Raw genomic sequence first — 46,674 nt, forward strand, 5'->3', positions numbered from 1 at the left:
CGATGAACACCCATGCCGAGAGGTTCATCCGCAGCGTGCGGCCGAGTGCACCGACCAGATGCTGCCCCACAACGAGCAACACGCACGGCGTGTCCTCGCCGAGTACACCGAGCATGACAACTCCGGAAGGCCGCACCGGGCCCTGCGGCTTCGCGCACCAGCCGACGACCCGGACGTCATCCCACTCCCGGCCCAGCGGATCCAGCGCCACGACGTCCTCAGCGGACTCGTCCACGAGTACCGCGACACACCCTGACGAAGATCATGACGCTCTGGCAAGCGCCCAGCTCAACGCATGTACGGACTTTTGGCATCCAACAGGCCGCCCCGCAGCCGGCTCATTGGCTTGCGGCGCTCTTCACGTACGCCTCGTACCCCTCCTCCTCCAGCCGCTCGGCCAGTTCCGGGCCGCCGGAGTCGACGATCCGGCCGTCCGCGAAGACGTGTACGTGATCGGGGTGGACGTAGCGCAGAATGCGCGTGTAGTGGGTGATCAGCAGGGTGGCGACCGCGCCGGTGGCGCGGACGCGGTTGACGCCCTCGGAGACGATGCGTAGCGCGTCGATGTCCAGACCGGAATCGGTTTCGTCCAGAATGGCGATCTTCGGCTTCAAGAGTTCCAGCTGAAGGATCTCGTGGCGCTTCTTCTCGCCCCCGGAGAAGCCCTCGTTCACGTTCCGCTCGGCGAAGGACGGGTCGATCTGCAGCCGCTCCATCGCCGCCTGGACCTCCTTCAGCCAGGTGCGCAGTCGCGGGGCCTCACCGTGCACGGCGGTGGTGGCCGACCGCAGGAAGTTGGACATGGAGACGCCGGGGACCTCGACCGGGTACTGCATGGCGAGGAACAGGCCGGCCCGCGCCCGCTCGTCGACCTTCATGGCGAGCAGGTCCTCTCCGTCCAGGAAAGCTGCGCCGGAGGTGACCTGGTATTTGGGATGCCCGGCGAGAGCGTAGGCGAGGGTGGTCTTGCCGGAGCCGTTGGGCCCCATGAGGGCGTGCGTCTCGCCCTGCCGCACGGTCAGGTCGACACCGCGGAGGATCTCCCTCGGACCGTGATCGGTCAGGACCTGGCAGTGCAGGTGGTCGATGACCAGCGTTGCCATGCCTTCTCACCCCTCTTCTTCCTCGTGGAAACGGGACACGGCCGATCAGCGGGGCACCATGGACATGCACGCGGAGCGTGCCGGTGACGGGGCTCACCGCAAACCGCGGCAGTATGCCGCTGACGGCTCCCGGTCCCATGGCGTGGCCAGGAGGAGGCAGTGCAACTCGACGTGATCGTGGAGATCCACGAGGGATCCCGCAACGCATGCGAGAGGGACCACGAACTGCACCGCATCCGGCTGGACCGCATGCTGTTCACCTCGACCAAGTACCCGGCCGACCACGGCTCCATCGAGGGAACACTCGAACGCGCCGGGACCCGCTCGACGCACTTGTCATGGTCGGCGAGCCGACGTTTCCCGGATGTCTGATCGAATGCCGGGCTGTCGGCATGTTCTGCATGAAGGACGAGCGCGGCCCGGACGAGAAGACCCTCTGCACGCCCGCCCACGACCCACGCTACGCCCACGTCCAGGACACAAGGGACGTTCCCGCCTTCGACGAGTTGGAGATCACCTACTTCTTCGAGGCCCATAGGACCTCGCGCCCGGCAAGAGCGCCAAGGATCGCACTGGGCGGGTCAGCGGCTCAGTAACGGCTTCCCGAGGCTTGCGGGGCTGCTCGCCCCGGGCAGCTGCCCCCTGGAAGAGGGGGTTCAGCTCTGTGCCCGCGCCCCGGCTCTCGGTGCTGTCTCCAGCCCGGCAGCAGGAGAGTCGCACTCCCTCTCGCGCGTTGCACCCGCTCGGACGCGACGGTGCCCTCCCCCGGGGGTGAGGACCGGGAGAGGGCACCGCGGGGTGGGCCTGGGGAACGTCAGGCGGCGACCGGGGTCTGTTCGGCCGTGCGCTGGTCCGCGGTCCGCGGGCCGTGGCGGCGGGTGAACAGCCGGTCCAGGCCGAAGGCACCGGAGCCGGTGAACACCAGCAGGAACATGGCCCAGCAGTACATGGCCGCGCCCTCGCCGCTGTTCTGGAGCGGCCACAGGGCTTCGGGCTGGTGCACGCTGAAGTAGGCGTAGGCCATGGCGCCCGACGATATGAACGCGGCGGCCCGGGTGCCCAGGCCGAGCAGGACCAGGCCGCCGCCGACGAACTCGATCACGGCCGCGTACCAGTGGGGCCAGGCCCCGGGCTCGGCGGTGCCGCCGCTGCCGCCCGCGCCGCCGAGCACACCGAACAGTGCGGCGGCGCCGTGGCAGGCGAAGAGCAGGCCGACGGCGATGCGGAAGAGGCCGAGGGCGTACGGCTGGGCGCTGTTGAGGCGTCCGGACATGTGGGAGGTCTCCTTCGGTAGACCGGTCCGGTCCGAAAGGGACCGGGCCGGGGACGAGGACCGAGTCGAAACCCCGCATCAGGTGCACCCAATTTATGCTTGCAAATGCAACATTTGACTTGGGGGTAACGCGGGAATGAAGGGTCAACCGCTTGCCGTCGCGGGTGAGTACGGCTCGACCCCGCCCTCACATTCAAGAGTGCAATCGCATGCACACCCAGAGTCACATTCTGCGGCCAGGTGTGGCTTCGCGCGAGCCGAGTCGCCAAGCGTGTCCGCGTCACCCGCTCGGTTCGGTCTCCGCCACCGCCCTCAGCCGGACAGCCGGCCGCCCGCGGCCGTCCCCGGCGCCGGGCGCTCCGCCACGCGCGCGTGCTCCAGTCAGCGGGTGCGGCAACGCCGCCAGGAACGCCCGATCGCTCGCATCGAACCGTGGCCCGCTCCGGCCCGGCCGCCGTTCGAGCACCGTGATCTGATGGCGCAGCGCCAGAATCTCCACGTCCTTGTCCCGGTCGCTCATCGGTGGCAGGCGCAGCATGGCTAACGCGTTGGTCACCCTCGGGTAGACCAGTCACAACAGCACGATCGATCATGTTGCCGCGGCCATCGACGGCCGCGGCGGAGCGCCGATTCGAGCGACGGCCCTCAGGATCCGGCACTCCCCCACACCGGCTCCCAGCAGGGCCGATGAGGATTTCGGCGCGGGCAGTGTCGGCGTGCGGTGCAGTCCCACGTGACAGCGACGAACCTGCGGTGCCAGGCGAGCAGGGTGGAGGGGGTGACCGGGAAGACCTCGCGCCGGTGTCACCGGGATATCGGCACGGACAGGGCGGCGTACCGGAACCGGTCGCCGGCTCGGAGCGGACCGGACCGGCGATCTGACGGCGCAGGACCGCGTTCTCGTGTTGCGGCACGAGCAGCTCAGCGTCCTTGGTGGTGTCGCGGCGTGGCAGCACCGACGGGACGGACAGCAGCCCTCCGGGCCACCTCGTACAGCAGGGATACGGTCACGCGGACATGCTCCCGGGGCCGAACCGCACCACTCCCACCTGCGCCGATGGCTTTTCGAGTGGGACAAGGGGCAGCTTCGTCGCCGATCCCGGTACTGCCGTGTCCGGCGGCGACTACGTCGACGGGCACTGGTCAGCGGAGGGGCCTGGGGGCTAGCACGGCCGGCTCTCCTCCCGGCCCTGTTCAGTCGTGCCCACGGACATCCGTCCATCACTATGGGGGGAAAGATCTGATTTGCCTGGAGGCCTTGCATGCACCGTGATGGTTTTCCCGCCCCGGATTCCGGGCTCCTCCTCACTCACTTTCTGACGGTGGCCGACGTAGCCCGATCTCGCGCCTTCTACACCGACGTTCTCGGCGGTGAGGTGGTGCTCGAGGAGAACCCCTGCACCATCAAGCTCGGCAACGGATGGATCATCATGAACCCGGGCGGCGGCCCCACCCCGGACAAGCCAGACGTCACCCTGCGCCCGCCCACCGACCCCAGCACGGTCAGCAGCTTCCTCAACCTCCGTGTCGCCGACATCGAGGCATGCCACCGAGAGTGGAGTGCGAAGGGCGCCGAATTCCTCACGCCACCCATCGATCGCACGGCCGAGCTGCGGTGCTACTTGCGCGACCCGGACGGCTATCTCATCGAAGTCGGGCAGGCCACCGGCATGCTGCACGGCGTCTACGCCGACCCGCCCGCCGGTACCAGCTAGTGCCGCGTCAGACACGTTCGCCCCGTTGACGACCTTGCGTAACGGGTGTCGGCGCCGTGGCGATTCCGCACCGTCGGGACCGCGTCCTCGCTGTGCGGTTCAGGATGCAGCCGCCCTTGTGGACTGTCAGCCGGGGTTGGCCGGCGGTTCCGCGGTACCGACGATGAAGCTGCCGCCCACGGTCCGGACATCGGCTGAGCACCCCAGCGCGGCGAGCTTGTCCGTGAGCTCTCCGGCGTCGTGGAAGACCTTCACGACGCGATACGGGCTGCCGTCGTCGAGTCGGCGCTGCACCGCAGGGATGGGCTGCTGGACGAGGACTTCCTCGCGGGCGGCCTCTGCGGGGCCATCGTCGACGAAGATCGCTTTGCCGTGCGGTGCCAGCGCGGCGGCGATGGTGTTCCAGAAGTCCGGTAGGCGGGACGGCGGGATGTGGGAGAGCCAGAAGGCGAAGAACACGGTGTCGTAGCGGCGCGGCGGCCGCCAGGTGAACAGATCGGCCTGAATGAACTGGACGTTGGGGGAAGCGATCCGCGCACGCGCGATACCCAGTGTCTCGTCCGACACGTCGACGGCGGTCACCGAGCGCCCCCGAGCGGCGAGCGCCCCGGTCCACTGGCCCGTTCCGCAGGCCAACTCCAGCACGTCCCCGGCGATCGGGAGGTCGTCCGCCGCAGCCAGCAACTCCCGCAGTTCCTCGCGCTCGGCATAGGGCCGGTCGTATCCGCCCGCGTGGGCCCGGTAGTAGGCGATCTGCTCCGTTAAAAGGGCATCCTCATCGCTGTCCATGGCCGCGACCCTACCGATCGTGTCACCCTCCCGTCCCGCCCGGTGCGGCACCGGCGACAACCCGCAGGGCACGCTCCCGCGGCGTGGACCTCCCCTCGCCGCACCCTGCCTCCTGCGGCGGACAAGGTGCGGCCGCCCGGCACCCCCCGGCCCGCCCGGATTCGGGCTCGTAGTGGTCCTCGCGGTGCAGCAGGAGGATCGCATCCGCGTCCTGCTCCGGCGCGCCGGAATCCTACCCATCAGCCGCAGCACACAGCGGGCCCGCCCGGAAGGGCGGGCCCGCTGTGCCAGAACAGCTGACGATCAGGGCTTGCCCACCGGGTTCAGCACGATCTCCCCGGAGTCGTTCGCCGGGTTGCCCTCGTTCGGCATCGTGTACACGAAGAACGCCCGGCCGGTGGCGTTCTTGATCACCTCGTCGACGCGGAGGCCGAAGGTCAAGGTGCGGGAGGCGTCTTCCAGGATCGGCGTGTCGAGGAAGCAGAGGTAGTCGCCCTCGGTGCCCTCCCAGCCCGGGCGGCAGTCCTCAGGGACCGCGGTGACCGTGGTGCCCGGGGGGAGGTCGACCCAGAAGGGGATCGGTTCGCCGCCGGAGCGGAGCACGGCCAGCCAGGCGGGTCCGTGGTTGGCGAAGCCGATGTCCACCGAGACCGTGCTGCCCTTGCGGGCCCGCAGCCGCTCACCGGTCAGATCGAGGTCGAAGGTGTTCGCGGTCGGGAAGTCCAGCTCCGCGTAGCGGGTGTGATCGGCCGGGTCCGCGTCCGGCACGCGGGCCAGCTCCAGCGCCGGCCCGTCACCCGCCTGGTAGTCGCCTTCGGTCAGCAGCTCCCGCGCCTGCTCGGCGGGCACCGCGCTGAAGCTGTAGGACATCCTGTCGTAGAGCGCGAAACCGGCCGTCTCGATCGGGAAGGGCTCGCTCAGCCCGTATGCCGCCTCACCGGTGAACTCGCTGTCGAAGATGCAGAGCGCCGTGGAGCGTCCGAGCACATCGTCGGGGTCACGCGGCTCGTACCAGCAGTTGCCGAAGGTGCTGGGGAAGGACAGGCCCCGGCTGCCGGAGATCCGCAGCACGACGCCGTCGCCGCCCAGCCCGCCGACGTTGCGGAAGCCCAGCGGCGCCTGGAAGGTGTCACCGGCCTGGAAGCCCTCGGGCTCGGTCAGCTGCTTCATCAGCAGCTCCGGGCCGCCCACCAGCACGTCCACTGTGTGCCCGGTGAAGGCCAGGTCCTCGCCCGCGGCCGTGATCTGGATGGCGCCGAAGTCGCCCGCGGCGCTCTCGTCGGTCACATCGAGACGGATGCCGCCGAGGTCGTTGTAGTCCTGGCCCGCGTAGATCTCGTAGTCGCTGCAGGTGGCGACGAGCCCGTCGACGGAGCACCCCTGCCACCCGCCGAGCTGGGAGAAGTCCACCGCAGCAACGCCGGCCAGGGAGCTCGCGTCCACGGTGACCGTGTACTCGCCGGTGTGGATCGGCCAGATGACGCCGTCCTCGTCCGGTACCGGCTCGCCGGGTGCCCGGAGCCCCAGTTCGATCTGCGGCTCACCCGGCCCACCGGCCTCCGGGTGCAGCGAGAGGTTCACGCTGTCAGGGCCAGTGATCGAGACCGGCAGCGGTTCCTCCTGGGCATGGGCAGGACCGGCCAGCGCCGTGCCGACCAGTGCGGCCAGCACAAACGCGGAGATGGTACGCCGCGCGACGGCGAGAGAAGTCATGAGACCTTCCGTAATTCGGACATCCTGCGCACCGGATCGGTGACGCATACACATGACTCGCGAACTTCCCGGAAGGTTGCTCTGAAACGCGATGGGACCACCCCGACAGGGGGTGGCCCCGCCCATCACAATCGACGGCGTTGTCACGTGGTTGAGAGTGTGGGTGCCTGACGGCGGGTCGGGTGTGGTGGGGCCGGATCCCGGCCCCGTGCTCAGGCCGCGGTGGGCGGGCCGACGACGCCGTAGCCTGAGCCGTTGTCACCGCCGAAGCCGAAACGCGCCGAACCGGCTCACCCCTCGAGCACTCACTCAACCTGACAACGCCAGACCGAACGCTCCGAAGGTGGCCCGCTCTCCACCGCCATGCAGCAACTGGGCATAACGCTGCCCCTGTGAGAGCAAGCCGCTGGACGCGTCACAGGCCGGAAGCGAGGTGCGTGGCGAAGTGGTGGTGATCGGTCGTGCCGGGCACCTGCGCAGCGGTGGCGGGGTGCGGATCGGCGCGGGGTCTGTTGCCGTCGGCCGGGATCCGGGATGCTCCTGTGGCATGAGTAGACCCGTGAGACGCACCATCCGTATGCGCCACTGGATCTGGCCCGTCGTCGCCGCCGTGGTCGCGACGACGTTCAGCTGGAGCTCGCCCGCAGGGGCGGACGGTGACCGGACCGGGCTGCCGGAGGCCATCGACACGATCCTCGGCGACGCCCGCATGGACGGCGGCGCCGCGAGCGTCGTCGTCGCCGACGCGAAGACCGGCGCGGTCCTTTATCAGCGTCTGCCGAGCGGGCGGCTCATGCCCGCCTCCAACACCAAGTTGCTCACCTCGGCCGCGGCCATGGCGCTGCTCGGCCCCGACCACCGCTTCACCACCGACGTCCTGTCGACCGGTGCCCGGCACGGCTCCGTGCTCGACGGCGACCTGTATCTGCGCGGCACCGGCGATCCGACCCTGCTCGCCGAGGACTACGACCGGCTCGCCGCCGCGCTCGCCGACTCGGGGGTGCGGCGCGTCACCGGGCGCCTGGTCGCCGACGACACCCGCTTCGACGACCAACGGCTCGGCCGTTCCTGGGCCTCCGACGACGAATCCTCGTACTACTCGGCGCAGACCTCCGCGCTGAGCGTCGCCCCCGACACCGACTACGACACCGGCACGGTCATCGTGCATGCGGCGCCGGGGGCCAAGCCCGGCGACCGGCCGCGCACCACCGTCACCCCGGCCAATCACTACGTCCACCTCGACGTGCGCGCGACCACCGTCGACCGGGGCGGCCCGAGCGACCTCACCGTCGAGCGGCAGCACGGCGCCAACACCGTCACCGTCAGCGGCACCCTGCCTGTGGGCGGCGCCACCGCCAAGGAGTGGGTCAGCGTCTGGGAGCCCACCGGCTACGCCGCGGACGTCTTCCGCGACGCGCTGGCAGCGCACGGCGTGCGCGTCACCGGGGCGACCCGGCTCGGCGAGGCGACTCCGAAGGGCGCGCACAGGCTTGCCACGCACGAGTCCATGCCCCTCAAGGAGCTGCTGATCCCGTTCCTGAAGCTGTCCAACAACATGCACGCCGAGGCGCTGACCAAGGCGATCGGATACGAGACCTCCGGGCGCGGCACCTGGGATGCCGGCCTCGCCGGCATCAGCGGCTACCTGAAGCGCGTCGGCGTCGACCCGGGCAAGCTGCGCCAGGTCGACGGTTCCGGGCTGTCCCGGATGGACAGCGTCCCCGCGGACCAGCTCGCCAGGCTGCTCCTGTCGGTGCGCACCGAGCCCTGGTACGCCGACTGGTACCGGGCCCTCCCGGTGGCCTGTGACCCGGACCGCTTTGTCGGCGGTACGTTGCGCTCGCGGCTGTGCGGCACGCCGGCCGCGCTCAACGCGCGTGGCAAGACGGGGTCGTTGACGGGCGCGTCGGCCCTGTCGGGATACGTCACCGACGCGGGCGGACGCGAACTCGTCTACAGCGTCGTCCTCAACAACTATCTCGTCGGCTCGGTCAAGAGCATCGAGGACGCCATCGTGGCCACCCTCGCCTCGTCCGACGAGAACCGGGCGGTGACGGTGCGGCCGAAGGCCGTCCGGAGCACGGAGAGCAACGGGGACCTGGAGTGCTCGTGGCGCAAGCCGGCGCAGTGCTGAGGCGCCCCTGGGCGCTCGCGCGGGCCACCGGGCAGTCCGCGCCGAGCAGGGCCAGGGCTCAGCGCGCGCCGCGCCGGGTCGCGTAGAACGGCAGTGCGCAGGCGGCAGCGGTGACCGGGGCAAGGCACCCGGCGGCAGGGCCCGCGTGCTCCACCAGCCGGCCGCCGCCCGCCGCGCCGCAGGCGATGCCCCCGAGGAGGCCGGTCACGGCGAGGGTCACGCCCCCGTTCAACCGCTCCTCGGGGGCGCGGCGCTGCCCCAGCGTCACCCCGACAACGAGCGCATCCCCTACAAAGCCCACAGAGGGCAGCGACTTCCCGCGTCGCTGTAGCGGCCCCGAGTCGGTAGCTGTTGGACATCCCTGCTGGACACCAGCGGTCGGCTCCGGCTCGGCGTGTCGATCTCCAGGCGCCGCTGTGCAAGAACCGATCGGTTCTTGGACACTGCCAGAGCACGGCCATGGTGGGCGGGTTACGTGGTCCGCGCGCTGCCGACTGTCCCATCCCGCGAGACCTTGCCTCCGTCTCACCTGACGGGGCCCGGTTCACACGTCAAGGACAAGGTCAGGTGAGACAGTCCAGGTCAGCGTGCCGCCGCCCGCCGATCGTCGGCGGTGGAAACGCACCTCGCCGACAACATCAAGTGAGACGACGGCTCATCGGCGTCTCGCGCGACTTTGTCTCCCCGCAGGTCAGGACGCCGCCCAGCGGCAAGATCGAATGAGACGGGACACCGACTGCAGGCGGCTCGGTCGGGGCGGAGGACAGGCTGGTTGCGGAGGGGGGAAGGTCCCGCGGCCAACTGCGATGGTGATGGGGCGGCCCGAATCGGGCCGCCCCATCACGTTCGGCAATCGTGTCAGCGGTGCCCGTGGCCGTGCCCATGGCCGTGCCCATGCCCGTGCCCATGGCCGTGCCCGTGCCCGTGGCCGTGCCCATGCCCGTGCCCGTGCCCGTGCCCGTGGCCGTGGCCGTGGCCGTGGCCGTGGCCGTGACGGCGGTCCCTGTCCCTCCCGTGGCCGTGGTGGCGGTCCCTGTCCTTCCCGTGCCCGTGGTGGTACCGGGGCCCGTCCTCGCCCCGGTCCCCACGATGGTGGTCATTCGAGGCGTACGCACCGGTCGCCCCCGGCGCGGCGGCGCCGGCGGCGGCAGCAGCTCCGGCACCACCCAGCACCACGGCGACTGCCACGCCGAGCGCGGCAGCAAAGCGGGAAACACGCATAGCGATCTCCTGKCACAGCAGGCGCCCGGGCGCCTGGATTGATTGGACACGGCAACAGTTGCCCCAAGCGGGCACCGGAAGCCGCGGACRCGCCCGTAAAGGCCCTCAATGAGGTGGAATTTCCAGGTCCGCGGAACCAAGGCGTGTGGGCAATCCGGGGGACACCCTTCTGCGCGACCACTACGACCAAGGACCGGTGTCAGGCCAGGATCGTGGCGGGCGCAACCGTGAAGACCCAGCCCGGCGTATGCCATCGACCCCGCCGGAGCTGGGCCACTCTCCGTACTGTCGCCCTCACGCACGGGTGAGYGTGAGCAGACCCGCCGTCCGCCGTGGTCGAGGGAGCGGCTGCTGTCGCGAGGTGGCCGGGCCCGTCGGGGGCGCTTCGCTCAGCGCGCCGCCGCCGTGGTGACCCGGCGAGGGTGTTGTCACGTTGTTGGGTGCGTGACTGTCTGATGGCGCGTCGGGGCGTGGTGGGCTCTGGGTTCGGGCCGGTGTTCAGGCCGTGGTGGGCAGGTTGGCAGCGCCGGTGATCTGATCCCAGAGCGCAAAGCGGACGGTCATCTCGGTGCGGTGGCCGGGGGCGGTCATCCGGTGCCGGCGGGGCCGGAAGTGGGGTGAGATACCGTGGAACGCGGCCAGGAAACGCTGGGCTCCTCCGACGCTGCGGAAGCCCTTCATGGCCCGTTCGCGCTGCCTCGTCGGCTGGTGGCTGTTCTCGGCCCGGTTGTTCAGGCCTTTGTGGGAGCGGTGCTCGACCGAGGGCATCACCTCGTGGTGGGCCGCGCGGTAGGAACGGAGCTTGTCCGTGACGATCACCCTCGGCACGGCCCCGATTCCTTTGAGGAGCCGACGGAAGAAGCGCCGGGCGGCGGCCTTGTTGCGCCGGTTCTGGACGAGGATGTCCAGCACGGTGCCGTCCTGGCCGACCGCGCGCCACAGGTAGTGCCGCACCCCGTTGATCTTCACGAAGACCTCGTCCAGGTGCCACTTATCGCCCGGCCTCGCACGCCGGCGGCGCAGCGCGTTGGCGTAGGACTGTCCGAACTTCAGGCACCACCGGCGGATCGTCTCGTGGGACACGATGACGCCGCGCTGCAGCATCGGCTCCTCCACCTCACGGAATGACAACGGGAAGCGGAAGTACCGCCACACGCAGTGGGAGATCACCTCGGCCGGGTACCGGTGCCCCTGGTACGACGGCGGCGCGGACGACACGAGCGAACCCTCCACCATGATCAACCCGAAGATCATCCCACCCGGTCAACCAACGTGACAGCGCCTGCGGAAGTGGTCCGGCGCGAACTCGATGTCGTCGACGGGGATGCGGTAAGCCTGGGCGATGTGCGAGAGCAGCCGCACCAAGCCGAGACTGTCGATGACGCCGGAGCCGATCAGGTCGTAGCCACCGGTCAGGTCCGAGGTGTCCTCCCCGGCCAGGAACTCGGCCACGACGAAGGCGCGGACTTCGGCGGCAATGTCGGGACTGTTCATGCGTCGATCTCCTTCATGCGGTTCCGCTTGATCAGGTTTCGGTCGGGTTTGCCCGTCGAGGTGCGGGGCAGGGGCGCGTCGGTGAGGTGCACCGAGGCGGGGATGGCGGGGCGCGGCAAGTGTCGGCCCGCGTGGGTGCGCAGCCGCAGGCTGGTGAGGCCGGTGTCCGGCCGCCGCGTGACATGGGCGTGGAGAAGGACGCCGGCCTGCGGGTCGGGCAGCGGCACGACCACGGCCTCGGCGACGTCGGGATGGGCCGCGAGCACGTTCTCCACTTCCTGCAGGTTCGTGCGCACGCCCCGGACCTTCACGTGCCAGTCCGCGCGGCCCTCGAGGAAGTACAGGCCCTCGGCGGTGCGGGTGACGATGTCGCCGGTGCGGTAGAAGACGCGGCCGTCCAGGTGCATGAACGCCGCGCTGTTCAGATCCCGGCGCAGGTAGCCGCTGGTCTGGAACGGGGTGGACACCAGGAGCTCGCCGGTGCCTGCCGAGGTGACACGCCGGCCCTCAGCGTCAAGGACCAGGGCCTCGCTGCCGCGGATGGGGCGGCCGATGGGCATCGGGCCGTCCCCGGCGGCGGGGTCGACGTGGTGGATGAAGGAGTCGTTGGTCTCCGTGCAGCCGAACACGTTGTGGAAGGCGGCGTTGGGGAACGCCGAGGCCGTGTGGGTCAGGAGACCGGCGGGCAGGCTGTCCCCGGTGAAGATCACATGGCGTGCGGCGGCGAAGGCGGCGCCGTTCTCGAGCAGCAGCCGGTACAGCATCGGTACGCCCTGCACGAAGGTGACCTGGTGCCGGGTGGCGAGCGCGGCCAGGTACGCGGCGTCGGTCGCCCGCTGCTGGTCCACGAGCACCACGCACGCCCCGAGTTGAAGGAAGGTCCAGACGTCGAGCAAGGCGAGATCGAAGTTGAGTGGTGCGTACGACAGCGCGGTCTCGCCGGGGGACAGGGCGAAATCGTCGACGGCCCAGTCGCTGAAGGCGTCAAACCAGGCAGCCTCAATCGAGACGATCTTGGGAGTGCCGGTCGAGCCGGAGGTGGTCAGCAAAAGCCGCGTCCGTCCCGGGTCCGGGACCGCGAACCCCTGCGCCTCGTCCTCCTGTGTCGGCGCCGATGTCGCGGCGAGGATCCCGTCGCCGGACACGGTGAGCAAATGGGAGACCCGTGCTTGCTGCGCCAGGCGCTCGAGTGCGGCGCTGCCCAGGTCGGGGGAGGGGGCGAGGGCAATGTGGCCCTCGTGAAAGATGGCCAGCAGCAGTGCGATGGTCTGCGGCGTCTTATGCGCCGGCACGTACACGGTGCTGCCCGGCGGGAGGCCGAGCTGCAGCAACTGGCTGCGCAGGCTCTCGGTCAGGTCGCTCAGCTGGCCGTAGGTGACGGCCTGGTCGTTGAAGTGGAGCGCGATGCGGTGGGGCCGGTTGTGACCGTGGATGGTGACGGTCTCGGCCAGACGAGGCGATGGCACGGCGGGATTCCTTGCGGTCGGCAGCCGCGAACAACTGCGATTGCGTGGCTGTTCGAATCTTGCGGTGTCGAACCTGAAGGTATCCGGCCAGGTATATGCTTGGTCAAGCACTTACTTGCCGAAGTAGGTGTGACTCAAATCATGAAAAGTTGTTTGTGCAAGGAAAAAACCCGGCCGCTGAGCGGACCGGGGTCGGAGGGTTGCCCCCGGCGTGCCGGGGCTTGGAGGGCTGCGCCGCGTCGCGCGAACCGGTTCGTGCGTGGCCGGGTCAGCCCTGGGCTGCGCGCAGAGCCTGGACCGTGGGGCCCAGCTCCGGGTCACCGGTGAAGGTGTTGAGGGCGGACGACAGCACCTCCGTGTAGGTGGCACGCGCGGCCTGGTAGCGCTCCCGTCCCTCGTCGGTGATGACGGCGTAGACGCCGCGCTTGTCCGACGGGCACAGGTCCTTGTAGGCGAAGCCGGCCGTCTCCAGCCGCCCCACCAGGCGCGTCACCGACGACTGCCCCAGGCCCACCTTGTCCGCCAGGTCCTGCATGCGCAGCTCGCTCTTGTCGGAGTGCTGCAGGTGTTCCAGGGAGCGGTACTCCGAGAGGCCGATTCCGTGCTGACGCTGCAGCGCGTGGGCCAGCTCCCGTTCGACGTGCGCGTGCAGCGCGAGGACCCGGCTCCAGACGGCCTGGTCGGACGTGCGCAGGGGCGCAGCGTGTGAAGTTGCCATAGGTGCGGCCTCCCCGAGTCACTGTTTGACAACAGGGTACATGCTCATGCAAACTCCTGCCGTTCCCCGGTTGCGTGATCGAAGAAGCTCGACATCTAATTGCAAGTACAAGCAATTTCAATGGAGGATTCGTGTCCGCGACATCGACGAGCCGTCCCCGGAGCGCGAACGTGGGCCGGGCCTGGCTGCCGTTCTCCGAGGACTGATTCCCATGCAGATCCAGCCCCTTGGCCACCTCACTGCCCACGTAGAGGAAGCAGTCAGGATCAGTCGCACGCACGTTGCCAAAGGAGGCATCCCCTTCTCCGGGATCGTCGTGCGCGACGGCCGGGTCCTCGGTACCGGCTTTAACCGGGTCCGTGAGGACAACGACCCCACCGCGCACGCCGAAGTCGTCGCCCTGCGTGCGGCGGCGAAGAAAGCCGGCCAGTTCGGCGTCGCCGGATCCACCCTGATCGCCTCGGGCGAGCCCTGCGCTCTCTGCTACATGGCCGCCCTCTACTTCAACGTCGAGCACATCGTGTACGCAGCCGACCGCAAGACCGCAGGCGCCTACGGCTTCGACTACGCCGACTCGTACTTCATCTTCTCCCAAGACCCCACCACATGGCCGCTCAAGGTGACGCACGCTCCGATCGAGGGGCACGAAGTGCCGTTCCAGGAGTTCTTGACCAGCCAGAAAGGCCGTCTGCGATGAGCGATCCGGTGAAGATCCAGATCTGGTCCGACTATGTCTGCCCCTTTTGCATGCTGGCCGAAGGCCCGCTGGAAGAGGCGACGAAGGACCTTGGCGTCGACGTCGAGATCGAGTGGAAGCCGGTCGAACTGCGGCCCCACCCCCAGCCCACCCTCCGGCCGGAGGACGAGTACCTGCCCAGCATCTGGCAGAGCTCCGTCTACCCCATGGCCCGCCGCATGGGCGTCGACATCACCCTGCCCACCGTCTCCCCGCAGCCCTACACCCGCCTGGCCTTCGAGGGCTACCAGTACGCAGCCGAGCAGGGCAAGGGAACCGAGTACACCCGTCGCATGTTCCGCGCCTTCTTCCAGGAGGACCAGGACCTCGGACAGCTGGACGTGCTCACCGCGCTCGCCCGGGAAATCGGCCTGGACGCCGAAGCGTTCCGCGCCGCCCTCGACAACGGCACCTACCACGACACGCACCAGGACGCCCTGCGCGAGGCCGCCGCCCACCGCATCCGGTCCGTCCCCACCATCCTCGTCGGCGACACCCGCATTGAAGGCGTCCCGCGCGTCGAACAGCTACGCAAGGCGATCCTCGACGCCCAGGCCGAACAGGCGGTCTCCCGAGGTGCCGCCTGCGGAATTGACGGGTGCTGACCTGACACGAAACGGCCAGCTGCCCCGACACCCCTCCGCATCCGGCAGGTGCGTGCCGTGACGGCAGTGCATCCCGCCCTCACCACCATCGGGTTCGCAGGGCTCCACCTGCGCAACCGACTCGACCGAGCCCAAGCCGGACGCCCCGCCTCCGCCTGACGGCGCCCTGGCGGACTACTGCTTCGCCGTACCTGCCACCGTTCCCGCGGTACAGCGCACTCCACGGCGGGCCGACCCCGCAACGCCGACCTCCATCGAACGAAAGGACCCCCCATGCAGTGGCTCTACCTCGCTGTCGCAGTCATCTTCGAGATCGCCGTCGCCCTCGCAGCCGGCAAGGCCGAAGGCTTCAGGAACCGCAGGTGGACTGTCGCAACCCTGCTCAGCGGCGCCATCGCGACCTACTTCCTCAGCAAGGCGCTGCTGACCTTCAACGTCGGCGTCGGCTACGCCCTCTGGACATCCGTTGCCGGCATCGGCATCACCCTTCTCGGAGCGCTGCTCTTCGGTCAGCGCCTGAACTGGCGCAAGGTGCTCGGCATCGTCGTCATCATCGCCGGGGTTGTCGGCCTCCAGCTCAGTGGTGCCGCCTGACATCCCGCTCTCACCCGGCTCATCTCCACGAAAGGACTCGCGCACATGCCCAACACCGTCCGCCCCTCAGCCAACTCCTGGCTCATGCTCCTCCTTGCCGGAGGGTTCGAAGTCGGCTACGCGCTCGCCGTCGGTGGAAGCCACGGCTTCACCCGCCTGTCGTGGTCGCTGGTCGCTGTCGTGTTCTTCCTCCTGACGCTCTGGGCGCTGAGCGCCGCACTGCGCACCATTGACGTCGGCATCGGCTACGCGGTCTGGGCAGGGATCGGGGCAGTCGGTGCGGCGCTGCTGGGGCCCGTCTTCTTCGACGAGACCCTCAACGCGACCCAAGCCCTGTGGCTGGGCGCCATCATCGCCGGAGTGGTCTGGCTCAAGCTCGCCGACAGGCCGCAGGACACCCAGGAGGCCGCTGCCGGGACGCGGGAGGTCCAAGGCGTAGAACACTGACGGTTGCTCAGCCCCACAGTCCTCAGCCTCGATCCTTCGTGACGGTCCGCCGGGGGAGTCCTTTCCGAGGACCCGCTCGCGGTGCCGTGGCCGGTCGTCGAGCACCTGGCCGAGCAAGCACACCGCCGCGACCGGCCGAAAAGGGGGAGGTATTGGCAGGACGAACGGACGATCACGCCCTCGGCCGATCCCGAGGAAGGCTGATCACCGAAGCCCACGTCGCCTGCGACGGCAAGGGCCGCCCCTTGCCATCCTCGTGGCACCGGGCCAACGTCACGACAGCATCTGTGCGCAGACTCTGCTGACCCCGGATCTTCAGCGGAGTTGGGCGAGCTGACGCCCTGACAGTGGAAAGGTACCGCCGATCTGCAATGCCGGTGTGGACGTGGCCACCGCCAAGATCCTCACCAGCGAGGGCAACATCGCGAGCGCGCTGTCGGCGCTCCAGATCTTCGGCGGCTACAGCTACATAACCGAATGCGGCCCAAAAGCTCCTGGACGGTCACCGGCTGCTCCCTTGCCGGTGAAGCCAGCGCCCGAGCCCGTTGTCCCGCCAGATAGGAGAATCCGCATGTCTCGTATCGCCCCCACCACCGTTACCGGAGCCGACCCCGCGCTGCTCGCCGTGGATGAGGAAGTAGCCGAGGCCCTGCACGAGGGGCGACCGGTCGTCGCCCTCGAGTCCTCCGTGATCCCGCACGGTCTTCCGTATCCGGCCAACCTGGAGTTGGCCCGCGACATTGACATGGCCGTACGAGGCTCCGGTGCGGTCCCCGCTCGCGTCGGCATCCTCGACGGCCGGCTCGTCGTCGGCATGAGCAAGGAGCATCTGGAACGCTTCGCTTCGGACCCCAGGATCCCCAAGGTCAGCACGCGCGACCTGGGCATCGCCCTGGCCGGCGGGGGCGCCGGGGCCACCACGGTGTCCTCGTCCCTGGTCGCCGCCGATCTAGCCGGAATCCGGGTGTTCTCCGTGGCGGGCATCGGAGGTGTCCACCGCGACGCTCCGCACAGCTTCGACATCTCCGCGGACCTGGTCCAGTTCACACGGAGCCGTACGGCCGTGATGTGCGCCGGCGCCAAGTCGATGCTCCATCCGACGTGGACCCTGGAGTGGCTGGAGACCGCCGGCGTACCCGTGATCGGCTACCGTTGCGACGACTTTCCCGCCTACTTCAGCGTCAGCAGCGGTGTCCGCAATCCGCACCGGCTCGACGACCTCCGGCAGATCGCGACAGCCGCCGTGGCCCACTGGGACACGGGCACGGTCACATCGGTCCTGGTCACCCACCCGATCGCGGAAGCCGACGGGATTCCGTCCCAGGACGTCGAAGCGGCCCTCGCCGAGGCCACGGCGCTGGCGGAACGCGACGGCGTCACGGGCCCCGCCATCACGCCGTACCTCCTCAAGGCGATCGCCAAGGCCACCGAAGGCCGCACCTCCGCGGCCAACCGCTCGGTGCTGTTGTCGACCACGGCACTGGCCGGCGAGTTTGCCGTTCAACTGTCCCTCGAACTCGCCGAGCGTGAGGAGACCGGCCAGTGACCACGCAGGCAACGGCACCGGTCCTGTTCGACCTCGACGGCACCCTGCTGGACACCCCCCGGGCCATCGTGTCAGTGATCGACTGGGTCCTGGCGGAGTCGAGCCGTCCCGCACCACCCCGGGAGCAAGTGCGGGCCACCGTCGGAAGGCCCCTGGTCGCGGTCTTCGGTGAACTGCTGAACCTGCCGCACGAGCACGCCGAGGTGGAAGCCGCCGTCGCACGCTTTCGGGAGCTGTTCCGGGAGACCGTCGTGCCCGAGGCGAAGTCCATGGTCTTCCCCGGCGTACCGGAACTCTTGGAAGGGCTGCGCAGAGAGGGTCGTCCCCTCGCCATCGTCACGAGCAAGATTCGCGCCAGTGCGGAAGAGCTGCTCGAACCGGCCGGTCTGACCGGCCACTTCGGCGCCATCGTATGCCACGGTATGGCCCCACGGGGCAAACCCCATCCTGACCTTGCCCTGCTTGCCGCACAACGGCTGGGCCGAGCCCCCGAAGAGTGCCTTGTGGTGGGCGACGCTGTCGACGACATGCGGATGGCTCGCGCGGCGGGCATGGGGGCGATCGGGGTGTCCTACGGGGTCGCGACGGCCGGGCAACTGCTCGGCGCGGGGGCGCAGGTGGTGTCCGAGACCGTACTGGCGCTCGGCGGGGCGCTGGGCACTCTTCGATCTTTGCGGTGATCGCGCATCGCAGCTGATCCACTGCACCGGGCTCGCACTGCACCACAACTTGCACTGCCTCATCAATACGACAATACGACAAGGCGGTTGGAGAAAGTCATGGCATCACCAACGACACTCGGCATGACGCCGCCGAGGAGTCCCGTCGCAGGTCTGGTCACACTGTCCGCGGCCCAGTTCCTCATCGCGCTCGATTTCTCGGTCATCTTCGTGGCCCTGCCCAGCATGGGCTCGGACCTCCAACTGTCCGGCAGCACCATCCAATGGGTGCTCAGCGCCTACTCCGTCTTCTTCGCCGGATTCCTCATCGTCGGTGGGCGGGCCGCCGACCGTATAGGCGCGCGCAACATGTTCATCGCCGCTCTGCTGTTGTTCGGCGTCGCCTCCCTGGCCGGAGGCATCGCCGGCAATGCTTCCCTGCTGCTGATCGCCCGAGGGGCGCAGGGAGTGGCCGCCGCCACGCTCCAGCCCTCGATCCTGGCCCTGGTGAACACGACCTTCCGACCGGGACGCGAGCGCACGCGCGCACTCGCCGTCTGGGGGACGGTGGGCGCCAGCGGCCTCGCCGCCGGCGTCGTCATCGGCGGCCTGCTCACCACGGCGTCCTGGCGCTGGACGTTCTTCGTGAACCTGCCGTTCGCCGCCGTGTGCGCCCTGGCCGCGCCGCGACTGCTGCCCGGCAAGACCGACTCGAGGAAGGCCATACCCCTCAACGTCCTCAGCGCCGTGCTCTGCACAGCGACCGTGCTCGTCTCGGTGCTGGGGCTCACCCTGGCCGCGGATGTCGGCTGGACCGATCCGCTCGCGCTGGGCAGCTTCGTCGCAGCCGTGGTCCTGCTCGCCCTCTTCGTCGCCCGGGAGCGCGGCAGCGCCCAGCCGCTCGTCGCATCCTCGCTGCGGGGTACTCGCACTCTCGTGGTCGGCTGCGGCGCCTCGGCGCTGTACATGGCAAGCGTGGCGGGATCCGAGTTCTACCTGGTCACGCTCCTGCTCCAGGAAGGGCGTGGGTTCGAGCCGCTGGCCGCGGGCATCGCCTTCCTGCCGCTGGCGGTGTGCATCACGCTCGGCAACATGATCGCCGGCCGTCTGATCAACTTCCTCGGCGTACAGCGCACATTGCCGCTGGCCTTCGCCATCGGAGCGGCCGGCCTCGTGCTGCTCGCCGTTTCAGTGCACAACCACTCATATCTCGTGGGCATGCTTCCCGGCCTCATCGTGAGCGGTATCGGCCACGGCATGATCTACACCTCCATGTTCGTCGGCGGAACGCGCGACGTCGACGACCACAACCAGGGCGTCGCGGGTGCCCTGATGACCACGACCCAGTACGCGGGCGGCGCATTGGGAGTGGCGGTCCTGGTCCTCGTTCTAGGCACCAATCCCGGTGACGACCGCTTCCTGCCCGCGTTCTTGCTGGCAGCCACCGTCGCGCTCATCGGGATCGTGTGGTCCTGGGCGGGATTCCGCGTACCCGCGGCCCAGGCCGGAACGCCGATGCCGTCCGCGGTCGGCGAACCCATCGCGGCATCCGAGGAAGGGAGGGCCGGATGACCACCGCGGCCCGGCTGGGAATTCTCGTCATCCACAACGACCCCGTGCCCGAGACGGAGATATGGGGCATGGCTCCGGCAGGCGTCTCCATCCACACGGCTCGCTTCGAGTGCCCTCGTCCCGCCGATACGGAGTACGTCGGCAGCCCTGCTCGCGCCTTCGCGTCGTCCGCCGAGGTCGCCCGAGGCCTGGACCACCTGGGGCAACTGGGCACCGACAGCATTGCCCTGTGCTTCGGATCGAGCAGTTTCTTCGGAGGACCGTCCTTCGACACGGAGTTCATCGCGGAGGCCGAGTCGCACTCCCACGGCACGCCGGCCTACACCGCGGCGGTGGCCATGACGGCCGCCCTGAAAGCCGCAGGTGTCCGCCGACCGCTGGTGATGATGCCTCCCTGGTTCACCCCCCCCGACCTTCGAGGCGACCGAGAGGTACCTCGCCGCGGTGGGCATCGAACGCATCCGCATCGCCCAGTTCGACCTCGGTCCGGAATGGGCGGGCATTCCCCGGTACAACGCCTTCGACGAGGGCGCCCGATGGGCCGTGGATCCGGACGACGTCCGCCAGCAGACACTCGCGGCCTTCAAAGATGCCGAGGACACCGCTCTCGACGGCATCCTTGTTCCGGGCAGCGGGTTCCGCGCGCAGGGTGCGGTGGTGCCGCTCGAGCAGGAACTAGGGATCCCCGTCATTACGGCGAACCAGTCGGTCCTGTGGTATGGCCTCAACCAAGGCACCTTCGAGCCGCGGGCGGACACGGGACAGTCCCTCCACGGCAGCCTCTTCAACCTCTGTCCTTCCCCTCGTAGCGTGGAGTCCTTGATTGCAGGGGAAGTTGGGGTTCATGGGGTCCAAGCAACGGACGTACACGCCTGAGTTTCGCGAGGGTGCTGTACGCATCGTGATCGAGACGGGCAGGCCGATCCCGGAGGTCGCCGAGGAGCTCGGTGTCCACTCCGGAACGCTGCACAGCTGAATGTCGCGGTGGCGGCGCAACGGGTCGGCATCGTCCGACCGGCCGGCCGAGCCCGCGCCGGGCGGGCGGATGCGCGAGGCAGAGCGCGCCGAGCCGGAGCGGCTGCAGCGGGAGATGAGCGAGAAGAACAAGCGCCTCCGCGAGCTGGAGGTGGAGCGTGATGTCCTCAAGCGATGCATGGTCCTCTGGGTGAAGTGACCGAGACGGACCCGGCCGCCGTGGCCGCGTTCATCGGTAACCAGAGGACCGGGCACCAGGTCCCGCACCGTCTGGCCTGCCGGGTTCTGGGGGGTCGGAGTCCTGGTTCTCCAAGTGGCGTGACAAGCCCACCACCGTCCGGCAGGTCCGGCGGGGGCAGCCGGCTGACGCGATACGGCAGGCCTTCGAGGACTCCGGCGGCACCTACGGATCCCCGAAGGTCTGGCTCGTCCTGGCCCGCGAGGGCCGGCGCGTCTCGGCGAACACCGTGGCCCGGCTGATGGCCCAACTCGGCCTGGCCGGACGGAAGATCCGCCGACGGCGCGGGCTGACCCGGCCCGGCAAGCGCCCCGCAGCCCCGGACTTCGTGCGGCGGGACTTCACCGCGGACGCTCCGGACCAGGTGTGGTGCGGCGACATGACAGAGATCACCACCGGTGAGGGCAAGCTCTACCTCGCCACCGTCATCGACCTGTTCTCGCGCCGCCTGCCCGGCTACGCGAGGGGCGAGCGGCACGACGCCGACCTCGTCGTCGCCTCCCTGCACATGGCCGCGGCCACCCGGGGCGGCGACATCAGCGGCGTGATCTTCCACAGTGACCGCGGCAGCGAATACCACTCCCGGCGCCTCCGCCGCGCCTGCCGGCGCCTGGGCGTGACGCAGTCCATGGGCCGTGCCGGGTCGTGTTTCGCCAACGCCGCCAGCGAGGCGTTCAACAGCGTGCTCAAGGTCGAGTACGTCCACCGGCACACGTTCACCACCCGCACCGAGGCCCGGCTACGGATCGCAACCTGGATCACCGGCTTCTACAACACGCACCGACTACACAGCGTGTGTGGGTACCGGAGTCCGACCGACTACGAGCACGACCATCGCGCCAACTCCGCCTTGGAGTCGGCCGCTTAGAAGATCTCCACAGTCCGAGGGGATTGACAGCTGCCGAGCAAGCCGGAAGGCGCCTTGCGGCAACGGCGGAGTATCTGAGTCTCGACGCCTCCTGGCTGGGGCGACGGTGCGCACAGTTGTCGGCCGTCGGCACGGAGCGGCTCGCGCGACCGCGCAGCTGGTTGCTCGGTCTGGAAGGGCTGGAAGCCGCCTGCCGGTTCGTGGCCGAGCAACTGGTGATCATTCCGCGTACCCGGACGGCGCCGACCCGATAGCCTGCGTGAACCACTCGTGAGGCCGCGCTCGGCGAGGTCCGGACAGGGGAGCAAGGATATGACGACGTCGGTCAGGAACGTGGCGGTCTTCTCCCTCGGCGGCACGATCGCCATGACCACGGATCCCACCACCGGAGGCGTCGTACCCACGCTGTCGGCCCATGAGCTGTTGGCCGCGGTGCCCGCCCTGGCCACTAGCGGCGTCAGCCTGAAGGTGCGGGATTTCCGGCGTCTGCCCGGTGCCTCTCTGACGTTCGAGGATCTCACCGCGCTGTCGGCCGCGATCACGGCGGAGCTGGAGGCCGGTGACGTCGACGGCGTCGTCATCACCCAGGGCACCGACACCATCGAGGAGACGGCCTTCCTCCTCGATCTCTACCACGGCCACGAGCAGCCGATCGTCGTCACCGGCGCGATGCGTAACCCCACCCTTCCCGGTGCCGACGGCCCGGCCAACCTCCACGCCGCCGTCCTGGCCGCCGCCGATCCCGGTCTCAGGGCCGCCGGCTGCCTCGTCGTACTCGGCGACGAGGTCCACTCGGCCCGGACCGTCCGCAAGTCCCACACCACCAGCCCCGCCGCCTTCACCTCACCGGCGTGTGGCCCGATCGCCAGGATCGCGGAGAACCGGGTGCGGCTGGTGGGCGGCCCGCCGCGCCGCGCCGCGCGGGTCGGTGCACCGACCCGCGCGGCGCGTGTCGGGCTCTACACCGTCACCCTCGGCGACGACGGCGCCCTGCTCGATCTGTGGGACGGCAACTGCGACGGACTCGTGGTCGCGGCCTTCGGCGTCGGCCACGTCCCGGAACGCCTTGTCGAAGGACTCACCAAGCTCGCGTCACGCATCCCCGTGGTCCTCGCCTCCCGCATCGGCAACGGCCCTGTCCTGTCCGACACGTACGGCTTCCCCGGCTCCGAGAAAGACCTCCTGGGACGAGGGCTCATCGGCGCCGGAGATCTCAGCCCGTACCAGGCGCGGATCCTGCTGCACGCCCTACTCGCCCAGGGCGCCGACGGGGCGGCGGTTCGCGAGACCTTTACTCCCTTTACCTTCTGATCCCACCTTTTCAGGAGGCATCCGCATATACGTGCTCACGAGCTGACCGTAGGTCGTACCTTCGGCGTCACCTCGACCACGGGGAGGACTTCTTCGAGGCGCTGTCCTTCTTGTCGGGACAACGGCGTACGGCAGAGCTACCGGGTCTACTGAGTTTGTCGGGTCTTCGAAGTTGAGCGGTGTGCCTCATCAGGGTCCCTGACGATCTGTCACCGTGCGTGAAGCTGCGGCCCTGCCCCGGACGCAGGATGCCCGTGGTTCTCCGTGATCATTTGGCCTTGGAGGCCTACGACGAGGCCATCGGCCTGGACCTCGAGAATCTCGTGGTGGACGGCCGAAGGGACCCACGTAGCAGGCCTTCAGGAAGGCAATGGCCTGCTCAGGGCTGGCGGGCAGGGTGCGTCCCTGGATGATGTGGTGGGTTGTGCTGCTCGGCAGCTCGCCGGGGCCGCACATTTGCTCCATATCACCAGGGCTGGGGTAGCTGGCCCACACGTCATCGCCATCTTTGTCGCCCCTCCCGGCGCCGGCGGGTCAGCCTCGTCGGCGCGGGTGTGTGCCCCGGGCCAGGCAGCTTCGATGGCGCGCGACGTTTCCGCTGACTTACTCCATATGACGCAGGGCCGCGAGGCGCCGACGCACCTCGCGGTCCAACTGGGGTTCACTCACCCGGATCTCCGTATGATCACCAGGCCCGGGTGTCAACCATCTCCGTCAGTTTATAGGCTCTCCTGTCGCTTCCGTGGGTGGGGTTATGCGAGTTGACGGCCTGGTAGCTGCGGGCGGTGTCCGCCGAGGCTGAGCATCGCCAGGGCGATCAGGGCGTCGGGGCTCTTGAACCCGAAGGCCAGGCGGGTGATGAGGCGGATCTTGGTGTTCGTGGACTCGATCAGCCCGTTGCTCAGGTTGTGCTCGGCCGCGGCGATGATGGCGTCCCAGTGCCGGACGATGGCGCGCTGGAGGTCGACGAAGGCGGGGATGCGACAGCGTCGGGCCCAGATCACCCAGTCCCACAGCACCTCGGCGGTGTCCTTGCCCTGTTTCAACGCCATGCGCAGGCCCTCCTTGAGGAGGTAGGCGCGGTGCAGCAGCGGGTGGGCTGCGGCGATGAAGGCGAGCTGAGCCTGCTGGCCGGCGGTGAGGTCCTCGGGGTTCTTCCAGAGTGCGAAGCGGGCCTTCTTCAGCGACTTCGAGCCGCGGGTGGTCCGGCCCTTGCCGCCGCGCTCGGCGTTCCACACGTTCCGGCGGACGACGTCCAGGGCGTCGGTGGCCCACTTCACGACGTGGAAGGGGTCCATGCAGCGCACCGCGTTCGGGCAGCGGGCCGCGACGACGGCATCGATCCACTCGGCGCCGTCCGCCGACACGTGCGTGATCTGCGCGGTGCGCTCGGCGCCGAGGGCGTCGAAGAAGGCGTGCAGGGTGTCCTTGTCCCGGTCGGCCGCCGCCCATACCAGGCGCCCGGAATCGTGATCGACCACGATGGTGAGGTACTTGTGCCGCTTCTTGTAGCTGATCTCGTCGATGCCGATCCGCCGCAGTCCGGCGAACAGGTCCACCGACGCTTCGACGTCGGCCCAGACCCGCTCGCAGATGTTGCCGACGGTGCGCCAGCCGATCCGCAGCAGCTGGGTGACGGTGGTCTTGCTGCAGCAGGTGGCCAGCCACGCGGCGGTGGCGTCGAAGGCGTGGGTGTGTCCGGCGCCGTGTCTGGCCCAGGGCACCGCCGCGACCGTCACGCCGTGCTCGGGGCAGGCCACCCGCGGCGCGTCGGCTTCGATCACGGCTTTGAGGGTGCCGATGTCCAGGGCCCGCCAGCGGCGGCGGCCCTCACCGGCGTCGTACTTCGCGCACGTGCGGCTACAGATGCCGCACCGCTGCCGCCGGCCCTTCGCGGGCCGGGCGCAGACCACGATGACGCGCTCGCCGTCGTCCCCCTCGCCGGGCTCGGCCTCCTCCACACTGACCTGCTCGATCACCGTGTTCTCGACATCGAGCAGCCGAGTCCATACCCTTGCACTTCGCACGCCGTATCCGGGTTCTTCCGTTTCGTACCTTCAGCAGTCGAAACGTATCCCGGATACGGCGTGTTCTACGCATCAGCCCAGGTCAGACACCCACGGAAGCGACAGGAGAGCCGTTTTATATCGGCTCTGGTTCAGCGAACCGTCATCACTTGATGCGCACGTCCGAGACGACCGCCGAGTGGTCGGAGTAGAACTGGTCGCCCAGGTCACCGGGCAGCCGGTCGGCGATGGTGTAGGAGTTCTTGACCTGGACCACCTGGCCCTTGGCGTAGATGAAGTCGATCCGATCCGCGGTGGTCATGCCCAGCCGGGGGCTCCATGTCATGCCGGGGGCCCGGCAGACGTTGGGGTTGGCGGCCCGGTAGGTGTCGACGAAGCCGGCATCGGTGAACTGGTCGGTAGCAGCCAGGTCATAGGACAGGCCGAAGTGGTCGGCGCAGCGGGCCCATTGCGAGGTCCAGTCAGATGCGGGCATCGTGTTGAGGTCACCACCCATCAGGACCGGCTCGTCGGCGGGGGCGTGGATGTCGACGTAGTCGAGGAAGTCGGAGACGTACTGCGTTTGGCGGCGGTCGGCGTCGACGATCTTCTTGGCGGGGACCTGCGGCTCGCGGCCGGCGGCGACGTCCAGGGCGTTGGCCTCGATCAGGTCGCCGACCCAGGGGTTGGTGTAGTTGCTCCACATGGTGAACGCGTTGATGGCTCGTCCGTCGTCGGCGATCACCCGGGCGCCGCCGATATGGAATGCGCCGGTCTCCTTGTAACCGGTCGGTGCGGGGAACACCTTGTCGATGTCGTAGTGGGTGAAGAGCCACAGGTTGTCGTTGCCGGTCGAGCTGGGTGTGATCTGGACGCCGGTCCAGTCTTCTCCGGTGGCCGCCTCGAGTCCGGCGACGATCTCGTCACCGGCGCCATAGGTTTCGACGGAGAAGAACACATCCGGGTCCGCCTCGACGATCTGGTGGATGACGTCCTGGCGGTTGTCGACATCGTCCCAGTTGTCGTCCAGACCGCCGTGGTAGATGTTCCAGGCCAGGACCCGCACATCGGTCGGCTTGCCTGCGTGAGCGGAAGGTGTTGCCGCGGCGGGGCTGGCGGTGAGTAGGGCAGCGCTGGTGATCAGGCTGGCGAGAACACGTTTCCGGTAAGTTGTCATGTCGCCAACGTAGTGATATTGGGTGAACGGTCAACTAGTGGCTATTTGAACGCCGTTTGACGGGACTGCAAAGTTGAGCGGTGCGAAGGTGTCCGCGGGCTCGCCGGGTGGTGACGCAGCGTGTCCGTAGCCGCTGGTTCTCGGCGTTGTGGAAGCCGAACGCGTTGCGGGCGACGAGCTTGATCACGCGGTTGATGCCCTCGCTCTTGGCATTGCTGTGCCCGGTGTCGATGAAGGCCCCGATCTCGGGCCACCAGCGGTCGACGGTGACGGCGAGCTGCCGCACCTCGGGAATGTCGGAATCCGCGCACCAGGTGAGGAACTTCCAGCGAGCCTGCCCGACTTGGTGCTGATCCGCGCTGGTGCGGGCCAGGGCGAGGAGGTTGCGCAGATTCTCCTTGGCGATCCATGCCGTCAGCAACTCCTGCCCGATCTTTCCCTCATTCAGCAGCGCATTCCACATGTGCGTGAACTGTTCGTCGGTGAGGTCCTCGCGGTTGCGCAGCAGGCGCCGCCTGGCTTTCCACTCCGGGTCACTGGCGCGTCCGCGTCGGCCGCGGATCTCGGCGGTGGTGCGGCGCCGAACCATGGAGAGCATCTTGTTGGCGAGCTGGACGACGTGGAAGTGGTCGACCACGACGGTGGCGTGCGGCAGGGCGGTGCGCACGGCCGCGCGGTAGACGGTGGACATGTCGATGGCGACGTATGCGATGCTCTTGCGCCAGTTCAGCGGGGTGGTGGCGAGCCAGGCGAGCACGTCGGCGACCGTGCGGCCTTCGACCTGGCCGAGCAGTCCGCCGGTGCCGAGGGCGTCGACGAAGCCGGTGTGCCACCTCTCGCGTACCAGGTGCCACTTGCCGGTGTCCGGGTCCTGTTCCCAGCGGGGCCGTCCGCGCCGGGTCTCGTCGATGCCCAGCACCTGGACCTCGGGAAGGGGTGCTTCGGTGACCTCGCAGGCGGCGGTGCGGAAGGCGTCCATCACGGTGGGCCAGGACAGGTTCAGGTCACGGGCGGCCTGGATGACGGTGGACTCGGCGTCGCGTATCCGGCGTCCGGCGGCACTGCGTAGCCGCATGGTGATCCGTGCGCCGGCCGGTATCTGCGGGATCTGCTCGGTGAACGACCGGCGCGGGCAGCCGGGCTCCCGGCACCACCAGCGGCGCTTGTGCCAGCGCAACTCCAGCCCGCTCTCGCCGTAGGGCAGATCGCGGGGCCGAGTCGTCGCGGAGCCCTTCACCCGCGTGGCAAACACCCCGAACTCGGGGCAGGCCCGCGCCTGCTCATCGGCGGTGATCAGGTGCACCCGGCGGGTGCCGTCCTCCAGCCGCTCCACCCGGGCGACGGCCAGGCCGTCCAGGTCGAGCAGCAACGTCGTATCGTTGTCCAAGCCCATGGTTTCTGGGTGATTGTTCTGCGTCGAGAACAGAAATGATCACCCATGGCCACGGGCATCCTGCTGCCAGGACCGTCCCCACTACCCTTGGCCCTCACGCAACGTGACAGCCAGGTCGGCCAGGATACGGCGGGCTCGGCGTTCCACCAGGACGGGGACGAAATCCCGCACGGGCCTGTCACGCAGGTGGTTGTACGCCTCCCCAACGGCGGCCTCGATCTCCTGTGCCGTGCGACGGCCGGCGTAAGTGGACTTCAGCCGTTCAGTGACCTCCCGGACGGCTGCGGTCTCCCGTGAATCTTCAGGCACCCCTCTTCCTTCCGGCGCAGGTAACTGAGGATGTTGACGTGGTTGAGGTTGCACGGCGGCGGTGCGGACGCATCCTTGCCACCGGCGTGTGCCCGAAAAGAGCCGGTGAAGTCCTGCTTTGAGAGCTGCGCGATGCAGTCGTGGGCGCCCTCGAGCCCGACCTGCATGCTGTACGGCCGGAAGGCGCGGCGTATGGCCGGCGCTGCCCCTCCGCGCCGGGCCGGTTGAAGCCGCAGAACGGCTCCGCCGGCTCCCGGTAGTACTGTGAGCGGTCGCCGTCGACGCCCGCGCGGATGGCGTCGAACGCCTCGATGGGCAGCCCTTCGGGGTTGGCGTCGGTCCTGAGCATCAGCGGCGGTACCGCGCCCGGCAGGACCGTTGTCGCGACCCGTTCGGTGTGATGCCTGCCGATGTAGCGGGCCACCTCGCTGCCGCCAGTGGAGTGCCCGACCAGGATCGCGTCCCGCAGGTCCAGGCTCTCGATCAGCCGGGCCGGGTCGTCGGCGGTGATGTACCCCATGGTTTCGGCCGTTCGTCTCGCTGGGCTCATGTCCCGGGCCGATGGCGCGCGGCGACCCGCTGTCCCGGCTCGCGCGGCGGCGCCGGTGGGCCGGGCCGGTCAGGCTCGGCTGCTCTGCCGGCGCTTGCGGGCCGACCAGACCAAGGCAGTGCCCAGCCCGATGGCGGCTGCGGCGGCGCCGCTCAGGACGGCGGGGTGGAGTTCCCGGTGCGGGCCAGGCCCGGGGTGTGGGCCGGGCTCGGGGTACCGGCCGCGTCGAGGATCAGGTCCGTCACGGCGTCCGGGGCGGTCAGGTAGACGGCGTGCGGGGCGTCGACCTCGACGGTATGGGCCCGGGCGCGTTCGGCCATGAAGCGAAGGTTGGCGGTGCCGATGGCGCGGTCGTCGGTGCCGACCAGGAACCAGCTGGGGATGGTCTTCCACGCCGGGGCACCGGACTTCTCGGTGGACGTGGCCGGCGTCGCGGGACGCTGGGAGGCGGCGGCCACGGCCGCCTCGGCGGGGCTGAGCCGGTTGCTGAGGAAGACGTCCCGGAACTTGTCGGGCTTGATGTAGAGGTCCACCGCCCCCTGGTCCTTGGGGATGGGCACGGCGTTGAACGCGGCGGATTCGTCGGTCAGTCGGCTGCCGGGGAACTTGGCGAGCAGCTCGGCCGCCGACTCGCCCTTCTCCGGGGCGAAGCCGGCTATGTAGACCAGGGAGGTGACGTTGGGGTTTCCGGTCGCGGCGTTGGTGATCACCGAGCCGCCGTAGGAGTGCCCGACCAGCACGAGCGGGCCTTTGATGCTTTTGAGGAACGCGGCGAGGTAGGCGGAGTCCTGGGACAGGCCGCGCAGCGGGTTGGCCGGCGCGACGACCCGGTAGCCGCGCTGCTGCAGGGCGCCGATGACCGGCCTCCAGCCCGAGGCGTCCGTGAAGGAACCGTGCACCAGGACGATGGTGGGCCTGTCGCCCGCGGTGTTCCCCCCCAAGGGGGCGGAGGCGGCCGATGCGGTCTGCCCGGGTATGACCGTGGCGGAGAGGGCGAGCGCGGCGGCGCCGGTGCGCCAAGCGCTGGGGAGGGATCGGGGCATGGTGGGCCTCTTTTCCTCGGCCGGGGGTGGCCGTCGCTGCTCACTGTGTCCGGCCGCCGGCCGTCCGGCGCGGTGATGCTGGGCTGATCAGGTGACGCCACTGCGACGGTCCTTGCGAACCCGCGTTCCTTGCGAACGCGCGTTGCTCCTGGCCACCGTTGGCGTCCGGACAGCCCGCAGGCCGAGCGAGGATGAGAAAACCTCAGGATTCCCGAAGCGTCCTCATGATCATTTTGCTGTAGCGGTACCGAGCGCCAAGAAATCGCCTGGTCACGACCACTCCAGACCACCTGAGCAGGTCACCGAGCCCGCCTGGCAGACCAGGCCAAGCCGGTACCTGATCACTGCCGACGACAAGATGATTCCCCCGTCCGCCCAGCGCACCATGTCCGGGCGAGCCGGCTCGACCACCATCCATGTGTCACAGCCGGCCCCAGTGGCCGGCCTCATCGAACAGGTCGCCTCCACGGTTGCCGCGCCGCAAGAGCGAAGGCCAGGATCGTGCTGTGGCCGGAGTCCACACGAGCCGGCTGCGACTGCTGTCCGCCCGCGCGACTCGTTCCGTGGCCCTGTCCCGGCGCCTGTGTGCTGTGGTCGGCGTCTTGTGCCGGGTGCTCACCTGGCTCGGCGCGCGTGATGGGACCGGGGCTGGTGTGCTGGTTGTGGGGGCCGTCGTGCTACCGGGGAGAGAGCCAGATGAGCACTTATCGTGTCGCGCAGGTGGCCGCCGCCGGCGGTCCGTTCGAGATCGTCGAGCGTGAGGTACCGCGGCCGGGCCCCGGCCGCATACGGATCGCCGTGGACGCCTGCGGGATCTGTCACAGCGACGCCGCTTTCGTCAACGCGATGCTGCCGGGCGTGCGGTTTCCGCTGGTCCCCGGGCATGAGATCGCCGGGCGCATCGAGGAGCTGGGGGAGGAAGCAGACAGCGGTGGCCGGCAGGTGGGCGACCGGGTGGCGGTCGGCTGGTTCGGCGGCAGCTGCGGCCACTGCACGCCTTGCAGGCAGGGCGACTTCATCGTGTGCGAGAACCTGAAGGTCCCTGGAGGGGCATACGACGGGGGTTACGCCGAGACGGTGATCGCACCGGTCGATGCCCTGGCCAGAATCCCCGACGCCCTGGTGGCGACCGATGCGGCGCCCATGGCCTGCGCGGGGGTGACCACCTACAACGGGCTGCGGCGCAGCTCCGCACGGCCGGGCGACCTGGTCGCCGTACTCGGCATCGGTGGCCTCGGCCACCTGGGGGTGCAGTTCGCGGCCGCGATGGGCTTCGAGACCGTGGCCATCGCCCGCGGAGCCGACAAGGCCGACTTCGCCAAGGAGCTCGGCGCGCACCACTACATCGACAGCACCGCGGACACTTCCGTCGCCGACGCGCTCCAGTCCCTCGGTGGCGCCAGAGTAGTGCTGGCCACCGCCGCCAACTCCGAGGCCATCACGGCGACCGTGGAGGGGCTCTCTCCCCGCGGCGAGCTGGTGATCATCGGTGCGGACGCCGCTCCGCTGGGAATCAGCCCGAACCAGCTGCTCATGAGCGGCAAGATCATCCGAGGCCACCCGTCCGGCACCGCGCAGGACGTGCAGGACACCATGGCGTTCAGCGCCCTGCACGGGATCCGGCCGATGGTCGAGAGCGTGCCGCTGGACCAGGCCGACGAGGCGTACCAGAGGATGATGTCCGGCGCCGCCCGCTTCCGGATGGTGCTCACCACTCACTGACGCTGTGCGTGCCGATTGATGATCCGCCCAGCTCAGACCGCATGCTTGAGCGGACCACGGCTCCATCGCCGCCGACCGCGCCGACCAGCGCGAACCGGAGCCGGCCGACGAGCCCCGGCAGCCGTGGACGGAGATGGCCCAGGCCGCGCAGCGACGGGGCGAACTGGACCTGATAGCAGCGCTGCCATGAGAGAGAGTGAGGGAGTTGACGGCCGGGTTGCCTGTGCCGTTCGGAAACGCGTCGCTGCTGGTCAGGCGGTCGCTTCGTCGTATGTGGTGCGGGTTTTGAGGCATCCGTGGAGGATGCCGACGAGGCGGTTGCCGAGCTGGCGGAGGGCGGGGTTGTAGCCGGCCTCGCGGGCTCGCTGCTTGTCGTAATAGCGGCGGGCTCCGGGTGAGGCACGCAGGGCGGAGAACGCCTGGGCCTGCAGGGCGTCGGCGAGCCGGTTGTTGCGCACGAAGCGGGCCTGGACGGTGTGGCTCTTGCCGGAGGCCCGGGTGATCGGGCTGGTGCCCGCATAGTTCTTCCGGGCCTTGGCGGAGCTGTAGCGGGTGGGGTCGTCTCCGAACTCGGCGAGCGCCCGGGCGCCGGTGACCGCTCCGATGCCGGGCATCGAGAGGTAGATCTCAGCGTCCGGGTGCGCGAGAAAATGCGCCCTCACCTGCGCTTCCATTTCGGCTATCTGCTCGTTCAATGCGATCAGCAGCCGTGCGTGGGCGATGGTGGTGGCCGCATAGGCGGTAGTCACCGGCTCAGGCAGGGTCAGGTGCTTCTCGCGCAGCGCGGCGGTGATCGTGGCCGCTTTCGCCGTCCGGTTATGCCGGCGGTGCCGGGCCAGGACGGCGGTGATCTGGGGGCGGGTCAGCTTCGCCGCCGCTGCCGGGGTGGGGGCCTTGATCAGCAGCTCCAGGGCGTCCGTGCTGGTCAGCGTGAGGTCGGCGTAGGCGTTCAGGGCGGCCGGGAAGTACTCGCGCAGGGTGTTGCGCAGCCGCTGGAAGGTGCGGGTACGTTCCCAGATGAGGGTCTGGTGGGCGCGGGCGACGACCTTGACGGCCTGGGCCTGCTCGCTGTCCCCGGCGATCGGCCGCAGCTGGTCGCGGTCGATGCGGACCATGTCGGCCAGCGCGTGGGCATCGCCCTTGTCACTCTTGGCTCCGGAGGTGCCGTACCGCTCCTTGAACCGGGCGGCCTGCCTCGGGTTGATCGCGTAGACCTGGTAGCCGGCGGCGAGCAGCGCCTGTACCCAGGGGCCGCGGTCGGTCTCGATCCCCACGATCACCTCGGTGGCATCGAGGTGATCATCGCCGTGCTTCGCGACGAGTTCATGGAACTTGGCGATGCCCTCGATACCTTCGGGTAGCTTGGCGGCGGCTAGTTTTCGGCCGGTAGCGTCCTGGATCTCGACATCGTGGTGGTCTTCGGCCCAGTCATCGCCGATCAGCAGCAACTCGTCCTCCTGGTCAGGTACTTCACTACTCGTGCAGCCTCCGGAAGACACGGCACGCGGCCTAATGGATCCAGTGCTCACGCCCCACTCGGCGGGCACGCCACCCCATCAGCGGTCTGGCCTCCCGGCCGACCAGCAGGGGCACGGTCTGACCACAGAGCTCGAACGGCTCCGGCAGCGGAAGTGCTCACCTGCTGGCGGCTACGGCACCGAGTCTCACCGACCCGGCAGCTCCCATTAGGCTGCGTATCCGTACTCGTTGATGACGCCGCCGAGTACTCGGGTGCGGAGGAGTCGGCGCGCGGCCAGGTCGGTCGGGGGCGCTGGGTGCTTGTGGSCGAGGGGTGGAAGCTGTCCCCGGGCCTGGTGCGGGCGATGACGGTTGTAGTGCCGGGCGTAGGCGTCCAGGGCCTGTCGGGCGTGGGCCTCGCTGCATATCAGCAGGTGGTCGAGGACCTCGCGCCGCAGGGTGCCGATGACCCGTTCGCMGTGCGCGTTCATCCGAGGAGCTCGCGGCGCGGTCCTCACGAYCTCGATGTCGTCGGCCGCGAAGACYGCATCGAAGGACTCCGTGTCCTGCGCGTCCCGGTCGCGGAGCAGGAAACGCAGCGAGTCGGCCCGCACACCCAACTCGAGGGCCRGGTTTCTTGCCTGCTGCACCGTCCAGGGCCCGGTGGGATGGGCGGTCACGCCGGCGATGTGCAGGCGGCGCGTGCCGTGCTCGAGGAAGACCAAYGCGTACACCCGGCGCAGATCGACGAGATCGATGTGCACGAAGTCGCAGGCGATGATGCCCTCGGCCTGCGCGGTCAGGAACTCACGCCATGTCGGCCCGCCGCGGCGCGGGGCGGGATCGATTCCGGCCGCCGTCAGGATCTCCCAGACCGTCGTGGCGCCGATCGAATGCCCCAGACGAACGAGTTCACCTTGGATCCGACGGCAGCCCCACCGCGGATTCTCCCGGGCCAGCCGCAGCACCAACGCCTTCACCGCGCTCGCGGTCGGCGGCCTGCCCGGCCTGCTCCGGCGCTTGCTGTAGTCCCACTTGCGCACGATAAGTCTGCGGTGCCACGCCGGCACAGTTGCAGGCGTCACCGGGAAAACGCGCGCCCACCGACGCCGCGGGATCAGCGCAGACAACGCCGCGAACCACAGCCGGTCCGCCGGCGCATACCGCACCGGTCCCTTGAGCTGCCTGCGCAGCACCGCGTTCTCATGCCGCAGCACCAGCAACTCAGCATCCTTTGCCGCGCGTCGGCGTAGCAGCACCGCCGGGACCGACAGCAGCTTCCGCGCCACGTGATACACCAGTGAGACGAGCATCCGGACAGGGTTCCAGGAGCTCATAGTGGCGCGCCAGACCCACTCCGAGCAGCAGCGATGAGTTTCCGAACGGCACACGCTGTCACGTTGGCTGAGCGGGTGGGGTGATCTTCTGGTTGATCATGCGGGAGGGGTTGTCCGTGGACAGCGCGTCGCCGTCGTACCAGGGGCACCGGTACCCGGTGCAGATCATCGCCCACTGTGTGTGGCTGTACTTCCGCTTCCCGCTCAGCTTCCGCAAGGTCGAGGAGCTGATGCCCGGGCGCGGCGTGACTGTCTCACACGAGACGGTGCGGCGCTGGTGTGTGAAGTTCGGGCAGCAGTACGCCGGCGCGTTGCGCCGCCGTCGGCCCCGGCCCGGCGACACATGGCATCTGGACGAGGTCTTCGTCAAAATCAACGGAGAGAGACGTACCTGTGGCGGGCCGTGGCCCAGAACGGCACCGTCCTGGACATCCTCGTGCAGAACCGGCGGGACACCGCCGCAGCCCGGCGGTTCTTCCGCCGCCTGCTGCAGACGACCCGCACGGTGCCCCGGGTGATCGTCACTGACAAGCTCCGCTCCTACGGCGCCGCCCACCGCCAGGTCATGCCCTTGGTCGAGCACCGTTCGCACCAGGGCCTGAACAACCGGGCCGAGAACAGCCACCAGCCCACCCGGCAACGCGAACGCGCGATGAAAGGCTTCCGCAGCACCGGCGGGGCGCAGCGGTTCCTGGCCGCGTTCAGCGGCATCTCCCCCCACTTCCGGCCCCGCCGCCACCTGATGACCGCACACGACTACCGAGACGACCGCCCGCTTCGCCATCTGGGACCAGGTCACCGGAGTTGCCGGCCTGTCCAGCATCCCTTGAACACGCGGCCGGAACCCGGCTTCGCCACGCCCCGACGCACCCCAAGCACCTCCTCACTCAACAACGTGACAGCGCCTGCCCCGCGCATCGGTGGGCAGTCCACCGGGCACGCCGGGCAGCGGTCTGCTGAAGGGAACGGAGCGGAAAAGGGAACGGACTGGATCGACTCGCATGTCTCTCGGAACCGCGTACGGCACGCCGCCTCATTCCCTGCCGTACCTGGTCCACGCATGCAGCTTGTCCGGGTTGGCCACCAGCCACAGGTCGGCGATCAGACCGTCGCGGATGCCCATGGACAGGACGGCGACCGTGGTGCCGGCGATGCGGACGGACAGGCCCGGGGCGCCGTTGACGTCGTCCTCGACGAGTTCCACCTCCGGTTCCTGGCGCAGGAGGCCGAGGACGAGGCGGGCCACCTTGTCCTGGCCGAGTACGGGACGCAGCGCCGCCCGCACCTTGCCGCCGCCGTCGCTGCGCGACTCGACGCCGGGGTCGAGCAGATCGACGAGAGCGCCGAGGTCACCGGTCTCGCACGCCTCGCGGAAGGCGGAGACGACCCGCCGGTGCTCCGGCGTCGTGCTGCTGCCAATCCGTTCGCGGGCGAGGCGCCTGCGGGCGGAGGAGGCGAGTTGGCGGCAGGCCGCGGGGGTACGGCCCACCGTCTCGGCGATCTCCGTGAACGGCACGCCGAAGACGTCGTGCAGGACGAAGGCGACGCGTTCCGCGGGCGTGATCGTCTCCAGGACCACGAGCATGCCCATGCTGACGGATTCGTCGAGGGTGATCCGGTCGGCGGGGTCGCCCGCGTCCGCGGCGCCGGTGCTGCTCCACGTGGCGCTGTGCCGGACGGGTTCGGGCAGCCATTCACCGGTGTAGCGCTCCCGCCGCACCCGCGCGGAAGCGAGGTGATCGAGGCAGATGCGCGAGGCGACCCGGGTCAGCCACGCCTCCGGGGCCGCGATCGCCTCCCGGCCCTCCTCGGAGAGGGCGTACCAGCGCGCGTACGTCTCCTGGACGACATCCTCGGCCTCCTGCACGGACCCGAGCATCCGGTAGCCGAGATTGAGCAGGTGGCGGCGCTCGGCCAGGAGAGAGTGGAGGGTGGGGGCGGGGTCGGATTCGGCGTCGGAGGGCGTGGGCATCCGCTCGTCATCCCCTTCCGGCGGCCGGGGCGGTGTCGGCCACGTGGCGGGCGAGCCATGCGTCGAAGGTCTGGCTGCCGCGCGGTCCCTGGCCGGTCGGCAGCAGTCCGTCACCCTTCATGGCCCGGCCCGTGGCGCCGGGGAAGGTGACCGGCAGCAGCAGTCGCCGCTCATTCCGGGCCCGTAGCAGGCGGCGTGTCAGGTCGACGAGTTGCTCGACGGCCGGCCCGGCGAGATCGGGGGCCATACCTTGCGCGGGGGCGAGGGCGAGGCGGACCAGATGCTGAGCCACCTCGCGGGCGGCGACCGGCTGCGTCCGCATCCTGGGCACCACCGCGAGCGGTCTCGGCACCCGGTCGAGCGTCTGCTGCGCGAACTCGTGGAACTGGGTGGCGCGCAAGACGGTCCACGGCGTCGGGCCGTTGCGCACCACGTTCTCCTGGCGCAGCTTGCCCTGGTAGTAACCCATGCCGACCCGGTCGATCCCGACGATCGACAAGGCGACGTGGTGTCCCACCCCGGCCCGCGCTTCGGCGTCCAGGAGTTCGCGGCTGACCCGCTCGAAGAACGCGCACGACTTCTTGGCGCTCGTGGTGGTCAGGTTGCTCACGTCGATGACCGCCTCGACGCCCCGCAAGGCGGCGTCGAGCCCCGCCCCCGTCGTCAGGTCCACCCCTCGTGAGCGGGCGAGCACCACCGGCTCGTGTCCGGCCGCGGTCACCTCCTCGACCACGAGCCGTCCGACCAGCCCGGTCCCTCCAGCCACCGCGATCCGCACGCCGATCCTCGCCTTCGCCGTCGTGTTCTCGTACGTCACCGTGTGCCGTTCCGTCGTACGGGGCCGAGCGGCACCAGGAGCGGAACGGAGACGAGCACCAGCGCGGACAGGGACAGGACGTTGAGCACCTGGTCGCGCGTCCCGTACATGCCGAGATGTTGTACGTGATAGCTGAGGTGGAGCACGTTGAACACCAGCCACACCGCGCCCGTGATCTGGACCAGCCGGTTGTTGCGTACGTCCCGCAGAGCGATCAGCGTCAGCGCGGCCAAGGCCAGGAACATCGCTCCGGTGTCCTTGGCGAGGTGCTCGTTGTACGGGCCCAGCTGCGGGAGCCAGCTCAATCCGAACCCGGGGAAGTTCTCGTGCCACGTCTCCGGTGCGAAGTAGGCCCACGCACCAACGTACAGGGCAGTCACGATCAGCAGGCCGAGACACCCGTAGCGCAATTTCGTGTTCATGCTTCTACGACGAGACAGCGCCGTCCGATGTGAGGTCCAGTCCTCTCACATTCTTCGGCCCGGCTAGCGGTGGTTTGTTAGACCGGGGAGTAGAGGCTCACGGTGTGCCCGGTGGTGACCGCGTCGATCAGGSCCYGGARCTCGGTCGGCGGGGGCGCGTTGGACCAGGCCCGCCACCAGCGCTGCAGCGCGACCGCGGGGGTCAGCCAGCCGCGGACGGCGCGGATCGCYYTCGGCCGGCACGGCGGGGCCGATGCGKTCCCCCCTCTCTCCGGCGTCGGTGTCCGATGCCGGTGCCGACGTCGCCTCAGGTCCCGGGTCGGTGAGCCAGGTCTCCCAGCAGAAGGTGAACGCGCAGTTGGCCAGGGCCTGGTGACTGGGGGTACCCCCGGCCGAAGGCTGGGGGAGGATCGCGACATCGGAGCGGACCTGGAAGTCGGCCCAGCCCAGCTCGTCCTTGACCTGCTGGTAACCCTGCTCGATCCAGTTGCGGATGCCGTAGACCCGCACGATCTCGGCCAGGTTCGCGGGCGGGTAGGGGGACTCGGCGGCGCGGGGCGAGCCGGGCCGGGGCAGGTCGGTGGCCAGGTACCAGGTGGCCTTCTCCGGCAGGGTGGCCGGGTCGGTGGTGGCCACCACCAGCCGCGTCAGGCCGTCCGGCCCCCAAAAGCCGAGCGTGGCATCGGCGGCCCACCAGATGGCGATGTGCCCGTCGCGGAAGGTGCGCACCACCGCGGTCCAGTCCCCGGGCTCCCCGGGGCCRYKCCAGGCCGGCTCGCGGGCGGCATCCACCGGGGTGCGGGCCTGGTCGCCGTAGGCCCAGATGCCGCRGCGGCGCTTGACGGCCATGACGAACGGCACACCGGCGGCGTGCAGTTCGCASCGGAAGTCGTCCAGGTCGCCGTAGGCGCCGTCGGCCACCGCCGCCCGGAAGGGGAATCCGGCGGCCCGGGCCCGGCCGGCTGGGCGGCGATCTTCCACTTGGTGCGGAAGGCCGGGTCGCTGCGGCCCCGTTCGAAGTGGTGGGCCGGGGTGTACGGCACCGCGTGCAGCGGATAGTACAGGCGCTCGTCCGCCCACAGCGTGGTCACCGTGACCACGGCGTTGTCGGTCTTGCCGTACCGGCCCAGCCACTGCCGCCCGACGTGCGCGRTCGCGGCGCCGTCCTTGCGGTCCCCGGAGTCGTCGATGACCAGCACCCCCTCGGCGTGCGGGACCGTCGCCGGATCGGCCCGCAGCAGCTCCAGGCGCCGGGCGTCGACCCGCTCGGGGTCCCAGGGCGACTCGGAGAGGAAGAACTGCAGCCGCTGCACCGCCGGATGCTGGGCACCGGTCACMGGTTCGGCCCCGGCCAGGGCCGTGAGCATCTTGTTCCGGTCCCGCGGCAGCAGCAGCCCGGCCAGGTACTCCCGGAACCCGCGCCGCTGCGCCAGCGAGGAGAAGAGGTCGTCGAATTGGGTCGCATAGCCCTCCAGCGGGCCCGGGGCCGGCGGGCACGGACGCCGCGCAGTCACCATCAGGACCACCTCCGAGCAGGGAAAACCCCTACCCATTGGCCTACTGCACGCTCCGCCCAAACTCAACAAACCACCGGTAGCGCCGACAGCGACGCCAGACGACGAACCCTCCCAGCCAGCCGTTACACCTCACGAGCGGTGTCGAGCATGAGGCGGCGTAGCCGGGTGAGTTCGGCTGCGTCCCGGCGGTCGGCTTGACGTACTTCCACGGTGATCTTCCCGCCTCTCGACAGGCTGTCGGGTGATGGGTGGGTTCGGTGACGAGGGTTTGCTGCTGCCCGGGTGATGCCAGGACGCTCATGGGGCAGGAGCGTTCTGGGTAAGGCAGGCGTTGATCTTCTTGTCCAGCTCTGTCATGGTGCGGTCGAAGGCGTGCTCGAGGTCCACGTTGTGCAGGTGGGCCAGGACGAGTACCGACCACAAGCAGTCGGCGAGCTCGTGCTCCAGCGAGGCCCGGCCGCCTGGGTTCTCTCGTGCCCCTTCTTCGGCCATGACGAGCTTGGCCAGGTCGCCGACGTCGCCCATGAAGCCCAGCATGAATTCACTGCGTGTCCAGACGCGGCCGCGCTCACGACGGTTCAGTTCGTCATACAGGCCGTGGATGTGCATGGCCCGGTGCTTCAGGCGGTCGAGGTCCATGAGGTCCGTCCCTTCGAATGCGTGTGCTCAGGCCGAGAAGTACCGGCCCAGTACCTGGTGCAGGTAGTCCGCGCAGGGGCCAAGACGGGTGGTATGCCCGGCCGAGGACACCAGCGCGATCTTGTCGAGCTCGGCTGCGTCCTGGCCGGTCCCGGACATGCTGAGGTGCGCATGTTGGTGCTGCGCGAGTGCGCTGGGCCTGGGCGGGTCGAGGAAGTGGAAGCCGAGGCTGCCGAAACGTCTTCCGCGGGTGAGGCCCCAGAACCGCAACTCGTGGTCGGGGATGTGGATGCCGGTCTCTTCGGCGAGCTCGCGGGTGGCGTGCTGGCGCAGTGTGTCCATGTCCAGGGGATGTCCGGGCGGCGGCGGTTCGGCCGAGCCGCCGGGCAGCGTCCAGCGGCCGGGCGCCGCCGTGACAGGGGAGCCACGTCCGACCACGAGTCCGTCCTCGGTGGGGAGTAGAACCGTGACGAAGACGGAGCCGGGGACATCGTCCGCCGGTCGGAGGTGTCGCAGGGCTCTGTGCCGGTAGGTCATCCTCGCCCAGCGCACCGTCAAGCGGTTGGGGTCCGGTCGGTCGATTCCGAGACACGCGACGAGGGGACCGTCGAAGGTTGCCGGGTTCCGGGCCGCGGTTGCCGCCCAGAGGCGGTCGACCTCCCGTTGTTCCCAGAGGGACAGAGCAGGGGAAGGGTGCTCGACGAGGTCGATGTGTTGCGTGTCGACGAACTCCACGGGCAGCGGTGCCGGTGTGGTGTTGGACATCGGCGTGGCCATGTACGCGATGGGCGGGAGCCAGTTTTCACTCAAGGGCACCTCCGGAATTTCGGTCGAAGGTTCATGACGGGGCCGCCGGTGTACCGGGCAAGGCTGGTGACGAGGGTGCTGGTCAGGCGACGGCATTGTCAGGTTGGCTGCGGGCCTGCCGATACGATGATCTTCGGGTTGGCTTGCCGGGTCCGGGGAGGGACAGCATGGAGGCCGCAGCTCCGTCGTACAAGGGCTTCCGCTACCCGGCGGAGATCATCGCGCACGCGGTGTGGCTGTACCACCGCTTCCCGCTCTCCTTCCGGGAGGTCGAGGAGCTGCTGCTCCAGCGAGGCGTGATCGTCTCCTACGAGACGGTCCAGCAGTGGTGCGCCAGGTTCGGGCCCGAGTACGCCGCCGGGCTTCGCCGCCGCGGGCCGCGGGCCGGTGAAAGGTGGCACCTGGACGAGGTCTTCGTGAAGATCAACGGGGTGCAGTACTACCTGTGGCGGGCCGTCGACCAGGACGGCACCGTGCTGGACATCCTCGTGCAGTCCCGGCGCGACGCGAAGGCTGCGAAGCGGTTCCTGACCAAGCTGATAAGGAAACAGCGCCGGGTGCCACGGGTGCTGGTCACCGACAAGCTCCGCTCCTACGGCGCCGCCCACCGGGAGCTGATGCCCTCCGTCGAGCACCGGCAGTCGAAGTACCTCAACAACCGGGCGGAGAACAGCCACCAGCCCACCCGGCAGCGCGAACGCGCCATGAAGGGCTTCCGCTCCGCCACCGGGACACAGCGGTTCCTGTCTGTGTTCAGCGGCATCTCACCGCACTTCAGGCCCCGGCGCCACCTGCTCACCGCCGCCGAACACCGCCTGGAGATGACCATCTGCTTCGCGATCTGGGCCCAGGTCACCGGCACGGTCGCTGTACCCACAGCGGCGTTACCCAGGGCCGGCACGGAGCCTGTGCCGCTCGAAAAGTCGTCGTCGCCGGTCAAGCGGTGCAGCGGTACTCGCTGATCACGCCGCCGAGGAGCCGGGTCCGCAGCACCCGGCGGACCTCGCGGGCGTGCCCTGCAACGCCGGACCGTTCCTCGGCGTCGGGCGGTAGTCGGCGACGGGCCCGGTGAGGGCGGTACGCGGTGAAGTGCCGTGGGCGGGCGGCCCGGACGTGGCGGACGGGGGCCCCGTTCACGATCAGGAGGTGGTCGAGCATCCCGCGGCGGATGCTGCCAAGGATCCTCTCGCCGTGGGCGTGCAGCCGAGGAGCCCGCGGGGCACTCAAGAGCACCTCCAGCCCCCCCGGCCGCGAAGACCGCGTCGCACGCCACACCGTAGGTGCTGTCGCGGTCACCCAGCAGGAACCGCACCGCCGCCCTGCGCCGGCCCGGGGCGGCGGCGGGATTCCGCGCCGGTGGCACGGCCCCTCCCGGGTCGGGCGGTGCCTTTCGGTGCGGTGCGGGCGCCTCGGGCCGTGCCCGGGGAACGCCGGTGCGTGCCGCCTCGGGCCGAGCACGGTGTCGATATGGAGGAAGGCCGCCGCGAGGATGCCCCGGCCCGGGCGGCCAGGAACGCGCGCCGGGTCGGGCCGGCACGACGCGGCGCCGGGCCGGTGCCCGCGGCGGGGAGGATCTCCCCCACCGTCGCGGCGGCGATCCGATGCCCGGGTCGGGCCGACTCCCCCCGGGGATGCGCCGGTGCCCCCACCGCGGATTGTCCCGGGCCGGCCGCAGCACGAGCGTCCTGACTGCCGCTGGGGTGGGTGGGTGTCCGGGGCATCGGCGTGCGGTGTGATCCCCCGTGGCGGCGACGAGTTTGCGGTGCCGGGCGGGCAGGGTGGCGGGGGTGACCGGGAAGACCTTGCGCCGGTGTCGCCGGGGCACCGACGGGACGGACGGCAGCCTCCGGGCCACCCGGTACAGCAGGGACACGGTCACGCGGACATGCTCCCAGGGCCGAACCGCACCACTTCCACCTGCGCCGACGACTTTTCGAGCGGCACAGGCAGCGACGGGGCTGGATCACCTGCGATCCGACGATTGGCATCGAGCGGCGCCCAGCCCCGCCGGACCGCACCAAGGCCCTGGCCGCGAACCAGATCGCCGCCCTGTGGCGGCTGGACGCGTCGCTGCGGGAGAAGACGTTCTGGAAGATGCTCTACGAATCAGCGGCCCGAGCCGACGAGGTGCTGTGCCTGAACGTGGAGGACCTGCACCCGCAGGACAAGCGCGGCAAGATCACCGCCAAGGGCGGGGCGACCGAGTGGATTCACTGGCAGTCCGGCACCGCCCAGCTCTTGCCCCGCCTCATCGCCGGCCGCACCCGCGGGCCGCTGTTCCTCACCGGGCGCAGGGCCCCGGCCGGGACGCCGACGCTGGACGTGTGCCCGGAGACCGGTCGGGCCCGGCTCTCCTACCGCCGGGCCGAGGAGATCTTCGAGGAGAACACCCGACTGCCGGCCAACCCGCTCGCCTCACCCGAGGACATCGAGGACCTGGACGGCTTCACGCTGCACCGGCTCCGCCACAGCGCCCTCACCCACGACGCGGAGGGCGGCACCTCCACCCCCATGCTGCTGGCCCGCGCCCGCCACGCCTCGGTCCGCTCACTGGAGCGGTACGCCCGCCCCGGCGTCGACGCGGTCGCCCGACACGTCGCTGAGCGCGACCCCGCCGCACGTCGCCGGACATGACCAGGGCGGACAACGACGCAGCGGTCGTCGCGCCCCGCCCCGAGCACGCACGTCGCCGTCTACGCGGCCGGGGTGAGTTCGGCGCGGCCGAACAGCAGGGCGTAGCCGGTGGGGAACTGGTGGAGGATGCGGGTGATCAGGTCGGGGCTGGCGTAGGCGGCGACGGCGGAGAAGACGGAGCCGGTGTCCCAGCGGGTGGTGGCCAGGGAGGCGCCGGTGCGGGCGGCGAGGTCCTTGACGAAGGCCCAGCCGGTCAGTGGCTGGGTGTCGGGGATCTGCGCGGTCAGCACGCGTGCGGCCTCCAGGGGCAGGCAGGCGGCCAGGTCGACGCGTGCGTCGCCGGTCAGCTGGCGTCCCAGTCCGGCGAGGACGAGGCGGACGACTTCGTCGGCTTTCTCGCGGGTGGGGTAGGCGCCCTCGTAACGGACCTTCTCCAGCATCTGCTCGTATGCCGTCCCGTACGGCTGCTGGGGCGGTGTGTGCAGGTCGGAGATCACTGGGGGTGGTTGCCTTTCTTGCTGTGGCCGGTGTTCGGGCACCGGGTGCGGGATGGTCAGGTGGGCTGGGGGCGGCCGAAGAGCAGGTCGTAGCCGGCGGGGAGCTGGAGCAGGATCTGGCCCATCAGGTCATCGCCGGCGGCGTCGGCGACGGTGGACAGCACGGCGCTGACGTCCCAGGCGGCGGTCTGCTCGGTGGCGCCTTCGATCCACGCGGCGGTTGCGCGGACGAACCGCTCCGGGGGTAGCGGTTCGGCGCTCTGCAGCGGGTTGAGCAGGATCAGAGCGAACTCCTCCGGCAGGCGCGCCGCCAGTTGGGCGCGGACGTCGCCGACCAGGTGCGCGCCGAGGAGGGCGAGCACCACGCGGGCTGCGCGCTCGGCTTCCTCCCAAGTGTCGTACTCGCCGCGTTCCTTTACGTGGCCGAGGAACGCCTCGCGTCGCAGAGTCATCTCGGCCGCCCCCTTCTTCTTCGGACTGCCCACGGGGGTGCGGAGGGCGGGATGAGGGGGAGATCAAGTGTCCGCCCTCCGCACCCGTCCGGCCGGTGTCAGCCGGAGATCTCCTTGCGGCCGGAGCCGACGCCGATGGAGATCTTGCGGGGCTTGGCGCGCTCGGCGATCGGGATGCGCAGGGTGAGCACGCCCGCGTCGTAGTCGGCCTGGATGTGCTCGGTGTCGAGGGTGTCGGCGAGCACGATCTGGCGGGAGAAGACACCCAGCGGCCGCTCGGACAGCTCCATCTGCACGTCGTCGGCCTTCGCCACCGGCCGCCGCTCGGCCTTGACGGTCAGCATGTTCCGCTCGACGTCGATGTCGATCGCGTCCGCGGTGACGCCGGGAAGGTCGAAGGCCACCACATACTCGTCGCCCTCGCGGTAGGCGTCCATCGGCATCGCCGACGGGCGGGACCAGGTGCCCGGGCCCATCATCTGCTGCGCCAGCCGGTCCAGCTCACGGAAGGGGTCAGTGCGCATCAACATCGTGAAAACACCTCCAGCAGGTTCAGGCAGTTGCTGCCAATGCGCCTCACTGACACCGTTGTAACATGTCATCCATTGGATGACAAACAAGATGTCGTCTACAAGATGACAGTGAGAGGGAGGTGCCCGTGACCACAGCCGACGAGCCGTCCACGACCAGCACGAATGCCCACAGCCCGGTGTCGTTCCTCGCCGCCGCGGCAGCCCTTAACGCCATAGACGACGCCCTACGCAACGCCCGGCGAGAGTCGCTGGACACCCCGGATGCGCCCGGCCCCGGGCCGGAGCAGGCGCTGGCCTCCCTGATGCTGCTGCGGCAGGTCCGCGAGCAGCTCGCCGGATGGGAGACCGGCCTGATCGAAACCGCCCGCCACGCGGGAGCCAGCTGGGCCGACCTCGCCCACCCCCTCGGCGTCGCCAGCCGCCAGGCCGCCGAACGCCGCTACCTGCGCGGCCGCCCCGGCCCCGCCGGAACCACCGGCGAACAACGCGTCCAGGCCACCCGCGAACGCCGCGCCGCCGAACGCACCACAGCCACCTGGGCCCGCCGCAACGCAGCCGACCTGCGCCGCATCGCCGGCCAGATCACCGCCCTCACCGATCTGCCCACCACGGCCCGCCTCCCGCTCAGCCAGCTCCACGCGGCCCTTGCCCACGACGACCCCGCCGAGCTCATCCGCCCCCTCAACGACACCCGCCCCCACCTGACCACCACCCACCCCGACCTCGCTGCACAACTCGACACCCTCACACCCCCCTGAACCCATCCGTTGCCCCAAGGCGTGCGCGAGATCCGCCTGCCGCCGCTTGGCACAACTCTGCGCCTCTTCGCGCGAGGAGCTGGTGAGCAGGGACCGCCATGTCTTCTCCCCTCCGGGCTGCCCCGTTTATCACATGGGGTGATGCTCTGGGCTTAAACAGAAGATCGCCTCACGCTGCCCCAGGGCACCTGGCACCGTCGCGCGCGAGTCACGCCGACGATCAAGGAGCAGGCCGGTGCCCACCAACTTTCTGAGCGAAGAACAGCGCAGGCGCTTCGGTCACTTCACCGAGGACCCGGACGAGGGACAGCTCGCCGGGTCCTTCCTGCTGGATCAGACCGCACGGCGCCGGGCGATGGCCGCCCGTGGCGCGCGCAACAGGATCGGCTGGGCCGTCCAGCTCGGCACCGTCCGCTACCTGGGCACCTTCCTGAACAACCCCACGGACAGAAGGGCGAACTCAGGCAGGCATACAGGGAGGGCCAGGAAGACCAGCTCGGGGCACTGGGACTGATGCTCAACATCGTCGTCCTGTGGAACACGGTCTACCACCAGAAGATCATCGACGAGATGCGGGCCGAGGGCATCCACGTCCGTGACGAGGACGTCGCCCGCCTCTCACCGCTCAAATTCGCCCACATCAACTTCCACGGCCGCTACAGCTTCGCACTGCCAGGCGAGGTCCAGGGCGGACAGCTCCGCTCCACCGCCAAGCCCGAAACCGCCTCCATCACGATCTAGGAGGACTCCCCAGCCAGCTCGTCCCCGCCCGCGCGCTGGGCGAGCCGGTAACGGACCTTCTCGTGCGACAGACCCACCTGGCCACCGATCTGCCGCAGCCCCCACCCCTCGGCCTTCGCCGCAGCCATCCCCTCATCCAAGGCCGCATCCGTCACCTCCTCCAGCGCGGCCCGCAGCTGGACGACCAGCCGCAGCCGGATCGCCGGGGCCAGTTCATCCAGGCCGCCGCAGAACCGCGCCACGTCCGCCTTCAGGAATCCGATCGTCGGGTCGTCGCTCACCCGCCCCACCCTGGCAGCCCCACTCACACATTGTCAGAAGTTTTGACAGCTACGCCGATTCTCTGTTCCGTTCCTACTGGGACCCCCAGTACCGCCGGGACCTCGATTGACATCCTCGCCCCCGTGAACGGGGGCGATTCCCGCCTACCGTGCCGTGGAAGGCTGCGGTGTCGGGTGGGTTCCCGCTTCGCTGCGCGGTGCCGGGACGAGTCCCGGTCTTACCTGCGCTCCACGGGCTGACACGGCCAGTCCGGCCGCCTTGGCGATGTTGACCGCCGCGTTGATGTCCCGGTCCAGGACGGCCCCGCACGCCCCGCAGGTCCACACGCGGACGTGCAGAGGCTTGGGGCCGTCCTGGACGCCGCACTGCGAGCACACCTGCGAGGTGGGCTCGAAGCGGCCGATCCGGACGAAGACGCGCCCGTACCGGGC

50 protein-coding genes and 5 pseudogenes are annotated in these 46,674 nt (G+C 69.6%); 24 read left to right on the forward strand and 31 right to left on the reverse strand.

All coding sequences use genetic code 11. From position 1 onward, the window contains the following. Positions 1-58: 58 nt before the first annotated feature. On the forward strand, positions 59-256 hold the full coding sequence (locus DIZ27_RS30650) for a hypothetical protein (protein WP_109381683.1): 198 nt from the start codon (positions 59-61) through the stop codon (positions 254-256). Positions 257-338: 82 nt separating this feature from the next. Here DIZ27_RS30650 and sufC read toward each other — a convergent pair whose 3' ends face one another. Then, positions 339-1,103 carry a Fe-S cluster assembly ATPase SufC gene (gene sufC, locus DIZ27_RS30655; RefSeq protein WP_109381684.1) on the reverse strand — a complete coding sequence of 255 codons (765 nt, stop codon included), beginning with the start codon at positions 1,101-1,103 and terminating at the stop codon, positions 339-341. Positions 1,104-1,262: 159 nt separating this feature from the next. On the opposite strand from sufC, the pseudogene DIZ27_RS47545 reads away from it, so the two are divergent. Continuing rightward, positions 1,263-1,688 (forward strand): annotated as a pseudogene (locus DIZ27_RS47545) (inorganic diphosphatase); the annotation flags it as partial. Between the two features lie 229 nt (positions 1,689-1,917). On the opposite strand, the gene DIZ27_RS30665 reads toward DIZ27_RS47545, so the two are convergent. After that, positions 1,918-2,376: a DoxX family protein gene (locus tag DIZ27_RS30665; RefSeq protein ID WP_109381685.1), complete on the reverse strand. Its 459-nt coding sequence runs from the start codon at positions 2,374-2,376 to the stop codon at positions 1,918-1,920. Between the two features lie 280 nt (positions 2,377-2,656). Next, a complete protein-coding gene (locus tag DIZ27_RS47550; protein WP_258308608.1) occupies positions 2,657-2,932 on the reverse strand; it encodes a hypothetical protein in 276 nt (91 codons plus the stop codon). A 706-nt stretch (positions 2,933-3,638) separates the two neighbouring features. Here DIZ27_RS47550 and DIZ27_RS30680 point away from each other — a divergent pair. Further along, positions 3,639-4,091, forward strand: coding sequence for a VOC family protein (locus DIZ27_RS30680; RefSeq protein WP_109381686.1), 453 nt, complete (start codon positions 3,639-3,641; stop codon positions 4,089-4,091). 126 nt (positions 4,092-4,217) lie between these two features. On the opposite strand, the gene DIZ27_RS30685 is transcribed toward DIZ27_RS30680, so the two are convergent. After that, positions 4,218-4,880: a trans-aconitate 2-methyltransferase gene (locus DIZ27_RS30685; RefSeq protein WP_109381687.1), complete on the reverse strand. Its 663-nt coding sequence runs from the start codon at positions 4,878-4,880 to the stop codon at positions 4,218-4,220. Between the two features lie 303 nt (positions 4,881-5,183). Continuing rightward, positions 5,184-6,593 (reverse strand): hypothetical protein, encoded by a 1,410-nt coding sequence (locus tag DIZ27_RS30690; protein ID WP_109381688.1) that lies wholly within the window; start codon positions 6,591-6,593, stop codon positions 5,184-5,186. Between the two features lie 547 nt (positions 6,594-7,140). Here DIZ27_RS30690 and dacB point away from each other — a divergent pair. Then, entirely contained in the window at positions 7,141-8,727 is a 1,587-nt protein-coding gene (gene dacB / locus DIZ27_RS30700) for a D-alanyl-D-alanine carboxypeptidase/D-alanyl-D-alanine-endopeptidase (RefSeq protein ID WP_109381689.1), read from the forward strand. Between the two features lie 58 nt (positions 8,728-8,785). On the opposite strand, the gene DIZ27_RS30705 is transcribed toward dacB, so the two are convergent. Continuing rightward, complete coding sequence (locus tag DIZ27_RS30705) at positions 8,786-8,995, reverse strand: hypothetical protein (protein ID WP_146229017.1); 210 nt, start codon at positions 8,993-8,995, stop codon at positions 8,786-8,788. Between the two features lie 587 nt (positions 8,996-9,582). Between DIZ27_RS30705 and DIZ27_RS45990 the strand changes: the two genes are divergently transcribed. Then, the gene (locus DIZ27_RS45990; protein WP_181383758.1) at positions 9,583-9,990 is read left to right on the forward strand and encodes a hypothetical protein; all 408 of its coding nucleotides are present in this window, start codon (positions 9,583-9,585) and stop codon (positions 9,988-9,990) included. 456 nt (positions 9,991-10,446) lie between these two features. On the opposite strand, the gene DIZ27_RS30715 is transcribed toward DIZ27_RS45990, so the two are convergent. The 4 genes from DIZ27_RS30715 to DIZ27_RS30730 all read right to left on the reverse strand — a co-directional run bounded on the left by DIZ27_RS30715 (position 10,447) and on the right by DIZ27_RS30730 (position 13,626). Next, positions 10,447-11,184 carry an IS6 family transposase gene (locus DIZ27_RS30715; RefSeq protein ID WP_109381728.1) on the reverse strand — a complete coding sequence of 246 codons (738 nt, stop codon included), beginning with the start codon at positions 11,182-11,184 and terminating at the stop codon, positions 10,447-10,449. A 27-nt stretch (positions 11,185-11,211) separates the two neighbouring features. Continuing rightward, the gene (locus tag DIZ27_RS30720; RefSeq protein WP_109381691.1) at positions 11,212-11,442 is read right to left on the reverse strand and encodes an acyl carrier protein; all 231 of its coding nucleotides are present in this window, start codon (positions 11,440-11,442) and stop codon (positions 11,212-11,214) included. Next, entirely contained in the window at positions 11,439-12,908 is a 1,470-nt protein-coding gene (locus DIZ27_RS30725) for an AMP-binding protein (protein ID WP_109381692.1), read from the reverse strand. The genes DIZ27_RS30720 and DIZ27_RS30725 overlap by 4 nt, the downstream gene beginning before the upstream one ends. Before the next feature lie 268 nt (positions 12,909-13,176). After that, a complete protein-coding gene (locus tag DIZ27_RS30730; protein WP_109381693.1) occupies positions 13,177-13,626 on the reverse strand; it encodes a MarR family winged helix-turn-helix transcriptional regulator in 450 nt (149 codons plus the stop codon). 211 nt (positions 13,627-13,837) lie between these two features. Here DIZ27_RS30730 and DIZ27_RS30735 point away from each other — a divergent pair, with 211 nt between their 5' ends. From DIZ27_RS30735 to DIZ27_RS30785, 12 genes are all read left to right on the forward strand, one after another. Beyond that, the gene (locus tag DIZ27_RS30735) at positions 13,838-14,323 is read left to right on the forward strand and encodes a nucleoside deaminase (protein WP_109381694.1); all 486 of its coding nucleotides are present in this window, start codon (positions 13,838-13,840) and stop codon (positions 14,321-14,323) included. After that, positions 14,320-14,967, forward strand: coding sequence for a DsbA family protein (locus DIZ27_RS30740; RefSeq protein WP_109381695.1), 648 nt, complete (start codon positions 14,320-14,322; stop codon positions 14,965-14,967). The genes DIZ27_RS30735 and DIZ27_RS30740 overlap by 4 nt, the downstream gene beginning before the upstream one ends. Positions 14,968-15,240: 273 nt before the next feature. Further along, complete coding sequence (locus DIZ27_RS30745; protein WP_109381696.1) at positions 15,241-15,561, forward strand: multidrug efflux SMR transporter; 321 nt, start codon at positions 15,241-15,243, stop codon at positions 15,559-15,561. 45 nt (positions 15,562-15,606) lie between these two features. Next, a complete protein-coding gene (locus tag DIZ27_RS30750) occupies positions 15,607-16,008 on the forward strand; it encodes a multidrug efflux SMR transporter (protein ID WP_109381697.1) in 402 nt (133 codons plus the stop codon). Positions 16,009-16,579: 571 nt separating this feature from the next. Beyond that, positions 16,580-17,554, forward strand: a complete 975-nt coding sequence (locus tag DIZ27_RS30755) for a pseudouridine-5'-phosphate glycosidase (protein ID WP_109381698.1) — start codon at positions 16,580-16,582, stop codon at positions 17,552-17,554. After that, positions 17,551-18,234 (forward strand): HAD family hydrolase, encoded by a 684-nt coding sequence (locus tag DIZ27_RS30760; RefSeq protein WP_109381699.1) that lies wholly within the window; start codon positions 17,551-17,553, stop codon positions 18,232-18,234. The genes DIZ27_RS30755 and DIZ27_RS30760 overlap by 4 nt, the downstream gene beginning before the upstream one ends. A gap of 99 nt (positions 18,235-18,333) precedes the next feature. Beyond that, positions 18,334-19,785, forward strand: a complete 1,452-nt coding sequence (locus DIZ27_RS30765; protein WP_109381700.1) for an MFS transporter — start codon at positions 18,334-18,336, stop codon at positions 19,783-19,785. Positions 19,786-20,229: 444 nt separating this feature from the next. After that, entirely contained in the window at positions 20,230-20,661 is a 432-nt protein-coding gene (locus DIZ27_RS30770) for a hypothetical protein (protein ID WP_109381701.1), read from the forward strand. Next, a complete protein-coding gene (locus tag DIZ27_RS47570) occupies positions 20,630-20,761 on the forward strand; it encodes a transposase (RefSeq protein WP_258308609.1) in 132 nt (43 codons plus the stop codon). The genes DIZ27_RS30770 and DIZ27_RS47570 overlap by 32 nt, the downstream gene beginning before the upstream one ends. A 69-nt stretch (positions 20,762-20,830) precedes the next feature. Beyond that, positions 20,831-20,959, forward strand: coding sequence for a hypothetical protein (locus DIZ27_RS47575; RefSeq protein WP_258308610.1), 129 nt, complete (start codon positions 20,831-20,833; stop codon positions 20,957-20,959). A 76-nt stretch (positions 20,960-21,035) separates the two neighbouring features. Beyond that, complete coding sequence (locus DIZ27_RS30780) at positions 21,036-21,866, forward strand: IS3 family transposase (RefSeq protein WP_258308617.1); 831 nt, start codon at positions 21,036-21,038, stop codon at positions 21,864-21,866. Between the two features lie 312 nt (positions 21,867-22,178). Next, complete coding sequence (locus DIZ27_RS30785; protein ID WP_109381702.1) at positions 22,179-23,177, forward strand: asparaginase; 999 nt, start codon at positions 22,179-22,181, stop codon at positions 23,175-23,177. Positions 23,178-23,929: 752 nt separating this feature from the next. Here DIZ27_RS30785 and DIZ27_RS30790 read toward each other — a convergent pair. The 6 genes and pseudogenes from DIZ27_RS30790 to DIZ27_RS30815 all read right to left on the reverse strand — a co-directional run bounded on the left by DIZ27_RS30790 (position 23,930) and on the right by DIZ27_RS30815 (position 29,655). Continuing rightward, on the reverse strand, positions 23,930-25,204 hold the full coding sequence (locus DIZ27_RS30790) for an ISL3 family transposase (RefSeq protein ID WP_109381703.1): 1,275 nt from the start codon (positions 25,202-25,204) through the stop codon (positions 23,930-23,932). 145 nt (positions 25,205-25,349) lie between these two features. Further along, a complete protein-coding gene (locus DIZ27_RS30795) occupies positions 25,350-26,360 on the reverse strand; it encodes an endonuclease/exonuclease/phosphatase family protein (RefSeq protein WP_109381704.1) in 1,011 nt (336 codons plus the stop codon). A 34-nt stretch (positions 26,361-26,394) separates the two neighbouring features. Then, positions 26,395-27,753, reverse strand: coding sequence for an ISL3 family transposase (locus DIZ27_RS30800; protein ID WP_109381705.1), 1,359 nt, complete (start codon positions 27,751-27,753; stop codon positions 26,395-26,397). Between the two features lie 81 nt (positions 27,754-27,834). Beyond that, the gene (locus DIZ27_RS30805; RefSeq protein ID WP_109381706.1) at positions 27,835-28,062 is read right to left on the reverse strand and encodes a three-helix bundle dimerization domain-containing protein; all 228 of its coding nucleotides are present in this window, start codon (positions 28,060-28,062) and stop codon (positions 27,835-27,837) included. A gap of 104 nt (positions 28,063-28,166) precedes the next feature. Further along, a pseudogene (locus tag DIZ27_RS46555) lies at positions 28,167-28,567 on the reverse strand (alpha/beta fold hydrolase); the annotation flags it as partial. Positions 28,568-28,764: 197 nt separating this feature from the next. After that, positions 28,765-29,655: an alpha/beta fold hydrolase gene (locus DIZ27_RS30815; RefSeq protein ID WP_258308611.1), complete on the reverse strand. Its 891-nt coding sequence runs from the start codon at positions 29,653-29,655 to the stop codon at positions 28,765-28,767. A gap of 696 nt (positions 29,656-30,351) precedes the next feature. On the opposite strand from DIZ27_RS30815, the gene DIZ27_RS30820 reads away from it, so the two are divergent. Then, positions 30,352-31,377 (forward strand): alcohol dehydrogenase, encoded by a 1,026-nt coding sequence (locus tag DIZ27_RS30820; protein ID WP_109381708.1) that lies wholly within the window; start codon positions 30,352-30,354, stop codon positions 31,375-31,377. A gap of 251 nt (positions 31,378-31,628) precedes the next feature. Here DIZ27_RS30820 and DIZ27_RS30825 read toward each other — a convergent pair whose 3' ends face one another. Both DIZ27_RS30825 and DIZ27_RS30830 read right to left on the reverse strand, forming a co-directional pair. Further along, entirely contained in the window at positions 31,629-32,825 is a 1,197-nt protein-coding gene (locus DIZ27_RS30825; protein ID WP_109381709.1) for an IS110 family transposase, read from the reverse strand. A gap of 237 nt (positions 32,826-33,062) precedes the next feature. Beyond that, positions 33,063-34,148 carry an integrase core domain-containing protein gene (locus DIZ27_RS30830; protein ID WP_109381710.1) on the reverse strand — a complete coding sequence of 362 codons (1,086 nt, stop codon included), beginning with the start codon at positions 34,146-34,148 and terminating at the stop codon, positions 33,063-33,065. Positions 34,149-34,270: 122 nt separating this feature from the next. Between DIZ27_RS30830 and DIZ27_RS30835 the strand changes: the two are divergent. Next, positions 34,271-34,923, forward strand: a pseudogene (locus DIZ27_RS30835) (IS6 family transposase); the annotation flags it as partial. 282 nt (positions 34,924-35,205) lie between these two features. On the opposite strand, the gene sigJ reads toward DIZ27_RS30835, so the two are convergent. The 7 genes and pseudogenes from sigJ to DIZ27_RS30865 all read right to left on the reverse strand — a co-directional run bounded on the left by sigJ (position 35,206) and on the right by DIZ27_RS30865 (position 40,349). Continuing rightward, positions 35,206-36,144 (reverse strand): RNA polymerase sigma factor SigJ, encoded by a 939-nt coding sequence (sigJ, locus tag DIZ27_RS30840; protein WP_109381711.1) that lies wholly within the window; start codon positions 36,142-36,144, stop codon positions 35,206-35,208. 7 nt (positions 36,145-36,151) lie between these two features. Further along, positions 36,152-36,961 (reverse strand): SDR family oxidoreductase, encoded by an 810-nt coding sequence (locus tag DIZ27_RS30845; protein ID WP_258308612.1) that lies wholly within the window; start codon positions 36,959-36,961, stop codon positions 36,152-36,154. Beyond that, positions 36,958-37,383, reverse strand: coding sequence for a hypothetical protein (locus tag DIZ27_RS30850; RefSeq protein WP_109381712.1), 426 nt, complete (start codon positions 37,381-37,383; stop codon positions 36,958-36,960). The genes DIZ27_RS30845 and DIZ27_RS30850 overlap by 4 nt, the downstream gene beginning before the upstream one ends. Before the next feature lie 63 nt (positions 37,384-37,446). Next, positions 37,447-38,364 (reverse strand): transposase, encoded by a 918-nt coding sequence (locus DIZ27_RS47580; protein ID WP_258308613.1) that lies wholly within the window; start codon positions 38,362-38,364, stop codon positions 37,447-37,449. Positions 38,365-38,405: 41 nt separating this feature from the next. Beyond that, a pseudogene (locus DIZ27_RS47585) lies at positions 38,406-38,936 on the reverse strand (transposase); the annotation flags it as partial. Positions 38,937-39,197: 261 nt separating this feature from the next. Then, on the reverse strand, positions 39,198-39,539 hold the full coding sequence (locus DIZ27_RS30860; protein WP_109381713.1) for a MazG nucleotide pyrophosphohydrolase domain-containing protein: 342 nt from the start codon (positions 39,537-39,539) through the stop codon (positions 39,198-39,200). 27 nt (positions 39,540-39,566) lie between these two features. Next, entirely contained in the window at positions 39,567-40,349 is a 783-nt protein-coding gene (locus tag DIZ27_RS30865) for an NUDIX domain-containing protein (protein ID WP_181383759.1), read from the reverse strand. A gap of 164 nt (positions 40,350-40,513) precedes the next feature. Here DIZ27_RS30865 and DIZ27_RS30870 point away from each other — a divergent pair, with 164 nt between their 5' ends. Then, positions 40,514-41,308, forward strand: a complete 795-nt coding sequence (locus tag DIZ27_RS30870) for an IS6 family transposase (RefSeq protein ID WP_375232017.1) — start codon at positions 40,514-40,516, stop codon at positions 41,306-41,308. Here DIZ27_RS30870 and DIZ27_RS47590 read toward each other — a convergent pair. After that, positions 41,283-41,573, reverse strand: coding sequence for a hypothetical protein (locus tag DIZ27_RS47590; RefSeq protein WP_258308614.1), 291 nt, complete (start codon positions 41,571-41,573; stop codon positions 41,283-41,285). The two genes, DIZ27_RS30870 and DIZ27_RS47590, sit on opposite strands and share 26 nt — an antisense overlap. An 843-nt stretch (positions 41,574-42,416) precedes the next feature. On the opposite strand from DIZ27_RS47590, the gene DIZ27_RS30880 reads away from it, so the two are divergent. Further along, positions 42,417-42,980, forward strand: coding sequence for a site-specific integrase (locus DIZ27_RS30880; RefSeq protein WP_258308618.1), 564 nt, complete (start codon positions 42,417-42,419; stop codon positions 42,978-42,980). Positions 42,981-43,039: 59 nt separating this feature from the next. Here DIZ27_RS30880 and DIZ27_RS30885 read toward each other — a convergent pair whose 3' ends face one another. The 3 genes from DIZ27_RS30885 to DIZ27_RS30895 form a co-directional block, all read right to left on the reverse strand. Beyond that, entirely contained in the window at positions 43,040-43,420 is a 381-nt protein-coding gene (locus DIZ27_RS30885) for a DUF2267 domain-containing protein (protein WP_375232019.1), read from the reverse strand. A gap of 113 nt (positions 43,421-43,533) precedes the next feature. Beyond that, a complete protein-coding gene (locus tag DIZ27_RS30890) occupies positions 43,534-43,929 on the reverse strand; it encodes a DUF2267 domain-containing protein (RefSeq protein ID WP_109381730.1) in 396 nt (131 codons plus the stop codon). A gap of 98 nt (positions 43,930-44,027) precedes the next feature. Next, entirely contained in the window at positions 44,028-44,459 is a 432-nt protein-coding gene (locus DIZ27_RS30895; protein ID WP_109381717.1) for an Hsp20/alpha crystallin family protein, read from the reverse strand. 128 nt (positions 44,460-44,587) lie between these two features. Between DIZ27_RS30895 and DIZ27_RS30900 the strand changes: the two genes are divergently transcribed. The 3 genes and pseudogenes from DIZ27_RS30900 to DIZ27_RS30910 all read left to right on the forward strand — a co-directional run. Continuing rightward, positions 44,588-45,220 carry a type III effector protein gene (locus tag DIZ27_RS30900; RefSeq protein ID WP_109381718.1) on the forward strand — a complete coding sequence of 211 codons (633 nt, stop codon included), beginning with the start codon at positions 44,588-44,590 and terminating at the stop codon, positions 45,218-45,220. Between the two features lie 235 nt (positions 45,221-45,455). Continuing rightward, on the forward strand, positions 45,456-45,734 hold the full coding sequence (locus DIZ27_RS30905; RefSeq protein ID WP_181383760.1) for a DUF4158 domain-containing protein: 279 nt from the start codon (positions 45,456-45,458) through the stop codon (positions 45,732-45,734). Beyond that, a pseudogene (locus tag DIZ27_RS30910) lies at positions 45,662-45,961 on the forward strand (Tn3 family transposase); the annotation flags it as partial. The gene DIZ27_RS30905 and the pseudogene DIZ27_RS30910, both read left to right, overlap by 73 nt. Here the strand turns inward: DIZ27_RS30910 and DIZ27_RS30915 are convergent. Next, positions 45,958-46,242, reverse strand: a complete 285-nt coding sequence (locus DIZ27_RS30915; RefSeq protein WP_109381721.1) for a hypothetical protein — start codon at positions 46,240-46,242, stop codon at positions 45,958-45,960. The pseudogene DIZ27_RS30910 and the gene DIZ27_RS30915 overlap by 4 nt on opposite strands. A 144-nt stretch (positions 46,243-46,386) precedes the next feature. Further along, the coding region (locus tag DIZ27_RS30920) for a zinc ribbon domain-containing protein (RefSeq protein ID WP_146229018.1) at positions 46,387-46,674 on the reverse strand (288 nt) is incomplete at its 5' end.

The sequence above is a fragment of the Streptomyces sp. NWU339 genome (assembly GCF_003143855.1).
Classification (GTDB): Bacteria; Actinomycetota; Actinomycetes; order Streptomycetales; family Streptomycetaceae; genus Streptomyces.

Bases quoted from the DNA above. Each gene is read 5' to 3' on its own strand.
- DIZ27_RS30650 (WP_109381683.1), top strand. From the start codon at position 59: ATGCTGCCCCACAACGAGCAACACGCACGGCGTGTCCTCGCCGAGTAC.
- sufC (WP_109381684.1), bottom strand. From the start codon at position 1,103: ATGGCAACGCTGGTCATCGACCACCTGCACTGCCAGGTCCTGACCGAT.
- DIZ27_RS30665 (WP_109381685.1), bottom strand. From the start codon at position 2,376: ATGTCCGGACGCCTCAACAGCGCCCAGCCGTACGCCCTCGGCCTCTTC.
- DIZ27_RS30680 (WP_109381686.1), top strand. From the start codon at position 3,639: ATGCACCGTGATGGTTTTCCCGCCCCGGATTCCGGGCTCCTCCTCACT.
- DIZ27_RS30685 (WP_109381687.1), bottom strand. From the start codon at position 4,880: ATGGACAGCGATGAGGATGCCCTTTTAACGGAGCAGATCGCCTACTAC.
- DIZ27_RS30690 (WP_109381688.1), bottom strand. From the start codon at position 6,593: ATGACTTCTCTCGCCGTCGCGCGGCGTACCATCTCCGCGTTTGTGCTG.
- dacB (WP_109381689.1), top strand. From the start codon at position 7,141: ATGAGTAGACCCGTGAGACGCACCATCCGTATGCGCCACTGGATCTGG.
- DIZ27_RS30715 (WP_109381728.1), bottom strand. From the start codon at position 11,184: ATGGTGGAGGGTTCGCTCGTGTCGTCCGCGCCGCCGTCGTACCAGGGG.
- DIZ27_RS30720 (WP_109381691.1), bottom strand. From the start codon at position 11,442: ATGAACAGTCCCGACATTGCCGCCGAAGTCCGCGCCTTCGTCGTGGCC.
- DIZ27_RS30730 (WP_109381693.1), bottom strand. From the start codon at position 13,626: ATGGCAACTTCACACGCTGCGCCCCTGCGCACGTCCGACCAGGCCGTC.
- DIZ27_RS30735 (WP_109381694.1), top strand. From the start codon at position 13,838: ATGCAGATCCAGCCCCTTGGCCACCTCACTGCCCACGTAGAGGAAGCA.
- DIZ27_RS30740 (WP_109381695.1), top strand. From the start codon at position 14,320: ATGAGCGATCCGGTGAAGATCCAGATCTGGTCCGACTATGTCTGCCCC.
- DIZ27_RS30745 (WP_109381696.1), top strand. From the start codon at position 15,241: ATGCAGTGGCTCTACCTCGCTGTCGCAGTCATCTTCGAGATCGCCGTC.
- DIZ27_RS30750 (WP_109381697.1), top strand. From the start codon at position 15,607: ATGCCCAACACCGTCCGCCCCTCAGCCAACTCCTGGCTCATGCTCCTC.
- DIZ27_RS30755 (WP_109381698.1), top strand. From the start codon at position 16,580: ATGTCTCGTATCGCCCCCACCACCGTTACCGGAGCCGACCCCGCGCTG.
- DIZ27_RS30765 (WP_109381700.1), top strand. From the start codon at position 18,334: ATGGCATCACCAACGACACTCGGCATGACGCCGCCGAGGAGTCCCGTC.
- DIZ27_RS47570 (WP_258308609.1), top strand. From the start codon at position 20,630: ATGGGGTCCAAGCAACGGACGTACACGCCTGAGTTTCGCGAGGGTGCT.
- DIZ27_RS47575 (WP_258308610.1), top strand. From the start codon at position 20,831: ATGCGCGAGGCAGAGCGCGCCGAGCCGGAGCGGCTGCAGCGGGAGATG.
- DIZ27_RS30785 (WP_109381702.1), top strand. From the start codon at position 22,179: ATGACGACGTCGGTCAGGAACGTGGCGGTCTTCTCCCTCGGCGGCACG.
- DIZ27_RS30795 (WP_109381704.1), bottom strand. From the start codon at position 26,360: ATGACAACTTACCGGAAACGTGTTCTCGCCAGCCTGATCACCAGCGCT.
- DIZ27_RS30800 (WP_109381705.1), bottom strand. From the start codon at position 27,753: ATGGGCTTGGACAACGATACGACGTTGCTGCTCGACCTGGACGGCCTG.
- DIZ27_RS30815 (WP_258308611.1), bottom strand. From the start codon at position 29,655: ATGCCCCGATCCCTCCCCAGCGCTTGGCGCACCGGCGCCGCCGCGCTC.
- DIZ27_RS30820 (WP_109381708.1), top strand. From the start codon at position 30,352: ATGAGCACTTATCGTGTCGCGCAGGTGGCCGCCGCCGGCGGTCCGTTC.
- sigJ (WP_109381711.1), bottom strand. From the start codon at position 36,144: ATGCCCACGCCCTCCGACGCCGAATCCGACCCCGCCCCCACCCTCCAC.
- DIZ27_RS30850 (WP_109381712.1), bottom strand. From the start codon at position 37,383: ATGAACACGAAATTGCGCTACGGGTGTCTCGGCCTGCTGATCGTGACT.
- DIZ27_RS30860 (WP_109381713.1), bottom strand. From the start codon at position 39,539: ATGGACCTCGACCGCCTGAAGCACCGGGCCATGCACATCCACGGCCTG.
- DIZ27_RS30870 (WP_375232017.1), top strand. From the start codon at position 40,514: ATGGAGGCCGCAGCTCCGTCGTACAAGGGCTTCCGCTACCCGGCGGAG.
- DIZ27_RS30885 (WP_375232019.1), bottom strand. From the start codon at position 43,420: ATGCTGGAGAAGGTCCGTTACGAGGGCGCCTACCCCACCCGCGAGAAA.
- DIZ27_RS30890 (WP_109381730.1), bottom strand. From the start codon at position 43,929: ATGACTCTGCGACGCGAGGCGTTCCTCGGCCACGTAAAGGAACGCGGC.
- DIZ27_RS30895 (WP_109381717.1), bottom strand. From the start codon at position 44,459: ATGTTGATGCGCACTGACCCCTTCCGTGAGCTGGACCGGCTGGCGCAG.